Genomic DNA, 55,395 nt, shown 5'->3' on the forward strand with positions numbered 1-55,395 from the left:
CGGGTGTTGGCTGGCAGGGAGACGGGGACGTTGAGCAGTGGCACATATCCAAGAGCCCACGCCATCCGCTTGCCCAGCAACTTGTACGAATGGTCTTGATCATTTGATGACACGGTGAATCCCTCGCAGGTCGTCCAGTAAGGCACGGCCCAAACGGGCGGCGGTGCGCGTGTTCGGGTCCAGCGTGCGCGCGGCGATGAGGTCGCGTGCGTGCTTGCGGTTTGCTTCTGGCAGGAGCAAACCGCCAGGCTCGCTTCTAGTGAAATAGCCTTTGACCTCTTCGGGCAATAGCAGGGACGAAGCAGCGTCTTCGCTTTGTCCGGAGCACATGGCAATCGCCAGATCCACCGCCGCGAGGTTGTCCTCGGTGTCGTAAAGGCGGAAGCGGAAACGCCCGCCGTCCGGTTCGATCCAGCCCACGCCCATGTTCGCCGCAGCCGCATATTGGGAATGGATATTGGAATGCGGTGTGCGCCCAATCATCTTGCGGTCCCTGAGCCCTTTCAGAATGGCACTGGGATCGGCAATTTTGGTAATCGAAGAGTAGCCCTCGCCATAACGTACACATGCCAAAATTATGCGAGCCTTCTCGACGATGGCACGGGGCTGGGTTGTCTTAAAGGGAGCAAATGCAAATGACTGAGTCCCGCCGGAAGAGATGATGGCGGGCGCACGCAGTATGTTTTCATTGACCAACTCGACGACCAGTGGCGTGCTCTGCTCCAGCATACTGATCGGGGCGCCAGGATGTGACTTGGCCGCGCGAAACACTGCTTCGATCTCTGTATGGGTGCCGGGGTTGCTGGCAATGAAGTTCAGCAGAGTCTCGGGATTCTCGTCAGAGAACAACGGCGCGTAGAGAATCGGGACGCGGTCCTTTGGCGAGTCGTACTGACGCAGGTAGCCCCCCAGATCACCGATGTCCACCACCGTTTGAATGTCTGCAGTCTTCAATCCGAGTTCGGAGACTAGCGTTTCAAGCGGCACGGGGGCCACAGTAAGCCGGTCGATGATGGCCATGGTCGCCTGCTCAAGTTCGCCTGGCCTGCGCGCGGACCATTGCTCGCCAAGCGCTCCGTAGACTTCTTGGAAGTAGGGGATGGTCTCTTCAATACGCTTGGGGGCGTAAGCATTAGGCACTACGCGGATCCAACCAATTTGCTCGAGTGTACCCAGCACCGTGGGCAGCGAATCTGAGGAGATACCCAAGTTTCTACAAAATCCGTGGAATCCTACGATATTCTCAATAGTTTCAAGTCCCCGAATATGGACAGCCAGTTGTGCTGCCATGCCGATCTGGCGCGTGATCGGTATCGTCGCGGATACGCGGAAATCCGAAACGTCACGCAGACCGGACTGCACGTCCTGGGCTCGCCTTCCTATAGCTTCACGATCCATAACAACGCCCTCTCGCTTCTTTATCAGTAATGTGCCTACGGCTTCTTTTCTGCCCCTGAAATTGGGTGCACGTAAATGAGTCCCTTGGTCTGCGCTGCCTTCACCTTGCGATCAATTATGTCGCCCAACGTCAGGTGGCCCTCTGGCGACAGTATTAGGTCTTCGCCGTCAATGAATAGCGTTTGGATCTCTTTGCCGATGACTAGACTCCTGATAACGTCTGGACTGAATCCATTGAGCGAGATGAATAAGCCCCGACCATATAATTTCCCGGATACCTTGCCCGCAAATTGATACACGGGCTCGTTGCTGGCACTTCGCTCCTGTCACTTGGCTTCGATGAGGTAGTGCTCACCATCGAACTTAACGACACCATCAATCTGCTCCCCGTTCACCCGAAAGGCTTCTGTTGCGTTCAACCCGGACAGGCGCGACAGCTCCGACAGAATCCCTTCCAAGGCGTATCCGCGTTGCCGCCGTGACGTGGTATTGGCAAGCAGGCCAAGGTACTTCGTACGCAGCTGATGTAGCGAGGCGGTGGGACGCTGACGCTGTGCCTCTTGTGCTGCCCGGAGTTCGCGCTGCTGCCTGATCCTAGCGTCGCGAATTTCCTGTAGTTGGCGCAAGTGCTCCAAATTTCGGTAGGCGGTGCTCCGATCAAGCTTGCGGAGTCTGTCGAAGTAGTAGGTGTCGAAATGAGACCAGTTTAATAGCGATTGAAGCATTGCTCGAAAGGGCCCTATGCCGCTGTCTGCGCGCTGGTTCAACGCCGCGAACATCGTGTCGATGATCTCATGCCGCTTGATCGCGTCTTCGCCATCGATCGACACGCTAGCCAGTTCTGCTTTCGTACAACCATGCTTTTCAAAGAAACCGAGGATGTCCTTGCGAGGCCAGAACAAGGACTGGATGCAATCCTTCATACACCCTTGGATACCGGCCGGGAAACTCATGCGCAACTCCCCTCCGTCGATTGGATATGCCGCTGCTGTACCGTTTTATCGACGTGTCCTTGGCTGAGCGCGAATGTTGCTCCTTGATCGATGTTTTGGCGCTCGACCAGTGCGAAGGCAACAATCGACTTAGCGCCATCCTTGCTCAAGCGCTTCTTCATCTTGCCAAGGGTGAATAGGCTTCGCCGGCTGAATAGGAAGACCTGGATAGCTACCCACCGCTTGCCGGTCCGCGCCAGCATGAACGGCGCGGTTACGCAAGTTATGCCCGTATGACTGCGTTCGCCGCAATGGATTGGATCGTGCCTGCGCCTGCTGGCGACTGGCCGATCGCAGGCGAAATTAATCAGAAAGCTACAGTCTAGGAAATTTGTAGGATTGGCCATTAGAAGCCCCTGCTGCCGTTCAGGTAGGTCCCATGGGCGAAGAGATACGGGCTGACGCCATTGCTGTCGAAGCCGATTCGCGCGCATTGGAGTATTTCCCTTGCACCGGGAGAGCGGGAAATTCAGCAGCCACAAGCTCCAGCGGTTCGCAGGCTTGGCTGGTCGGGCCGGCGTGAGTTACAGACTGGAAATGTAAGATTGCTTGCAGAGCGCATCGCGCATAGCTTGGCTCGGTGGGGAGTATGAGCGCGAACGATTCGCTGGCACCGTGCCCTCCCCCCGTGACTGTCTTCCTTAGGTGGACCAACAGCGCACACGGTTCCAGCACTGCCTCGTCGTCCGGCAGTTTCCCTCGGGCGTCGACAAAGGATGCGATCAGCTGCTGTTCGATAAGGTGCGTGGGTGCAGGCATAGGGCAGGGTGGCTTGATTACCGTTTAGCACATGACCGAACTATAGCCAAAATTGGGCGGCAAGCTCACTATTTCTGTGCAGTCAAAGCGTTGTCGTGAATCGGATCCGATTGCCATGAGCACTTTCCCGGCGGGGCCTGACCCAAATCCAAGGGAAAGCGGATGGAGTCTCCATGCATGCTCAGCGACATCCCGCGCGCCGATGCTTGATCAGGCAGGTCTCCCTGCGCTCCGCGATTTAGTACTTGCCATCTAGATGCCGCAGAGCAACATCGATCTCTAAGTCGCCGAGCGCGAGAGTAGTCCGATGTGAGCGCCAGTTGCATACAGTCTGTTGATGAATCAGTAGATCGAGCGCAAGGAGGGCTCTGCATCCTATGTAGGGCGGGACGCAGTGCAGGGTGAGGGGATGATGTTGCAGCAAGCTGAAGAGTAAGTCGGAGAAGGCGACGAGCTCAATTCCGGTATGTAGATGGCTACGGATGACTACTGGTGATCACTCCGGTCTAACCTCCCGACAAGCCCACTCAACCAAGCCCCGGCAGGCCAGAAACAGCCCATCCACAACCCCCTCATCCAAATGCCGCTCCGGGTCCGCTGCGACCCGGCAGCGGTCTGCCGCGTGCAACAGCTCCAGCACCGTCAGCGCTCCCACCATCGCGCGCTCGGTCCTCGCCAGGCTCACGCGTCGGCCGGGCGACACATCGGTTTCCGGCCAAGGATGCCCATCAGCCCCCTCGCAGCCGCGCATGCGCTTGAGGATGCCGAGCAGGGAGTTCAGGTCGGGCAGGGGAGTGTCGTCGTTGATGGGCTCAACAACGGTGTACGAGGAAAAGGTATCGGATTCGTTCATGGCGTCGGCTTCCGTGGCTGTGCTTAACAGCGCCACCGTGAAGAGGTGGCGGACGATGCGTGGCTGCAAACCGGGACGAAGCAACGAATGACCGGTGGGTCCGAAGACCCCCACGCACCGCCCGCCAGATAGGCCGACGGATTGCCCGCCGGCACCGGTTAAGGACGGTGCCGACGGGCAAGCGTAAACAACAGTCGTTGCTCATCGCGGGTTTGCAGACCCGGAGCCACCCGTTGTCGGTGGCACGTCATGGTGTTTACGCCGCCGCTTCGAATGCCAATAGAAATTCGCGAAGGAATCGCGGAATCCGAGAGCGAAGAACTATTGTTGCACGCACCACTCGTGCAGCAAGCGACGCCAGCAGACGCATTCGCGCAGCTGCTCTGCTGATGGCGAATCAAACTGGCGCAATCGCCCACGCCGCAAGCGAATAGCGCGACGGCCTTCTTTGCAACAGTTCTTAGTTTGCTTCGGCAGGCAGCGGCTCCCGACAGGCCGCACACCCACAAAATCGGTTCAATCCCGACATCGCCAGCGCGCCTCGCGGCCTCAACAAGTGCGATCCTCAGCCGCATTCCCCACCAGCAACTCAATCATCGCCCGCGCAGCAGCCGACTGCCGTCGATGCGGCGCATAGATCACCGAGAACGGCCTTGACCGCCCTCGCAGCTGCGGCAGCACTTCCACCAGCTGCCCACGCTGCAACCGCTCGCGCACAATGAACGCATAGCTCTGGCAGATGCCGATGCCCTGTTCGGCCAGCGACACCACGCCCAGTACATCTTCGGAGGTCTCGATGGACGAACGCGGCAGCCAGTCCACGTCGCGCCCGTCGTCGCGGAACGCCCACGGCGCCAGCCGTCCGGTGCGTGGCATCACGAAGGGCAGGCACAGGTGCTGCTGCAGGTCGTCCAGCGTCTGCGGCGTGCCGCGGCGTTGCAGGTAGTCGGGTGCGGCCACCAGCATCAGCGGTGCGTCTTCCAGCTTTCGCGCGACCAGCCCACTGTCCGGCAGCTGGCCCAGGCGGATGGCCAGGTCGAAGCCTTCGGCCACCAGGTCCACGTTGCGGTTGGTGATGTTCAGTTCCACCTGCACCTGCGGGTACTGCTGCGCGAAGCGCGCCAGCACGGGCGGCAGCCGGTAGTGGCCATAGGTGGTGGGCACGCTCAGGCGCACGCGGCCGGCCAGCGCACCGTCCTGGGCCAGTACGTCACGCTCGGCGTCGTCCAGCAGGCCGAAGGCGGTGCGCACCTGTTCCAGATAGAGCCGCCCGGCGTCGGTCAGGCCTACGCGGCGGGTGGTCCGCTGCAGCAGCTGCCGGCCCAGCCGCGCTTCCAGGCGGGTGACCGCGCGGCTCAGCACCGAGGGCGTGGTGGACAGCGCCACCGCGCCGGCCGTGAACGAGCCGTGCTCGACCACCGCCAGGAACACCTCCACATCGCCCAGGTAGTCGAACTTGCGGCTCATTTGGCTCTCCGGGGAACAGATGTTTTGCGATGGGGCCAATTTATCGCCGCTGGGGCGATGAATAAAGTGGCCGCCATTCCCCGATAGGAGCTCCCCATGAACCTGATGACCCGGCTGGCGGCAGCGCTGGCCCTGACCCTGGCCGCCAGCGGCGCGCAGGCCGCCAACGTGCTGGTGGTGCTGTCCGACGAGAACCACCTGGACCTGAAGGACGGCAAGGTGCTGTCCACCGGCTTCTATCTCAACGAGTTGATGCAGCCGGTCAAGCTGCTGCTGGACGCGGGCCATGAGGTGACCTTCGCCACGCCGCAGGGGCGGGCGCCGACAGTGGATGCATCCTCGGTGACGCCGGCGTACTTCGGCAACGATGCCGCGCAGCTGACGCTGCACAAGGAGCTGCTGGAGAAACTGGCGCTGACCTCGCCGACGGCCTCGCCGGTGGTCAGCCTGGCGCGCATCGAGCAGCAGGGCTACGCGCATTTCGATGCGGTCTACATTCCCGGTGGCCACGCGCCGATGCAGGACCTGCTGAAGAGCCCGGCGCTGGGCCGGCTGCTGGCCGACTTCCACCAGCGCAACAAGACCACCGCGCTGGTCTGCCACGGGCCGATCGCGCTGCTGTCCACGCTGCCGGATGCGGGTGGTTTCGTGGCGAAGCTGGACGCGGGGGTGACGCCGGCCACGCCGAAGTGGATCTACAGCGGCTACCAGATGACGGTGATCAGCAACCAGGAAGAAGCGCAGGCCAAGCCGCTGCTGGGTGGCGGTGAGATGAAGTTCTACCCGCAGACTGCGTTGGAGCGGGCGGGTGCGAAGTTCAGCAGCAACGCCACGCCTTGGGCGGGGCATGTGGTGGTGGATCGTGAGCTGATTACCGGGCAGAACCCGGCTTCGGCGTTGGAAGTGGGGCAGCGGTTGGTGGAGCGGTTGAAGTAGGGCGGGGCCTGCATCGCGTGCGGTGCCGTGGCACCATGGTGGGCTGGCCTTGTCCTTCCGGGCGGGGCCGTTTTCCCAGGGAAGCCCTCGAACACGACATGCGAACGCCTTTTTTCATTCTCTCCGCCCTGTGCCTTGGCCTGCTGTCTGGCTGTGCCAGTGGCCCGGAGGAGCACGCCTCGAGCCGCGAGATCACGGGTGCGTTCGTGGCCGATGACGGCCAGCTGTACCTGCTGCCACGCTTTGAAGAGCCGATGCGTTTCAATGCCGCGCCGTTCCGCGAGTACCGCGCGCTGATGGACAGCCCGCTGCGCGAGGCGGTGGCCTGCGCGCAGATGTACTTCCATGAGGATTGGCGCGACCCGGCCAACAAGGCCAAGGTGCACGGCAGCTATGCGCTGCTGCTGCGGCCGGAACAGGTGACGCCGGAACAGGCCGCGCAGTTCAAGCTGGAGCGGATTGAGGTCCCCCCGCGTGAGGCCAAGGCCGTGGAGGAGCGTGCGCGCTACTACCTGCCGATGGACCGGACCCGCTACGCGCTGGCGTTTGACCGCGCCTGCAACCTTTCAAGGAAGGGCGGCAGCTACTACAGCGCGCTGTTCGAGGGCGACGGCGAGCGGGTGAAGTTGCCGGACGCTGCTGCGTTGGAGGAGAAGGGGAAGCTGGCGCAGCCGATCAGTGCGCGGGCGCAGCGGATCCTGCCGGAGCGGGAGGACAAGCCGGGTGTCGGTTCGGCGGCGGGCAAGGTGCTCGGCGCGGCGTTGATCCCTGTGGCGGTTCCGGTGTTTGTGTTGAGCCTGCCGTTCCTGGGGCCGGATCATTGGAAGTGATAAGGCGTTGAGGGAGAGTCATCCACGCATGGCGTGGATCTACTTGGGCATCGCCTGAAAGTTAATCCTGGAGATCTGTGTGCCCAGCACGCTGGAAACTGTTTTGAAGACCGTAGGCTTCATTGTCCTCGCGGCACTTCCGTTGGTGATCCTCTGGTTCACCCTTCGGCGAATGTCAGCGACCGCGCGTTCTGCATTGGGATCAGGGCTGCGTTTGGATCCCCCTCGCCGGATTTCTGGCAAGTCCATGACCTTGGTGATGGTGGATGGCAAAGAGGATCGCGAGCACTATTTCTTTGATACAGAATCCTTCTACCTGCGACGTGGGCCGGTGCCCACGGCGGTTCCGCTTTCGCAGATCACCTCAGTCACACGAACGTCCGACAGGATCTACGGGCGCTATGTCTGGAAGGTGTGCTTCAGCAGAGCATCGGGCAGAAAGGGTGTGACGTTCACCAACAACCTGACGCTGTTCAATCGGGATTTCCTGCTGTTCCTGGAGGCGGTGCGGAAGGCTAATCCACTGGCGACCGTCGATCAGGCGGGTCTGTTCTTCTGATTGTGCGGCGATATCAATAGGCCGATTGGCAAACAGAGGGACCAGGAGGGCGGGTTGTTGTGAATGATTTCGCGCGTGTCTCGCCCACTCAGCCCATGCTGGCGGCGCGTATCTGGATATCGTGCTGCGCGCGCTGATCTTCCAGCTGCTGTTCGAGTTGGTTGGCGATGGCGCGCTGCTGTGCTTCGCGGCTGACTGCGTCGAACTGCTGCATTGATTCTTCAACTGAGGTCTGTGCAGCCAATTCGGTCGGCATTGCGGCGCGCTGGTGTGCGGGGTCGCTGGGCTCGCCCTGGACCACGAACAGACTATGACCGGCGGGTTTGTCCGCGGTGGCGTTGCTCAGCAGCACGTGGTCGACGCGGTCGAGGTCATTGTCCTTTGCCAGCACCAGCAAACTGGCAGTCATGCGCTCGCTGGCTTCGTCGAACGTACGGCCGTGCTTTGCATCCAGCGTCGCCACGCCTTCGCGTACCTGTTGGTAGAGGGCGTGATCGGGATGCTCAGGCTGGGTGGGTAGCAGGGGCGCGGGCGGTGCTTCGGGTTCTCGCTGGGCCGTTGCGCTCGGGGGCGGTGCTACCGGTGCTTCCACGGGTGGCGACGTGTAAGGTGGCTCGTGCTCCGAGACCTTGGGCGCGGCGTCTGTTGCCAGCTCGGGTGCAGCGGGCTCGGCTGCTGCGGGGTTGGCTGGAACGTCTGACTCCGAATGGATCGGCGCGGGCGTTGCTTCCAATTCGTGGAGGCGAGCAGTAACCGGCGCGGCGTCAGCTACTTCGGTCTGGATCGACGAGACCGAGGAGTGGGTGTGAGTCGCAACGGCCTCCTGCTTGGGATCGGGGTGCTCGACATCCGGCGGAGGTAATGTACTCACTTCCGGCTGGGCGGGAGATCGCTCAGCGGAGGGAGTGCCGGGTGATGGCACAGGTACAGCCGGCATCGGGGGCGCGGGAGGATTTGCCTCGGTATGCGCTTGCCGCTCGCTTGACTCTTTCGATGCCGGCGGCGTTGCGACTGCGGTCGGCTCCGGTCGTGGTGCTTCACGGCGAGCAGGTTCCTGTACGGCTTCCGTACGATCCGATGGCATTGGAGCTGCAGGCGTAGAGGTGCGGTGTTCCTGCGCCAGAGGCGGCGCGCTGGGTGGCGGTGCAGTATGCCCATCAGTGTGCGCATTGATCACCGCTTGCGGGGTCAGGCGCTCTTCGGCGTGCTCGCCGCGAACCTCAGCCACGGAAGCGGCGGCCATCTGCTGCGCCTGCGGTGCAGCGACACCCAGTCGATTGGCTTCCTGCATGGCCTGGTCGTGGGCATCGCGCTCGTTGGCGGTCAATGCCTCGATACTACGTTCGTGGGCGCCGGGTACGGGCGCCTCCATCTGTTGGATGGCGTGAATCTGCGGATAGGTTCGGTTCAACTCGTCGCGGATGTTGCCCTCGGCCAGCGAGTCGTAGATCCAGCCGTCATGCAGCCACTCACCATCGCCTTGGCGCTGATAGGTGCGCCCGTCGGAGGCGAGTACGTGATCGGGATGCTCGCGGGCCCACATCACTTCATCCGGAATCGGTCCGTACTGGGACCACCCTTGTGCGGAGTAGGCCTCCTCAAACTGCTTGGCAAAGGCCGCCGAGCTGCGGGCGGCGTTGAAGGCCATGATGCCCTGTGCGGCTTCATCAAGCTGGGCGGCCTTGGTGGCATCGGCCACTTCTACTGTGGTGTTCTTGATGCCGTGCTCGAGGACCTGATGGACGACCTCGCGCCGCCATTCGCCGTTCTCCGGGTTGCGCTCCCAGGAACGCGGAAGGGAGCTGGGTGTATCGCTGGCGTCGCCTGCAATGCTGAAGGGATTGATCGGTTGATCCGGCTCGGACAGCCGCAGCCCGACAGCTCGGCTTGACGCCTGGTAGTTCAGTTGCTGGGTCAGTTCGGCATCGGCCGTGAGCAACGTGGTTGCGCCGTATATCGGGCGATCCGCAAGGGTGCCGACGGTGCCTATGATTTCCCGCTCGCTGTGCGTCCAGCCCTTTTCAGGATGCGCCGGGTCAAACGTCCAGATTCTGCCGGTGCTGTCGGCTTGGTTATTGATCTGGTATTTCTCGATCCAGTCGACGATCTCACTGCTACCCCACGCGCCCAACCCGCCACCGATGATGCCGGTGACAATAGCGCCGGGGCCGGACTCGATGCCCAGCAGCGTACCAACCTTGGCGCCCACCACCGCGCCGGTCCAACCGCCGACGCTGCGTGCCCCGAAGTCCAACAGCGCGGCTTCCGCGCCCGTCCGGTTGTCGCGCGCGTACAGGTCGGCAATCCTTGTTCCTTCCGTGGCGGCTTCAAGGACCGTCGCTGCGGCGCCACCGATGACGGCACCCCGCACCATGTTTGGACGCACGCGGATGGTGTGGTCGATGCCGCGTGCTTCCTGGATGTTGGGCGTTATGCCTTCAACAACCTTGAGCATTGCGCGCTCATCGAGAACGGCTGCCGCTGTTGGTGGGCTGACCTTTGTGTTGTGGGGCAGGGTATCCCCAAGCTCGGCGTGCCAGCGGCCTTGTGCGCGCCAGCCATCGCGCAATGATTGGGTGATTCGAGGGTCTTTCAGTCGAGCTTCGCGTTCGGCTTCCAGCGCTGCGCCCGGTAGGCGGGTATCGCTATGGCTGTCATAAACCTGAGCGCCTTCGCGACTGTAGAGTCGAATCTGGATGCCGGTCTCGGCCTGGACTTTGTCCAGATTTCCGGGCAAGGCTTCGTAAACGTGTTTGCGCACGTCTTCGGGGACGTAGCGGCCGAAGCCTTCGTCGTCCAGCTTGTCAGTAAACCTTCGGTCGACACCAAGCTCGCTTTCCAACCGATGTGCGACAACTCCCCGAATCTCCACTTCGTAGCCCTTGGCCTGGAGATTCTTGATCAGATTAACTGCGGCGTCGCCATTTCCTAGTGTCGTATCGAGGATGAGATTCCTGTGGCCCTCGACTGCCAGGGATCGCAGCTCTTTGGCCCATTGGCTGGCATCGCTGTGAGTATGCCCTGACCAGGTGTATGGGTGCTGCTGGACAAGCTGCGGAGCGTCACGGTGCATCTCCCGCAGCGCGTCGGGATCGATGGGAATGGCATCACCAGCAAGCTCTCGAATCGCAGCACCGGCAACCCCGCTCTTACCTGCGCCTGGCTGTCCAGCGAGTACAATTGCCTTGGGGTGCTCCTGAGGAGTGGTACTGTCCAGACCACTATGGGGAAGCACCTTGTCCGCAAACACCTGCGCATGCGCCTGGAGCGCGAGGCTCCAATCGGCTGAACTCAACGCTCTAGCTCCTGAAAATAGGAATACATCGACTCATCTCCTATCCATTGGCTTTGTAGGCGCGCCCTAAGCATTAACCGTTCTTTTTCAAGTGCATTGGCAATATCCTGGGGATTCCCAGCCGCTTCGGCAGCGGCAAGCTCACTCCGTGCCTCCATGATGAACGTTCCGAGCCTGCCTTCCAATGCAGAGATCGCGTCGTCGAACGGCATTAAAGGAATCTGTCGTGATCGTTCGGCTGATCGATTCAGTACTTCCTGCAGTCGTTCGATATGTTCCGGATAGTCCTTGAGCATTTCCCGGAGTTTGGCTGGAACGGGCGGAGAGGAAAGGGTCAAGATTGTCACCTTTTGGGCAGATCCACGTAGATTCGAGAATATCCCCACATGCCTTGGTGGGTCCAATGCTATTTGCGACAACGTATAGGCAAATGGGTTGTGTCGATTTGGCCCACGAGTCAGATCATTGGGTCGCCATTCCTCGTGGGCTGGAGGAATGCACGGCATCGCGCATGCATAATCCCAATAGGGCGAATGGATGCCCGCAAACAGGAAGGAAGCCTGCGCCATGACGAACATGCCCACCCAGCTCACGACTGACTTCGATGCGGTGCTCGACCGTGGTGACATTGCGGCGGCGCGGCGGCTGCTCGCTCCGCCTCTTGCGCGTGGCTGTGCCGAAGCGTTGTTCCTTTCTTCTTCGATACCTGCTGGCAAGGACGACGCACACGCCGAGGCGGACAGCTTGGCGACCCTCAAGCGAGCCGCAGAGAAGGGTTACATCCCGGCCATCTACTCGATGGGGCTGTGCCTGCTGATGGGTGACGGCGTTGAGCAGGACGTCACGCGGGCGGCCGCGCATTTTGAGCGGGCATCGGAGGCCGGCTATCCGTCGGCCATGTACGAGTTTGGCCTGGCGCTGTTCCATGGCAAGGGTGTGGCCAGGGACGTACCACGTGCGGTGTACCTGATCCGCGCTTCGGCGCAGGGTGGGAATGAGTACGCCAGGGAGTTCCTGTTGGCGTATTCATTGGGCGTGGACGCGTAGAACGTGGGTGCGGGGGCCGGTGACGTTACACTGGCTGCCTACGCCCGATGGAAGCTTGCCCATGTTCAGTGGAAAGGTTGCGGTGGTCACCGGCTCCACCAGCGGTATCGGTCTTGGCATCGCCACGGCGCTGGCGCGGCAGGGCGCCGACATTGTGCTGAATGGCTTCGGCGATGCGGCGGAGATCGAACGTATCCGTACCAAACTGGAAACCGAGTTCGGCGTACGGGTGGCGCATGATGGCGCAGACCTGTCCCGTGGTGAGGCGGTGCGGAACATGATCGCCCACGCTGTTACGACGATGGGGCGCATCGACATCCTGGTGAACAACGCGGGTATCCAGCACACCGCATCGATCGACGAGTTTCCCGTAGAGAAGTGGGATGCGATCCTGGCGCTGAATCTCTCGGCGGTGTTCCATGCAACGGCGGCGACCTTGCCCCATATGAAGCAGCAGGGCGCCGGTCGCATCATCAACATCGCATCCGTGCACGGGCTGGTCGGCTCGGTGAACAAGTCGGCCTATGTGGCGGCCAAGCACGGCGTGGTGGGGTTCACCAAGGTGACCGCGCTGGAGAACGCGGGCACCGGCATCACCGCCAATGCGATCTGCCCGGGTTGGGTGCGTACCGCGCTGGTCGAGCAGCAGATCACTGCGTTGGCCGAGCGCGAGGGTACGGATCAAGAGACCGCCGCGCGCGCGTTGCTGGCCGAGAAACAGCCCTCGCTGCAGTTCGTGACGCCCGAGCAACTGGGCGAGATGGTGGTGTTCCTGGCCTCGGATGCTGCGGCCCAGATCACCGGCGCGGCGCTGCCGGTGGATGGGGGCTGGACGGCCCGCTAATTGGCGGGTTGCGCGCGCCGCTGCAGCATCGGCAGCGCGACCAGCGTGGCGAGAATGGTGAACAGCACCAGCGACGAGCCCACCGTGCCGAAGCCGAGGCCGCCCTTTTCCAGCGGCTTGGTGAGCAGGTCGCCGAAGGTGGCACCGAACGGGCGGGTGAGCACGAAGGCGATCCAGAACAGGATGACCCGGTTGATGCCTTTGATGCGGGTGGCCAGCGCGGTGAGCGCGATGAGGCTGCCGATCAGTAGCGCGCCGCCGGTGAAGCCCAGCCCGGAATCGTCAGCGAGGAAATCGCCCAAGGCGGTGCCGAGCGTGTTGGAGAACAGCACGGCGGTCCAGTAGAAGCCTTCGGCGCGGCGCGATGCGATGTTGCTGACCGAGATCGACTTTTCAGACAGGCGCCAGGCCAGCAGCACCAGCGCCAGGCAGCCGGCGAGCAGGCTGGCGCCAGTGGCGTAGCCCAGCCCCAGCGTGCGGTCGATCAGGTCGGACATCGTCGTGCCGGCGGTGCTGGTGGCCAGCACTACCGACCAGAACAGCACCGGATGGAAGCGCCGCGCGGACAATTGCACGGCCAGCAGGACGGCGAACATCGCCAGCAGGATGGCCGAGCTGGCCACGTAGCCCAGGTTGAGCGTCATCGACAGCAGGTCGCCCGCGGTCTCGCCGAGGGTGGTGGCGGCGATCTTCATCACCCAGAAGCCGAGGGTAACCGCCGCCACTTTGCTGTGCAGGGAATCTGCGTCTGAAGCACTCATCGAACGTCGCCTAGGGAGCCTGCGGGTGATGCTGTGGCGGGCGGCGTCGGAGTGCGGTCGGAAACGGGTTCGGCGAGGGTGAGTGTGGGGCTGACATTCAGCCCGCGCTGGCGGGGGCCGAAAGGCGAGCCAGCAGGGCATCCCAGTGGGCAACGAAGCAGCCGTTGTGGCCGCGGTTGCACTCGGTGATCCATGCGTCCAGCGACTCGCTCTGCGCGCGGTAGGCACTGACATCGCCCAGCACGGCGAAGCACAGGCGGTAGTTCACCAGCATCTGCAGCCACTGACCGGCCATGCCGGAGCGCAGTTCGAAGAAGTCCGGCGATAGGCGCTGCACCGGCACGGCAATCCACTCGGCCTGGTGCCCGAGGGCGTCGCCGACCAGATCACGCAGGCCGTTGCCGTCCAGTGCGGGGCCCTGCGTCTCGGTGCGCAGGATACGGGTGGTGCCGATGTACTCAATGGAATCATTCATGCTGGAGGCTCTGCAGTCGACGCAGCCGGGCGAGGATGTCTTCGCGCAGGCCGGGGATGTAGTGGTAGGCGTCTGCCAGCAGGGTGACGTCCGCCGTCGGGACGAGCCGTTTCATGCGTTCGGCGGCGGCAGGGGTGTCGATGAGGGCATCACGCGCGCCCATGACAAGGGCTGCCGGTGGATGCAACGTAGCCAAGCGCTCGTCGCTGATGCGGGGAATGCGCAGCGGACGTGGCCAGACCTCGGCACGGATCAATGCCAGCAGGTCGAGCAGCGGCTGCGCACGTGCAGGTGCATGCAGTGGCGCGGGGCCCATGACCGCACGGCGCAGGCGCTCGCGCCCCCATCGGCCAAGCAGCAACAATGGGAGCGCCTTGAGCAGGAATGCACGCTGGCGCCCGATACCCGAGGGGCTGACCAGGACCAGTGCGTTGACCCGGGCAGGCCTTCGCAACGCGTAATCCATTGCCAGGAAACCGCCGAACGACAGGCCCACGAATGCAGCGCTTTGCACGCCGAGTGCGTCGAGGACATCATCCAGCCATTGCGCATGCGCATCGCTGTCCAGCGCTGGTTGCGTGCCTTCGCTGAGACCTGGTTCGCCAATGATGTCGACGGCATGCACGCGGTAGTACTCGCTCCAACGTGCGGCATCGAACATCCAGCTGGCGGCATTGCTGAGGGTGCCATGCAGCAGCACCAGGGCAGGGCCGTGTTCGGAGCCGCAGCTGACCACAAATGTCGAACCGGCGCGGGTGGCGAGATGGTGCGATTCGTGTGGTACCGGCCAGTCCGAAAGCACCTGGCGGTAGGCGGCAAGTACGCGCTGCGTGGGAATGCCGGGGCGCTGCCGCTTCATGTGCTGTGGTCCTGCAGCAGACGCTGCAGGCTGACCAGCAGCGCCGTGGAACCTGCCAGGCCACCGATCACGATCAGCTTGAGCACATCGTGCTCAGGCGAATAGATCGTCTCCATGCGCAGCGGCTCATCGTCGGCCTCGCGGCCGGTGACGCGCGCATGCAGGGCACGGACCAAGTCGGCGGCACGTGCCGCACCGCATCCGGGAATATCCACTACCGTGGTCAGCTGTGGGCGCGCAGCGGAGGGCTCACGCACGGTGCCGGTGAACACGTCGAGGTCTTCAGCGGTGATGCGATAGGACTTACCGATGCGGGTCGCGCGCAGTTGGCCGCTACGGATATGCCGCAGGACGGTTTTGGGGTGCAGGCTGAGCTGCTGGGCAGCCTGTTCGACAGTTAGCAACGCGGGGGACATATCGGAACTCGAGAACCATGTGCTCCCTATTGTTCCATGAAATGCAATTTGTGGGAGCGATTTGGTATTGTGCGGCGGCGGCGACCGGGGGGCCATCTGCCCGGTGCCGCTCGCGCGGGCCAACCATCCCGACGACTACGCTGGCTTCGCAAACACATCCAAGCCCTTGCCCGTCTCCAGCAGCGACTTCAGGCTGGAAAGCACGATCGGCCAGCCCTGGCGGATGCCGGTATCCATGCCGCTGCCCGGTTCCAGTTCGTCGTGGGTGACGGTCAGGCGCACCATGTCCTGGTAGGGCACGATATCGAAGGTGACGCGGCTGTAGGCGTCCGGGTTCTCGGCCTGCGAGGCGGCGGCCCAGGTGATGACCAGCCGCGAGGGTGGAGTGCTTTCCACCACTTCTCCCACCAGTTCGACCGAGCGTGTTTCGTTGGCACGTACATGCTGCCAGCGCGAGCCGGGTTTCCAGTCCGAGACGTTTTCGTGGCCCCAGTAACGGCTGGCGATCTCGGGGCGGGTGATGGCCTCGAACACCTTCTGCGGGGTGGACGCGATGTAGATCACGTGGATGAAGCGGGTGGTCTCTGCGGACATCGTCATTCTCCTTCCAGTTCTCGTTTCAGGTCATGCAGCAGGCTCAGGCGCTGCTGCTCGAACTTGCGTACCCAGCGCTCGTAGACTTCATGCAGGGGCACCGGGTTGATGAAGTGCAGCTTCTCGCGGCCACGGCGCACGGTGCTGATCAGGTTGGCGTCTTCCAGCAGGCCGAGGTGCTGGGTGACCGATTGCCGGGCCATATCCAGGTGGTCGCACAGCTGGCCGAGCGACTGCCCGTTGTCTTCGCAGAGCAGGTCCAGCAGCGTCCGGCGCGTGGGATCGGCCAGTGCCTTGAAGACCTTGTCTGCGTCGCGCATGTTGTCTACCGCCATGGGGATGTCTTCAGTTCCAGTTGTCGATCCTGACGTCGTGTGGGTTGGGCTGGCCCTTGCCGGTTTCCAGCAGCGCCTTCAGGCTCATCAGGAACACCGCCCATTTGGTGCTGCAGTGGGAGGTGAACTCGACGCGCTCTTTCCAGCCCTCGTGGGTGAACAGGACGATGCAGTAGTCGCCTTCCTGCTTCAGCACGAAGCGCGCGTGGGTGCCGATCCATTCGGCGGGACCGGCGAGGAACCGCCAGAGCACGAGCTCGCCTGGAATGAGCTGTTCCAGCTTCATTTCCATCGCGCCGATCTCCTGGCCGTTGTTCGTGAAGCGTGCCTTGACCGTGCCGCCGACCTCGCGGTCGCCCTGGGTGTCTTCGGCCCACCAGGCGGCGACGCCTTCGGGCGTGGCCAGGGCCTGGTACACCTGGCTTGCGGGGGCCTTGATGCCGACCCTGTGTGCGATATCCACCATTGCGGGTTCCTCGCGATGGGCCGGCAGGCGCCGCCCTTGATTGGACTATATGCAGGTAAATGCCTGCATGTCAAATCCGGTGAACGGTGGACTGGATCAATACACTGGGCACCTGCCAGGCATGGCCTGGCACTACTGGATCTACGGAACGTCAGGGAGTGCATGCATGACTGAAGCTGGAAAGGACATCTTGAACATCCACCGTGCCAGCGAGGCCGATGCCCCCGCGGTGCTGGCGCTGTTCGATGAGGTGATCGAATGGTTCGTATCGATCGGCAATCTGCAGCAATGGGGCAGCGAGCCCTGGTCCACGATGCCGCGCCGGATCACCCAGGTGACCGATGCGTGCGCGCTGCCGGGTGCATGGGTTGCGCAGAACGAGCAGGGTGATGTGCGCGCGTTCCTGGCGCTGGGCGAGTCGATGCCCTATGTGCCTGCGCCCACCGGCCCGGAACTGTATGTGCGGGTACTGGTGGCATCGCGTGACGTGCGCGTGCGTGGCATCGGCCGGCGCCTGATGGCCTTTGCCGATGAGCAGGCGCGCGCTGCCGGGCTCGACCATCTGCGCGTGGACTGCTACGGCGGTGGCAACGGTGATCTGGTGCGCTTCTATGAGTCCTGCGGCTATACGCGCATCGCGCCTTTCAACGTGGATGGCTGGCCGGGCATGCTGCTGGGGCGACAGCTCTGAAGTGGCTGCGTCATTCGGTCGCAGCGTGCGTGCAGGAAACGGTACATCGGTTCGGCGCTAGAGTAGGGCCATGACCTGCATGGAATGGCTGTGTCATTCCACTGCGGGTTCCTGATGACCCCCTCCAGGAAGGAGCAACGCATGTACTACAGCAGTGGCAACTACGAAGCCTTCGCGCGTCCGCGCAAGCCCGCCGGTGTCGACGGCAAGCGCGCATGGTTCGTCGGTTCGGGCCTGGCCTCGCTGGCCGGCGCCGCGTTCCTGGTGCGCGATGGCCGCATGGCCGGTGAGCACATCACTGTCCTTGAGCAGCAGCAGATAGCCGGCGGCGCGCTGGATGGCCTGAAGGTGCCGGAAAAGGGCTTCGTGATCCGCGGCGGCCGCGAGATGGAAGACCACTTCGAGTGCCTGTGGGATCTGTTCCGCTCGATTCCGTCGCTGGAGATTGAAGATGCCAGCGTGCTGGACGAGTTCTACTGGTTGAACAAGGACGACCCGAACTATTCGCTGCAGCGTGCCACGATCAATCGCGGCGAAGATGCGCACACCGACGGCCTGTTCACCCTGACCGAGCAGGCGCAGAAGGACATCATCGCGCTGTTCCTGGCCACCCGGCAGGAGATGGAGAACAAGCGCATCGACGAGGTGCTGGGCCGTGATTTCCTGGACAGCAACTTCTGGCTGTACTGGCGCACCATGTTCGCGTTCGAGGAGTGGCATTCGGCGCTGGAGATGAAGCTGTACCTGCATCGCTTCATCCACCACATCGGTGGCCTGCCGGATTTTTCGGCACTGAAGTTCACCAAGTACAACCAGTATGAATCGCTGGTGCTGCCGCTGGTGAGGTGGTTGCAGGACCAGGGCGTGGTGTTCCAGTACGGCACCGAGGTGACCGACGTCGACTTCGATCTGGCGGCCGGCCGCAAGCAGGCCACGCGCATCCACTGGACGCGTGACGGTGTAGCCGGTGGCGTGGATCTGAGCGCGGATGACCTTGTGTTCATGACGATCGGTTCGTTGACCGAGAACTCGGACAATGGCGATCACCACACGGCTGCGCGATTGAACGAGGGGCCGGCGCCGGCCTGGGATCTGTGGCGACGCATTGCTGCCAGGGATCCTGCGTTCGGCCGCCCGGATGTGTTCGGTGCGCACATTCCGCAGACCAAGTGGGAGTCGGCGACGGTGACCACGCTGGATGCGCGCATCCCGGCCTACATCCAGACGATCGCCAAGCGCGACCCGTTCAGCGGCAAGGTGGTGACCGGCGGCATCGTCAGCGTGCGCGATTCGCGCTGGTTGATGAGCTGGACCGTGAACCGGCAACCGCATTTCAAGAATCAACCCAAGGACCAGATCGTGGTCTGGGTGTACTCGCTGTTTGTGGATAGGCCCGGCGATTACGTGAAGAAGCCGATGCAGGAGTGCACCGGCGAGGAGATCACCCGTGAGTGGCTGTACCACCTGGGCGTGCCGGTGGAAGAGATCGATGAGCTGGCCGCGACCGGTGCGAAGACGGTGCCGGTGATGATGCCGTACATCACCGCGTTCTTCATGCCGCGCCAGGCCGGTGACCGCCCGGACGTGGTGCCGGAGGGGGCGGTGAACTTCGCCTTCATCGGGCAGTTTGCCGAATCGAAGCAGCGCGACTGCATCTTCACCACCGAGTATTCGGTGCGCACACCGATGGAAGCGGTGTACACCCTGCTGGGGATCGAACGCGGTGTGCCGGAGGTGTTCAATTCCACCTACGACGTGCGCTCGCTGCTGGCCGCGACCGGTCGCCTGCGCGATGGCAAGGAACTGGATATTCCTGGGCCGGCGTTCCTGCGCAACCTGCTGATGAACAAGCTGGACAAGACCCAGATCGGTGGCCTGCTGCGCGAGTTCAAGCTGGTGCAGGAAGACTGAGCGGGTGGAATGGTGGCAGCCGATGAAACCATCGGCTGCCTACGGGCCTCAAGCGACGCCGTCGGTCGTGCGGGTCAGGTGTTCCCAGGCGTCGATGCTGTCGCCCAGCGATGCGAGCTTCGCCCGCACCAGCTGCAGTGCGTCGCTGCCCAGCAGCAGGTGGCTGGGCGGCGCGTCGCTGTCGATGACCTGCAGCATGGCCTGCGCAGCCTTCAGCGGATCACCGAGCTGGTGGCCACTCTTTGCCTCACGCGCGCTGCGGATGGGGTCGAACATCGCGTCGTAGTCTTCAATGCTGCGCGGTGCCCGCGCCATCGAACGGCCTGCCCAGTCGGTGCGGAAGGAGCCCGGCGCGACGGCGGTGACGTGGATGCCGAACGGCGCAACCTCCTTGCCAAGCACTTCGCTGATACCTTCGAGTGCGAACTTGCTGCCGCAGTACCAGGCGATGCCGGGCATCGTGATGAAGCCGCCCATGGAGGTGATGTTGAGGATATGGCCGCGGCGGCGCGCGCGCATGTGCGGCAGCACGGCCTTGATCAGCGCGGCCGGGCCGAACACGTTCACCTCGAACTGCTGCCGCAGCTCGGCGAGCGTGGATTCCTCGAGGATGCCTTCGTGTCCGTAGCCGGCGTTGTTGACCAGCACGTCGATGCTGCCGACGTTGGTTTCGACTTCGGTGACGAGCGCATTGATGGCATCGGCATCGGTGACGTCCAGCAGGCGGCCGAATGCGCGGCCGGGCGCCAGCGTTTCGAACGCCTGGCGGGCGGATTCGTTGCGCACGGTGCCGACTACGCGATGGCCGGCTAGCAGTGCCTGCTGGGCGAGGGCACGGCCGAAGCCGCTGCTGGCGCCGGTGATGAGGAGAAGGCGGAACGGGGGCATCGGCAGGCGCTCATGGTGGACAGGGCTTGCACGTTAGTGCTTGAAGGGCGATCACCCCAGGCCTAGGATTCGACCATTCTTGCCTATTCCTCTGGAGTGCCAGTGGTCGATTCCCTGCAACGACAGGTGCAGGCACGCATGGTCGGCCTGCTGAAGACGCTGGCGGTGGAGGAGGGCTATACGCTCACGCCGTTGCCCGGAGTGCGCTTGCTGCGATCCGACCGACCTCTGGCACGTACGCCGGTGCTGTATGACCCTGGCATCGTGATCGTCTGCCAGGGCGTGAAGCGTGGCTACCTGGGCGGTGAGGTCTACCAGTACGACGCGCAGCACTACCTGGCAGTTTCGGTGCCGGTGCCGTTCACGATGGAAACCGATGCTTCTGCAGAGGCGCCGCTGCTGGCGATCTACCTGCATCTGGATCTGCAGTTGGCCGCGGATCTATTGATTGAACTGGGCGAACAGGCGGGCACATCGGAGGCACCGGCACAGAGCATGATGTCCAGCCCGATGCAGGCGCCGATGCAGGCCACGGTGCTGCGCCTGCTGGAGGCACTGGCTGACCCGTTGGAGGCTACCGTGCTCGGGCCGGCGCTGGTGCGTGAGGTGTACTTCCGCGTGCTGACCGGCGCACAGGGCGGCGCGATGCGCGAGGCGCTGGCCATGCGCGGCCGCTTCGGCAGCATCGGCAGGGTGCTGCGTACGATCCACGCCTCGTTTGCCACTGCGTTGGACGTGGGCCGGCTGGCGGCCGAGGCGGGCATGAGCGTGGCGACCTTCCACGACCACTTCCGCGCGATTACCGGTACGTCGCCGATGCAGTACGTGAAGTCCACTCGCCTGCACCAGGCACGGCTGCTGATGCTGCGGGAGGCGATGACCGCAGAGGCTGCATCGCTGGCGGTGGGGTATGCCAGCCCGTCCCAGTTCAACCGCGAGTTCAAGCGCCTGTTCGCCCTGCCGCCGGCAGCCGAGGTGGCGCGGATGCGGCGGAGTTTTGCGCTGCCACCGCCACCAGCGGATGCGCTGTACGTGTCTTCGCATTGAGTGGCCGCCGGGGTTTCCCCGGCGTTCTCGACATGCCGGCCAGCGGCCGGCACTACCAGGGAATCTGAGTGGTTGACAGGAGGCCTACCTACTAGTAGGTTAAGACTCATGAAAGAGTCGCTCTCGCCAAAGGCCCAGGAGATCCTGGCGCATGCCCGATCGCTGCTGGAAGCCGGTGGTTACAACGGTTTCAGCTATGCCGACGTGTCGGCACGGGTGAACATCAGCAAGGCCAGCATCCATCACCATTTCCCCAGCAAGGCGGACCTGGTGCGCACGGTGGTTGAGCTTTACCGAGCCGAGGCGCGCGAAGGCCTGGCGCTGCTGGACCGGCAGCTGGATGACCCGCTGCAGGAGCTCAACGCCTATGTGGATTACTGGTCCAGCTGCATCGCAGGTGGCACGTCGTCGTTCTGCATCTGCGCGATGTTGGCCGCCGAAGCGCCGATGATTCCGGCAGAGATCGCCGAGGAAGTGCGCGGCCATTTCGAGGACCTGAGCGGCTGGCTGGCGGTGACCCTGGAGAAGGGCGCTGCCATGGGTCAACTGCAGTTGCAGGGTTCGGCTGTAGACGAGGCCAAGGCGTTCATGTCGTCGGTGCACGGTGCGATGCTGGCGGCCCGTGGTTTGGGTGATGCGGCGACGTTCTCGGCGCTGGCGCGGTTGGCGATCGCGCGCGTGAGTGCGACCGCCTGAGGTGATGTGTACTGGCCTGCGGCAGCGCGGGCCTTCTTTTTGCCCTCAATGCCTGCCTACTAGTAGGTTTATTTCATCAATGGAGATTTCCATGGCACATCCCCTTTCCCTTCTCGGAGCGATCCATACCGCCATCAGCCTGGCGCCGATCCTGGCCGGTCTGTACGGCTTCATCCGCCACCGGGCAATCGATCCCGGCACGCGCTCGGGCAAGGTTTATCTGATTGGCCTGGTGCTGTCGGTGGCGACCTCGTTCACCGTCTCCAGCACAGGCGGGCTCAATCCAGGCCATGCCTTCGGCGTGATCGTGCTGCTGGTGGCGTTCGGCGGTGTTCTGGCGGCACGCCTACGCTGGCTGGGACGCTCGGCGCGCTATCTGTCGACGTTCGCGCTGTCCTTCAGTTTCCTGCTGTCGCTGGTGCCGGGTGTGAACGAAACGCTGACCCGCTTGCCGGTGGGCCACCCTGTTGCCGCCGCACCGCTGGCGCCCGTGATACAGCAGACGCTGCTGGGGTGTGCGGTGGTGTTTGCGATCGGCTTTCTGGCGCAGTGCTGGATGATTCATGAGCGCAGCGTACGCGCGCGTGGTTGACAGCGCCGCCGCCGGGCGTCAATCAGCCAGCACGGTGTCGGCGCCTTCGCCGTAGGTGGCGCGGGCGCTGCCACATCGCGCGTGGGCCGCAGCATTGGCCGGCAGGCCGGTGGCTTTGATGCCGCGCCGCGAATCGCCGTCAAACACCTCGGCGTAGCGCTCTGCGGCCATCGCATCATCGGGCAGCACGTACAGCAGAACGCGCTGCAAGGTTGATTGACCCTGCAGTGGCTGCGGTTGCCGGAAGGTGGGCACCTGCACGCGCGCGCTGTGCCATTGCGTGGGCGCAGCGACGGTCTGCCAGCGCACCTGCAGCGGCAGGTCGAGCGACATCAGCGCGACACCGGCAGGAAAGCCGTAGGCGGTGCAATCGACGGGCGCGACCGGGATGCTCGCAATGGCCCTGTCGCCGATATCCAGTGCGGTGCCATTGACTTCCATCCGCACGATCGGCGCGCTGCCGTAGTTGTGGATCTTGAACAGCACCAGGCCTTCGAAGCGGCTGCGCTCCAGCTCGTCGGCGGTGAGACCGCTGAGACGTGCCAGCGTGGGTGCGACCTCCACATGATCGCTGTAGTGGTAATAGAGGTGCACGAGCTCTGGTGTGCCCGTGCGGCGCCATCCGGTGTTGAACGGCGTGGTGTCCGGATACGCCTGGCGGACCAGTGGCACATCGGTGACGGCGCGATCTCCGGACGGCGTGGCGTAGCGGTAGTGGTCAACGGAGCGCTTCAGGCGTGCGTCTTCGTACGGGAACGCGCGGTCTGCGTCGGACTGCGTGTTGGGGTAGCGGTGGAAGGCCATGAAGCGCTCGGGCGTGTCGCCCTGCATGGGCAGATCCGGGCCAGCGCCGGAGCCGGTGGACGCGTACGGTGAGGTGTCCAGCCACAGGGGGTGCCCGCTGAGGTTGATATGCATCTCCGCGATGGGCGCACGCGAGCCACCTGCAACGCTGTCCCAACTGCGTTGCAGGGAGAGCCACACGGGGACGATGAGCAGGGCCGCGGTGGTCGGCGCGAACATCAACGCGTGTACACGGCCGGGCATGCGCCCGCGCTGCCGCACCATGTAGCGCAGCCACACCAGCAGCAGGACCAGCAGCAGCGGGAGGCCGACCCAGATCGCGACGGTGGCCAGCGCCACGACGCCCCAGCCCAGGTTGGGGGTAGCCACCGCGATCAGCGAGAGCGTGGCGATCAGCGCGGCCAGCAGCAGCGACACGCCGATGCCAACGCGGTAATTCCGGTACGAGCTGTTGGTCATCACCGTTCCATCGGCAGTGTGGGGCATGCCCCTATAGTGCAGCGGTGGTGATGGCGTGGAAAGTCGGGAACGAGGGCGCTCAGCAGCCAACCAGGCGGTCGACACCGATGCCATTGCGATGCTGGCTGCGGTATTCGGTCGGGCTGGCGTCGGCCTGGCTGCGGAAATGCCGACGGAATGATTCCTGAGAACCAAAACCGGCCTGCTCGGCAATCCACTGCAAGGGCCGGTCGGTGGTTTCCAGCAGCTCACGGGCGAAGGCCACGCGCTCGCGGATCAGCCAGTCGATGGGTGACAGGCCGGTCGCTTCCAGGAACTGCCGTTGCAGGGTGCGCTGGCTGAGTGCGGCCTGCTCGGCGAGGCTGCCAAGCGAGTGTGGTTCGCGCAGGTTGCGGCGCATCCATTCCATCAGTTTTGCCAGGCGCGAGGGCTCGCCATGGGGAATGGCGCGGCTGACACGCTGGCTGCGTCCGGCATCACGCCAGGGTGCCAACACCAGTCGTTCGGCCACCAGGTTGGCCACGCGTGCGCCGTAATCCTTGCGCACCATGTGCAGCATCATGTCCATGCCGGTGGCCGAGCCGGCCGAAGTGATGATGCTGCCGGTGTCCACGTACAGCACGTCCTCGCGCACGTCGATGCGCGGGAACTCGCGCGCGAGCGCTTCGGTGAGGCGCCAGTGGGTGGTGGCCTGGCGGCCATCGAGCAGGCCGGCCCAGGCCAGCACGAAGGCACCGGAGCAGATCGAGGCGATGCGCGCGCCACGAGCGTGGGCGCGGATGAGTGCATCGAGCAGGGCCTGCGGTGGACGTTCGCTGGGTTCGCGCCAACCGGGGATGACGATGATGTCGGCGTCATCGACGCTACCGAGATCGTAGGGCAGCTGCACCTGGGTGCTGCCGAGCATGCGCAGTGCGCCGGGCTCGCCTGCGCACAGCTGGGTGCGGTACCAGGCGACGCCCAGCTCGGGCCTTATCGGCGCGAACAGGCCCACCGCACAGCCGAACTCGAACAGCCCCTGGCCGTGGCAGGCAACGATGGCGACGAGCGGCGCGGTGGGATCGGCGGGTGGGCTGGGCATGGCTTGATGCTACGGCGGCGGTGCGGGGCGCTGAGTGGTGCGCGGGCATGAGGTGATGCTGGGCGGGCATATGGAGGCTGGGGTCGGATCCCTTCCGCAGGAAGGGCTCTGACCCCGTGAAGGGATGCGTGCCTGGGGTCGGAGCCCTTTCCTTTGGAAAGGGATCCAACCCCGTGTGTGCAGGCCGCCTAACGTCATTACCAGCGGTCATGTGGGTGGCCGGATGTTACGGCTGGGTGACGCGATCCCGCCTGTCGCGGTGGGTGAACAGGCCCTTGAATGGAAGCGTGTTTCCGGCCCACCCCCACGAGCCCCCATGCCTGCCGCCTACGCCCCAGTCCTGAGCACTCTTGCCGTCCTGATCGCAGCCGCCCTCGCTGCGACGCCCAGCCATGCCGCGGAAGCCGATGCGGATCCTGCCACCACCGCGGCGACGGCCAATGTTGCTGCATCCACGCTGGATGCGGTGGTGGTGACCGGCTCACGCACCAGCACGCGCACGGTAAAGAACAGTTCCACACCGATCGACGTGATCTCCGCCGAGGACCTCGCTGCTACCGGGCAGGGCAACCTGCTGGAAGCGCTGCAGCGCAGCCTGCCGTCGCTGAGCCAGATCGGTGGCTACCAGAGTGATCAGGAAAGCCTCATCCGCGGCTATCAGCTGCGCAACCTGTCGCCGGGCTACACACTGGTACTGGTCAACGGCAAGCGCCGCAATGCCAGTGCCTATGTGAGCGGTGCCAATGGGGGCGGCTTCCCCGGCCATGCCTGGGCGGACCTGGCGTTGATTCCGGTCTCGGCCATCGACCATGTGGAAGTACTGCGCGATGGCGCTTCGGCCATCTACGGTTCGGATGCGATCACCGGCGTGGTCAACGTGATCCTGAAATCGCAGGCACACGGTGGTGATGTGTCGGTGGAGAGCGGGCAGAGCATCGATGGTGATGGTTCGCGTACCAGCGTGCGCGCCAACGTCGGCCTGCCGTGGGGCGAGGATGGCTTCATCAACCTGTCCGGTGAGACCACCCGCCAGCACCATGCAATCCGCACCCGGCGCTACATCGACGGCTACCTGAGCTATCCGGCCGTGGATGGCAACGGCAATCTGGTGGCGCTGCGGCCGAACAATCGATTGCCAGCAGGTGCCGCGCCGAACCCGGCCGAGGCCAGCCGCAATGCCGAAGCCAATACCATCCTCAGCTCGCCGTCGTATGCGTTGAAGGCCTTCGCGGTGAACGTGGGCCATGGTCTGGGTGAGAGCGCGCAGTTCTACGCCAACGCCACGGCCAGCGACCGCACCGCGCAGGCGATCCAGAACTTCCGCCTGCCGGCGACGATCTTCACCACCTACAAGGCCCCCGGCGTGCTGAGCGTGTTTCCCGATGGCTTCCTGCCGGTGCTGGAAACCAAGGAAAAGCAGTACACCGGTACGGCCGGTGTGAAAGGCCAGATCGCGGGTTGGGACTACGACGCCAGCCTGACCGGCAACCGCAGCACAGTGCGCACCTATACCCGTAATTCGGTGAACTACTCGCTGCCGTACCCCGGTTCGCCCACCGATTTCTACGACGGCAAGCTGGACTACCAGCAGGGCATTGCCAACCTCGACCTGCGCCGTGGTTTCGAGGTGGCGGCATTTGCTTCGCCGCTGGAGGTGAGCGCGGGCGCCGAGTATCAGCACGAACAGTACGAGCGCGGGGCGGGGCAGTGGGAGTCGTATACCGGCTTCGGCGCTGCAGCCTTCGTCGGCTATTCCACCGCCGACGCGGTGAAGGCGACCCGTAGCAGCAAGGCGGTGTACGTGGGTGCGGCCACCAACATCACCTCGCGCTGGTACCTGGATGCTGCCGCGCGCTGGGAAGACCATTCCGATTTCGGCAGCGTTTCCACCGGCCGCCTGACCACGCGCTTCGATTTCACCGACGCGCTGGGTGTGCGGGCAACGGTCAGCAATGGCTTCCACGCGCCCAGCCTGGGTGCGCAGTACTACCAGGCAACCGGCAGCTGCCCGTGCGGGACCACGCTGGTGGCGCAGGTGTCTTCGCCGGCGGCTCTCGCGCTGGGCGCAACGCCGCTGAAGCCAGAGAAGGCCACCAACTACAGCCTGGGCGTGACCTGGGATCCGAGCCCGGCCTTCCACCTGGCAGTGGATGCCTATCAGATCGACATCCGCGGCCAGCTCGGCCAGTCCAGCCAGATCGGCTACAACGCGCAGGATCCGGCGCGCATCACCGACAACAGCGGGACGGTGCTGAGTGCGGCGCAGAAGAGCACCATCGATGCGCTGCTGGGTTCGGCCGGCATCAGCATCCTGCCGGGTGATGCGTTCTACGCCAGCTATTTCACCAACGTGGGCAATACCCGTACACGCGGTGTGGAGCTGACCCTGGAAGCGAACCAGGAAACCGCCTGGGGCAAGCTGCGCTGGAGCTACGCGGCCAATGTCGGCCGTACCACGATCCAGAAGGTGAGCGACATTCCGGCGGCGCTGCAGGGCCTGCCTAACATCAACCTGCTGACCAAATCCAGCGAGTACGCGCTGCGCTTCCGCACGCCCAGCTATACGCAGGTGGCGGGATTGGGCTGGCAGCACGGGCGCTGGCGCTCGAACCTGGACTTCACCTACTACGGCCCGATCAAGCGGCTGAACAACGGCGTGGAGTACCGGCAGCCGCCGGTGCTGGTGACCAACCTGTCCGGCGGCGTGGAGCTGGGTGGGGGCTGGAGCGCGGCGCTGGGCATCAACAACGTGTTCGACAAGCGCACGCGCAAGGTGCCGGAGTACGCGCGCAGTGCGACCGATGCGGCGAGTATCGAGACCACCTGGGACAGCGGCGATGTGCTGAGCAATGTGGGTGCGTACTGGTATGGGCGGGTCAGTTACCGGTTCTGATCTGGAGCAGTCGAGCATGGCTCGACTCTACAGAAGCGAAAGGCGGCCGGACGTAGTTCGGCATCATCGAGGAGCAGTTCATGTCTTCTGCATTGAAGGTGGTTGCATTGGTGGGGTCGCCGACCAGCTCGGCGACGTCGCGCACGTTGTTGCTGGTGCGGCATCTGCTGGACTCGCTGCAGCAGCGGGTGCACGCCAGCGTGGAGCTGGTGGAGCTGGCGCCGATCGCGCGTTCACTGGGCCAGTCGTTGTCGCGCGATGAGGCGGGGCCGGCAGTGGAGCAGGCACTGCAGGCTATCGAGGCGGCAGAGCTGCTGGTGGTGGCCGCGCCGGTGTATCGCGGCTCGTATCCTGGGTTGTTCAAGCACCTGGTCGACTTCATCGGGCTGGAGGCGCTGGTGGATACGCCGGTGCTGCTGGCAGCGACCGGTGGCAGCGAGCGCCATGCGCTGGTGATCGACCACCAGCTGCGGCCGTTGTTCAGTTTCCTGCAGGCGCACACGCTGCCGATCGGCGTGTATGCCACGCCCGCCGACTTCGAGGGCGAGCGCATCAACAGTGCAGCCTTGCAGGCACGCATCGCGCTGGCGACCGAGCGCGCAGCCGGCCATCTGGCTACGCAGGCGCTGGCCGTGGCGGCGCCGCTGCGACGCATCGCCTGACGCCATAACCGGCAGCGCTTTGCTTATGGCCACGCCGCATTTGCATGGCCGGATCTGACCGCCGATTGTCGCCAGGCATCGCTGCCGCGGCCGCCGACATCTCTAGCATCGATATCGAAGCGGCATCGCATTGCCGGCCCCGATGAGGACGACCCCAGTGACTTTCGACGCAGCAAGCAAACCCATCCTGTTCCTGCTCGACCGTGAGTTCGAGGACGGCCAGATTCCCGGCCAGCGCTTCTTCTGCCGGCACAGCCTGTTGCTGGAGGGCGCGCTGTCGAGCATCGATGGCCTGGACGCGCAGCTGGACGTACGCCGCATCGGCTTTGCCCGGCCGCGCCGGGAGGTGATCGCCGAGATCGGCGAGCAGGACCAGTCGCTGCCGAAGCTGGTGCTGCCTCAAGGCGTGCGCAGCGAACTGGCCAGTGGCGCGCACCAGGACCGCCAGTACATCTCCGGTGCCGAGCCGATCCTGGCCGCGCTGAACGGCTTGCTTGGCATTCCCGTGGCCCACCCCTGAGCGAGGACGCGACCATGAGTTATCAGATCAGCGTGCTGGACAAGAGCCCGGTCGCCGAAGGTGCCTCGCCGGAGCAGGCGCTGCGCAACAGCCTGCAGCTGGCGCAGCGCGCCGAGCAGCTGGGCTACCACCGCTACTGGTTTGCCGAGCACCATGCTGCGCCGACGCTGGCCAGCCCGGCACCGGAAGTGCTGGCTGCGTGGGTACTGGCACAGACCCGGCGCATCCGCATCGGTAGTGGTGGGGTCATGCTGCGCCACTACGCACCCTACAAAGTGGCGGAGAACTTCAACCTGCTGGCAGCGTTGGCGCCAGGGCGCGTCGATCTGGGTGTGGGCAAGGCCCCCGGTGGCCTGCCGGCCTCGACCGCCGCGCTGGCGGCCGGGCGCCCGGCGTTCGCCGACTTCGACCAGCAACTGCGCGACCTGGAAGGCTATCTGTCCGGCGCCGAAACCGAGGCACAGGCACGGCCGGTTCCACAGCAGGTGCCGGAACGTTTCCTGCTCGGCGCCAGCCCGCAGAGCGCAAACCAGGCGGCCGAGCTCGGCTGGCGCTTCGTCTACGCCGCGCACTTCGATGGTGACCCAAAGCATATCGAGGCCGCGTTCGATGCCTACCGCAGCGCTTCCACGCAGCCACCGCTGCTGGCCACGGTGGCCTTCGCCGCGCCGACCGCCGAAGCCGCGGCGCGTCATATCGGTGCGCTGCGCGTCTACAAGCTGCACCTCGGTCCCGGGCAGACGGTGAATCTGCCCAGCTCCGAAGCAGCTGCCGAGTACGCGCGCCAGGTGGGCGTGGCCGACTTCCGCATCGAAGAAACGCGCCCCAGCGTGCTGTCCGGTGATGCGCAGCACGTGCGTGACGAACTGGACGCACTGCACCGGCGTTTCGGCGTGGGCGAATTCATCCTCGATGCACCGGTGGCCGACCTGGACGCACGCCTGACATCCCTTGAACTGCTGTCGCCCGCGCCACGCGCGGCGGTGGCCTGACCTGCAGGAGCGATTCCCATGAGCACGACCCCGCGCCACATTCCGTTCGGCATCATGCTGCAGGGCCCCGGCAGCCACATGCACGCGTGGAAGCACCCATCCAATCCGGCCGACGCCAGCGTCAACCTGCAGTTCTACATCGACATCGCGCGTACCGCCGAGGACAACGGCATCGCCTTTGGTTTCGTGGCCGACGGCCTGTACATCAACGAGAAGTCGATCCCGCACTTCCTCAACCGCTTCGAGCCGATCTCGCTGCTGTCGGCGCTGGCCACGGCGACGAAGAAGATTGGCCTGGCCGGCACGCTGTCGACCTCCTACAGCGACCCGTTCACCGTGGCCCGCCAGTTCGCTTCGCTGGACCTGCTCAGCGGAGGTCGCGCCGGCTGGAACGTGGTGACGTCGCCGTTGGAGGGGTCGGGGCGCAATTACGGCCGCCCCCACCCCGAGCATGCGCTGCGCTACCAGATCGCCGACGAGTACCTGGAGGTGGTGCAGGGGCTGTGGGATTCCTGGGATGATGATGCCTTTGTGCGTGAGCGCGACACTGGCACGTTCTTCGCGCCGGAAAAATTCCGCCGCCTCGACCACAAGGGACGCTTTTTCCAGGTGGAAGGGCCGCTCAACATCCAGCGTTCGCCGCAGGGCCAGCCGGTGATCTTCCAGGCCGGTTCGTCCGACGATGGCATCGCGCTGGCCGGCAAGTATGCCGATGCGGTGTTCACCCATTCGCCGTCGCTGGAAGAAACCCGCGCGTTCACCCAGAAGGTGAAGAACTCGGCGATCGCGCACGGCCGCAGCGGCAACGACGTGAAGATCTTCCCGGGCATCGGCCCCATCGTCGGCCGCACCGCGGAGGAGGCTGAAGCCAAGTACCAGGCGATCGCCGCGCTGGCCACGCTGGAGGATGCGCTGGCGTACCTGGGGCGCTTCTTCGACCACCACGATTTCAGCCAGTACGATCCGGACGCACCGTTCCCGGAGCTGGGTGACATCGGCAGCAACTCGTTCCGTTCCACCACCGACCGCATCAAGCAGGACGCGCACGAGAAGGGCCTGAGCCTGCGCCAGGTGGCACTGGAAGCGGTGAGCCCGCGACCGAATTTCATCGGCACGCCGGAACATGTGGCCGACGAGTTGATCCGGTGGTTCGATGCCGGTGCCAGCGACGGCTTCATCCTCGGTTTCGCGGCACAGCGCGAAGGCCTGGACGATTTCGTGACCCAGGTGCTGCCGATCCTGCAGGTGCGCGGCTACCACCAGCGTGAGCTGGAAGGGCAGACTCTGCGCGCGCATCTGGGCCTGCCGTACAAGGCCAGCCGCCACTCGACCGACGCCGAGCCGGCGCGGAAGGCAGGGTAAGGCGATGAGCGGAGAAAGCGCGGTAGCACCGGGCCATGCCCAGCGGAATTCCCGAACGACGGGTATATTGCCCGACATCGCGGCGCGCGCCGAGGCGGCCATCGTGATCCGCCATGACCTGCACCGGCACCCGGAGCTGGCCTTCGAGGAACACCGCACCAGCGCACGCGTGGCCGAGCTGTTGCAGCAGTGGGGCTATGAGGTCACCACCGGCCTCGGCGGCACCGGCGTGGTCGGTACGTTGCAGCGCGGGCAGGGCAGCCGTCGCCTGGGCCTGCGCGCCGACATCGATGCACTGCCGATCCACGAGGATTCCGGATTGGCGTACGCCAGCCAGACCGAGGGGCTGATGCATGCCTGCGGCCACGATGGGCACACCGCGATTCTGCTGTCCGCGGCGCACTACCTGGCCCATCACGGCCGCATCGACGGCACCCTGCAGCTGGTGTTCCAGCCGGCCGAGGAAACCGGTTCGGGCGCTTCGAAGATGATCGCCGATGGCCTGTTCGAGCGCTTCCCGGTGGATGCGATCTATGGCATGCACAACTGGCCGGGCGTGCCAGTGGGACACTTCGGTTTCGTCGATGGTCCGGCGATGGCGTCGGTGGACTGGGCGCGGCTGAAAGTGATCGGCAAGGGCGGCCACGGTGCCGAGCCGCAGGGCAGCGTCGATCCGATCCTGGCGGCAGCGCACATCGTCACCGCGCTGCAGAGCGTGGTGTCGCGCAATGTCGATCCGCGGCAGATGGGCGTGGTCACCGTCGGTTCGATCCACGGCGGGCAGGCCGCCAATGTGATCCCGGACGTCGTCGAGTTGAAGCTGACCGTGCGCGCCTACCTGCCGGAAGTGCGCGACACGCTGCGGCGCCGGGTCACCGAGATTGCCGAGCAGACTGCTGCCGCGTTCGGTGCGCGCGCCGAGATCGCGTTTCCGCGTGGCTTCCCCAGCGTGATCAACCATCCACGGCAGACCGCCTACATCCGCGACGTGGCCGTACAGGGCTTCGGCAGCGAACAGGTGGTGCCGGAGTTCGCGCCGCGCACGGCCAGCGAAGACTTCGCCTTCTTGCTGCAGGCGCGGCCCGGGAGTTTCGTGTTCGTCGGCAACGGCGACAGCGCACCGTTGCACAGCCCGCGCTATGTGTTCAACGACGCCGCCATCGCACCCGCCGCCAGCCTGTGGGCGCGGCTGGCCGAAGACTATCTGGTGAAGGATGTGGCATGAGCAGCAACGAACGCTTCCTCTATACCTCGGTGGACGATCCACTGGCGCGGCCTCTGTTCGATGGGCTGGAACAGGAGTACGACAGCCGCTACGCCGACGTGCGCCGGCGCATCGGCGGCAGTGCCCGCGAGGAGCTGCAGCGCTACCCGGCGCAGGCGTTCGCGGCGCCGGTAGGGGCGTTCGTGCTGCTGCTGCGCGAGGGTGTGGCGATCTCCGGCGGTGCCTTCATGCCGCACCGCGATCCGGATACCGCCGAATTCAAGCGCATCTGGACGCTGCCGGGGCTGCGCCGCCAGGGCATCGCGCGTCGCGTGCTGCAGGAGCTGGAAGACCAGGCGGCGCGGCAAGGGTACCGGCGGGTGTTCCTGACGACCGGCTTCCGTCAGCCTGAAGCGGTCGGCCTGTACCTCAGCCATGGCTACACCGCGCTGTTCGACCTGCAGGCCGACCCGGAAACCATCGCGCATCTGCCGTTCGAGAAGCACTTGAGCGTATCGGCGCCGGTCGTTGTGCCATCACAGGCCGTGTTGCATGGAGCCCACGCATGAGCACGCCTTCGACCGCGCTGGATGGCATTGCCGCACGCCCGGCGCCAGCACCGGCGTTGAAGATCGTGCCGGCCCGGCATCCGTTGCAGGTGGTCGGCACGGTGCTGGCACTGGCCCTGATCCTGATCGGGCTGCAATCGGTGCTGGGCAACCCGCGCTGGGGCTGGGGCACGTTCGCCGAGTGGTTCTTCGCACGCCCGGTGCTGGAGGGCCTGGGCCGTACGCTGCTGCTGACCGCGCTCGGTACCGGCCTCGGTTTCGCGCTGGGCACCTTGCTGGCGTTGGCCCGCGTCTCCGGCTCGCCCCTGCTGTCGGCGGTGTCGTGGGGCTATGTGTGGCTGTTCCGTTCGATTCCGCTGCTGGTGCTGTTGCTGCTGCTGAACAACCTGGGCTACCTGTACAGCACCATCGAGCTGGGGGTTCCGTTCACCGGCATCAGTCTATTCTCGTACCCGACCACGCAGCTGATCGGCGTGTTCACCGCCGCAGTGCTGGGTCTCACCTTGAACCAGGCCGCGTTCTCGGCCGAGGTGATCCGTGGCGGCATTCTGTCGGTCGACCATGGCCAGTACGAGGCCGCAGCGGCGCTTGGCCTGCCACGTGGCCGCCAGGTGCGTCGCATCATCCTGCCGCAGGCGATGCGCTCGATCCTGCCGGCGGCGTTCAACGATGTGATCGGCCTGGCCAAGAGCACCTCGGTGGTCTACGTGCTGGCGCTGCCGGAGCTGTTCTACACGGTACAGGTGATCTACCGGCGCAACCTGGAAGTGGTGCCGCTGCTGATGGTGGCCACGGTCTGGTACCTGGTGATCCTCACCGTGCTGTCGCTGCTGCAGCGACGCGTGGAGCAGCGCTTTGCGCGCGGCCAACTGCAGCGCGAGCGCTCGGTATCGCGTGTCTCGTCACCGACGTTCGCCACAGGTGAGGCTGCACCGCGCGTGGTCAATCGCCCGCGCATCGCCGCGCAGGTTGAAGCGGGTGAGGGGGCATCGGTGTCGCTGCATGGTGTAGGCAAGGTGTTCGGCGACCAGCCGGTGCTGGAAGACGTGAACCTTGACCTGCGCGCGGGCAGCGTGACCGTGCTGATCGGCCCGTCCGGTGCCGGCAAGTCCACGCTGCTCCGGCTGATCAACCACCTGGAACGTGCCGACAGCGGTTACGTGACCGTGGGCGGCCAGCTGATCGGCTACCGCCGCGACGGCGACACCCTGTACGAGCTGCCGGAGCGCGAGATCCGCCGCCGTCGTGCGGAAGTGGGCATGGTGTTCCAGGGCTTCAACCTGTTCCCGCACCTGACCGCGCTGGAGAACATCATCGAGGCGCCGATCGCGGTGCGCGGCGTGCACCGCGCGCAGGCCGAGCAGCAGGCGCGCACGCTGCTGGAACGGGTTGGCCTGGCCGACAAGGCCGATGCCTTCCCGCGCCAGCTGTCCGGCGGCCAGCAGCAGCGCATCGCGATTGCCCGCGCGCTGGCGCTGCAACCCAAGGTACTGCTGTTCGACGAACCCACGTCGGCGCTGGACCCGGAACTGGTGGCCGAGGTGCTGAGCGTGATCGAGGAGCTGGCCAGCTCCGGTACCACGCTGGTGATCGTCACCCATGAGCTGAGCTTCGCCCGCCGCGTGGCCGACCACGTGGTGATGATGGACCAGGGGCGGGTGATCGAGCAGGGCACGCCCGAGGCGCTGTTCGAACGTCCGCGCCAGCAACGCACCGCCGATTTCCTGGCCAAGACCCTGTAACTGCGAAAGGAACACCATGAGCCCTGCAACACCGCGTCGCCCCTCGCGCAGCACCCTGTTGATCGTGGGCGTGCTGGTCATTGGCATCGTCGGCATCGTCTACTCGCGCGTGCGGCAGGCACCGGACGCGAGCACCGTGGCCGCGACCAGCCTGGCCGGTGCGAACACGGCCGTGCTGAAAGGCACGCTCGATCCGAAGGCGCAGGCGTTGATTCCCGCCGGCTACCGCTTCGTCACGCCCGGCACGTTCACTGTGGCCACCCATCCTGGGCAGCTGCCGCTGGCCGATTATGGTGCCGACAGCAAGGACGTGGTCGGTATCGAGCCGGACATCGCACGGCTGATCGCCGATGGGCTGGGCCTGAAGCTGGTGATCGTGCCGGTGGCGTGGGCCGACTGGCCGCTGGGGCTGGAATCAGGCAAGTACGATGCGGTGCTGTCGAACGTAACGGTTACCGAAGAGCGCAAGAAGAAGTTCGATTTCTCCAGCTACCGTTATGATCTGCTGGGCATCTACACGCGCACTGATGGGCCGATCCAGAAGATCGAAAAGCCGGCCGACGTTGCCGGGCTGAAGGTGGTGGTCGGTGCCAGCACCAACCAGGACCAGATCCTGCGGCAGTGGGACCAGCAGAATATTGCGGCGGGATTGAAGCCGGTGGAGTACCAGTACTTCGATGACGCCGTGGTCGGCCGGCTGGCGGTGATCACCGGCCGCGCCGATGTCTCGTTCGAGCCCAACGCCACTGGTGCCTATTCGGCGCGGGACGGCAAGGTGCGGCGTGTGGGCCTGTTCCCAGGTGGTTGGCCGAACGCTGCGGCGATCTCGGTGACCACGCGCAAGGGCAGCGGCCTGGCCGACGCGGTGACGCAGGCATTGAACACCCAGATCGGCAGCGGCACCTATGCGCAGGCATTGGCGCGCTGGAACGTGGCCGAGGAGGCCGTGGCGCAGTCGCAGACCAACCCGCCAGGGTTACCGACGCTCTGACGCCGGGCATGGCCCGGCGCTACCGCTGCTTTTGTAGAGCCGAGCCATGCTCCGCTGCTCTACCAACGCGCCTCCAGCGTTTTGAATGGCTTCGCCACGCGCACGCCCTCGGCATCGAAGTCGGAAACGCTGCGTCCATCCACACGCACCGACTTCGGCATCGTGCGCGCCGGCCACCAGACCTTCACCGCCTTTCCACTGCGCAGCCCTTCGCCAAGCGCCACCGTCAGCACCCCTTCGCGCTGCCGCGCCTGCATCTGCAACGTGCCATACGCGGTCGGCAAGCGCTCCACCGCCAACCCTTCCCCCGCCACCCAAGAGGGCGGTGTGCCCGGCAGCAGCGACAGTGCGTCATCGTCCTCGCGCATCAGCATGCCGAACAGCGTGCGGCCGTATTCGGCACCGATCCAGGTATGCGGCATGTCGCCGAGGTAGCGCGGGAAGCGCAGCCGTGAATGCACTACTTCGGCCAGCACCTGCCATTCACGCGGGCGCCGGTCGTGAAGCAGACCCTGCAACAGCTCGTCAGCCACGTCCGGCTGGCCAAGATGCACATAGCTCAGCACGTTGCGGATCTCGTACGGCGTGTAGGCGTACAGCGCACCGGGCTGGCTGCGCTTGCGCACGTCTTCCAGATAGCGGGCGAAGGTGGTCCGCAACGCATCTGCCGGCAACACGCTCTGCGCGCCGGTCGGGTCCAGTGCGATCGACACGCCCGTGGGATCGCCATCGCCCAGATCCGCCGAGGACGGGATGAAGTCGATGCCCTTCCACGCCATCGTGGCGCGGATCGAGGCGTGCAATGCGTCGTACAGCGCTTTGTACTGCTGACGTGCCCAGGCGGCGGTCTCGTGGTCACCCAGCGACTCGGCCAGCCACGCTCCGTCGTGCCACCCCTTCAGGCCCCAGTAGTCATCCCAGTAGCTGTGGGTGGGTGACGGATAGCCCTCATGGCTGATCGACGGCGCAAGGATGCCCGCGAATCGCTCCGGCGCCGGCTGGTCGGCCTTGTAGCCGGGCACCAGCGTGCGCTCGCGCAGTTCCTGCAGGAAGCGCAGTGCGGCCTTCACTTTCGGCAGGTATGCGCGCACCGACTCGGGCCCGCCATCGAGGCGGGCGACATCGGCCACCAGCGCCACGTACTGGCCCTGGCTGTCGTACTCGATGTCCGAACCGAAGCCGGTGTTGACGCTGCCATCGTCGTTGAGGATCGGCGAAACCAGGCCATTGGCATGCACGCCGTGCGCGCTGTACCAGGCCAGGTAGTCACGCGCGACGCGGGCTTCACCCATGCGCAGCAGCACCGCCGACGTGGCCATGCCATCGCGGATGAAGGAGCGGTTGTAGTTGCGTGGGCCGGGCTGCATCGCGGGGCCGGTCTGGTTGATCAGCATGTAGGCAGCCTGTGCGCGCAGCATGTCGACCAGCGAGGGATCGGGCAGGCGCAGGCCGACCTGGCCCAGCCGCGCCTGCCAATCTGCGGACGCCTGCGTGGCCAGCGTCTCGAACGCCGCATTGGCATCACGGGGCAGCGTGGCCAGATCCAGTACAGGCGCTTCGGGCAGCAGGCCATTGGCATCGGCGGCGGCGGTGCCCAGCGGGAACGCGACCACGATGGCATCGCGGGCTCCCGGCGCCAGCGACACGCGGTAGTTGAGCGCGGCGGCGGCAAGACCCTGGTCATCACGTGCCTGCTGCGAGGAAGGCAGTTCGCCGGCAGCGATGTCCGCGGTGATCTCCGTTGCGCCGTCCTTCCCGAACGGCGCCACGCCGGACGCAGCCACCGGCGTGAGCGAGTGCAGCAGCGTGCGGCCATTGATGCGCACGGCCTGTCCGTCGATGCGCACCTCGCGGATCGGCGACAGCCCGCCGTTCTGCCACGGCGGATTCATCTGCATCGGGCGCACGACCAGACTGAGCGTGCCGTCGATCCGGGTACTGCCGGTGTTGTGCAGTCGATGGCGGAGGAAGGTCACCGGCTGGCCATCGCGCTCTATGGCGAACACCTCACTGCGCAGCTCCAGCCCGGGCTGCGGCGACCAAGTGGCCGAAGGCATAGGCTTCCAGCCATCGCGCAGGGCGTGCTGTACGGGCTGCCCGGCGGCACCTGCAGCGCGCCCGTCGGCGCTTCGCCAGAGTGGCTGTACCAGCGGCGCACCCTTGAATGCTTCCAGGTTGCCGTATTCGTCGAAGATGGATTTCTGCCGCCCTGCGTGCACGCCAACGGCGGTCCAGTAGGTCTGCTGCATCTGCAGCGACGCCGGGAACAGCGCACGCTGCGCGCCGCTGGCGGCGATCTGGTAGCGCTTCATCGGTGTCATCACGGCTTTCGGGCCAAGCAGGCGCAGGCGCGCGATCTGCGGGGCTGCACCGTCCACGCTCAGGCGGAATGCACGTAGAGGTTGTGCCGTATCAGCGGCCAGCCAACTCTGCCGATGGCTGGCCGCCTGTGCATCGTGTGCGAGATCCTGCCAGCGGCCCTGTGCGTCCTGCGCCTGCAAGCGGGCGGCGCCGCGCCCGCCGTCGGCCCAGTCGACCGCGAGACCGGCTGTGGACTGGACGCGAGGCAGCATGATCTCGAGCGTATGGGATCCACCTTTTCCGGCTGGAACCGCGACGGTGCCGCCGCCTTGCCAGAGCGCCGCTGCCTGCGTTGCATCGACACCGCTGATGCGTGCGCTGAGCGTGCTGTCCAGCGGCTCCATCTCGAAGATCGACACGCCCCAATCGGAAGTGCGCTGCGGACTGGCCAGCCGCAGGTAGCGCGCCTGTCGCGGCGCGAAGTACAGCGTTTCCACGTCGCCCAGCGAATCGGCCATCGTGTACGCGGTCTGCCACTGCGTGCCGTCCAGCGAGGTCTGCAGTGAATAGCCCTCTGGATTGGAGACATCCCAGGTAAGCCGTGCGCCCGCCAGCAGCGTCGGTGCGCCCAGATCGATCTGGAACCAGTGGCCCGGACTGAAGGCACCGCCGGTGACGGTCCTGGGGTCGCCGTCGATCAGGTGGCTGATCGCCATCGCCGGTACCTGCTGAGAGGAGCTGCTGGCCTGCCATTGGCTGCGCGGGGGGAGGGTCTGTGCCTGTGCGCTGAAGGCCAGCGCGGCCAACAGCAGGGCAGCGGCACGGTGCAACGGAAAAGGCGGCGTGGAGACCTTGGAGCGTTCGGCGCGCAACGTCATTACGGACAGCCTCGCAGGTTCGACCGGAATCGGGCGAGCGCTACGCTAGCAAGGGATGTAATCGGTTACATGACGCACTGCAGCGCCGCTGGACGCTGGCGCTGCCATCACGGGAGGGCTGACGGATGTGGCTCTGGACGGCTGTCGGCCAGGCCATACGCTACACTTTTGAGAAGCAGCCGAGCATGGCTCGGCTCTACATGGTTTCCGGCAGGTCACGCGCACCCGCTGTTACAGCTCCACCATCTCCCACCAGCGCGTACCCGCCTGCGGCGCCTGCATGTCCAGCGCTTCGCCCATCATCGGCGTGGCCACCGGAACATTCTTCGCGGCTGCCAGGGCGGTGATGCGCTCGAATGGCTGCTGCCATTCGTGCAGGGCCAGGTCGAAGGTGCCGTTGTGGATCGGCAGCAGCCACCTGCCGCGCAGATCCAGGTGCGCCTGCAGGGTCTGTTCGGGCTGCATGTGCACGAACGCCCAGCGTGGATCGTAGGCACCGGTTTCGATCATGGTCAGGTCGAACGGGCCGTACTTCTCGCCGATGGCCTTGAAGCCATCGAAGTAGCCGGTGTCGCCGCTGAAGAAGATGCGGAAGTCGCCGTCCTGGATCACCCATGACGCCCACAGGCTGCGGTCACTGTCGCCCAAACCGCGGCCGGAGAAATGCTGGCCCGGGGTGGCGGTCAGGCGCAGGCCACTGGCTTCGGTCGACTGCCACCAGTCCAGCTGTTCCACCTTGCGGGCGTCCACTCCCCACGCAATCAACTGATCGCCCACACCCAGCGGTGCGATGAAGCGCGCGGTCTTGCCGGCCAGCTGCATCACCGCGGCATGGTCGAGATGATCGTAGTGGTTGTGCGAGAGGATCACGCCGGCGATCGGCGGCAGGTCGTCGATGCTGATCGGCGGTGCATGGAAGCGCGCCGGGCCCATCCACTGCACCGGCGAGGCGCGTTCGGAGAACACTGGGTCGGTCAGCCAGTACTGGCCGCGCAGCTTCAGCAGGATCGTGGAGTGCCCAAGCCGGAACAGGCTGCGATCCGGCGCGGCGTCCAGGGTGGCGCGGTCCAGCGGCTTCACCGGAATCGGCTGAGCGGGCACGGTGCCCTTGGGCTTGTTGAACAGGAACGTCCACCAGATCTCCGCGCCGTCGCGCAGGCCCATCGCCGGACGGGGCAGGGCATTGCGGAACTTGCCGTCGCGGTACTGCGGCGAATCGGGGAAGTCGGGGAGGGACCAGGACTTGCAGAAGGTGTAGGCGGTCACGGCGAGGATTCCGAGCAGGAGGACAAGGAGCAGGCGCTTCATGGGTGACGTCCGCTGGGTACACTGCACAGTGTAGTTTCGTGTTTTTCAAAAGTACACTGTCGGGTGTAAAATGGTGGCGTCCGTTCAGCTACCCAGTTCCCGCCATGTCCCGTGCCCCGCAACGCCTGACCGACCGCAAACGCGAAGCCATCGTGCGCGCAGCGGTGGAGGAGTTCCGTGCATCGGGCTACGAGGCGACCAGCATGGACCGCATCGCCGAGGTGGCCGGGGTCTCCAAGCGCACCGTCTACAACCACTTCCCGAGCAAGGAAGCGCTGTTCTCGATGATCCTGGAGGAGCTGTGGGAGCGCAGCGTGGCCAGCGACGCACTGCCGTACCGCGCGGACCAGCCGTTGCAGGCGCAGCTGCTGCAGTTGCTGGGCCAGAAGCTGGACCTGCTCAGCGACGGGAATTTCATCGACCTGGCGCGGGTCGCGATGGCCGAGATCATCCACTCACCGGAACGGGCGCAGGCCATCGTCTGCCGCATGGGCGAGAAGGAAAGTGGCGAGAGCGCCTGGATTCGCGCAGCGATTGCCGACGGCCGACTGCGCAAGGTCGATCCGGAATTCGCCGGCCACCAGTTGCATGGGCTGGTGAAGAGCTTCGCGTTCTGGCCGCAGGTGACGATGGGGCAGCCGCCGTTGAACGCACAGGAACGCGCACGCGTCGCCGAATCGGCGGTGGCCATGTTCCTGGGTTTCTACGCCGTCTAGTTGGCGGCGAAGCGACGGAACTCGTCGGCCGGTAGCGCTGCCGAGTACAGATAGCCTTGGCCGACATCCACCCCAAGTGCGCGCAGTTGCTGTTCCTGCGCCAGGGTTTCAGTGCCTTCGGCCACCACGATCGCACCGCAGCGGTGCGCGACTTCGACGATGAAGCGCACGATCGACTGCGACTTGGCGTCGGACAGCGTGGCGATCAACGCCTGCTCGATCTTGACCTCGGCGATGGCCAGCTGCGAAAGCAGGATCAGGGTCGAATAGCCCGCGCCGAAATCATCCAGCGACAGGGTGATCCCGGCTGCCAGCAGCTGTGCGATGTTGGCATCGACCACGTCGCGCTCGACGATCTCGGTCCACTCGACGATTTCCAGCCGCAGCATCGCACCGGGGATGTCGTGCAGCTGCAGCAGCTCCTGCAGGCGCAGGCCGAAGTCGGGCAGGCGCAGGGATTCGGCTGACACATTGACTGCGACGGTCAGCGCCGCGCCGTCCTGCCGGCAGTGCTGCAGGAAGTGCACCGCCGACTGCAGCGTTGCCCATTCCAGGTCTGCCAGCCGGCCCTGCCGGCGCAGCAGCGAGATCACCCGCATGGGGGCAATCGGCCGGCCTTCGCCATCGCGCATGCGCAGCAGTGCTTCGGCGCCAACCAGCTGGCGATCGTGCAGGCGATGCTTGGGCTGGTAGCACAGCGGGGCGTCACCCTGCTGCAGCCAGCGCTCGAGTGCGACCTCGATCAGCGCATCGATCTCGCTGTCGCGCTGGATCGGGTCATCGAAGAACACCACGCCCGACTCGATTGCGCTCAGTGCGAGGGTGATCGCCCGGAACGGCAGGTGACCTTCATCGGTGGCGGTCGGTGGTTTCAGCTCGACCACCGCGCAGCGGAACAGTGGTCGGAAGCCCGGCCAGTCGCGGCCGACGCGGTCGGCAAGATTGCAGGCCAGCTCGGTGATATGGGCCTGGATGCGCAGCTCGGTCAAGGACATGCCGCGTACCAGGATCGCCAGCGCGGCGTCGCCGAACTGGTAGACCTCCACATCGTCCACTGGAAGCGATGGCAGCAAACGGTGGACCTCCGCCGGCGTATCGCGATGCCATAGCCCGTTGTCCTGCAGCGGGCCGTAGCGCAGGCGCAGGTCGCGCTGGTTTCCCATTTCGACCACCACCAGGCAGGCCTTGCCGAGGCCGTCGTTGTCGCGCCAGAAATGCTGCAGCCGTTCGCCCAGCGCCCGCATGTTGGGCAGGCCGCTGATCGGGTCGACGCGCAGCCAGGCCTGTTCGCGCTGGCGCTGTGCATCGATCTGGGCATCGTTGTAGACCAGCGCGAACACCGCGCCGAGCATCAGCAGCGAGACCGGCAGTGCCAACAGGCGCTGGATCGCCAGTTCGGCCACCGGCAGCTGGTCGGCGCCAATGATCGCCACACCCAGCGCCAGGCCCAGAGCGGTCATTCCGATGCGCACGGACCACGCCTGCAGGATCATGCGGGGCGAGAGCTCGTTGAGCATGCGTGGGTGCAGGCGCCTGCGCAGCCAGACACCGGCCATCATCTGCAACGCGGCCTCAAGGCTGGCAGGCAGGAAGAACTGGGTGCCGACGAACTGGTAGCGGGCCAGCAGGGCGGCGGCCAGGCAGGCCAGGCCGCCACGCCATCCGCCGAGCAGGCCACTGACCAGCAGGATGTCGAAGCCGAGGTGCAGCTTGACCACGCCCTGGGTGTAACGGGCCACGAACCAGGAATTGAACAGGTAGATCAGGCCCAGCGCCACGCCGACATACAGGCGACGGCCTTCAATGGCGTGCCCGGCGCGACGGGTGGCGATCAGCAGCACGCCGATCATGCCGATCACCGCCGTGGCCTGCAGCAGGTACAGCGGCAGGCTGGGCAGGGCGCTGTCCAGGACCTGGGCCGAAACCCGTGAAAGCGCATCCATAGCAGGTTCCCGCCTGTGACCGACGGCCAGTGACGAGCAGGGTAAACCACGGCCGCGCGCGCGGCCACTGATGCTGCCCTGCGCCGGTCGGCCGGGTCAGTAGCGTGGGTCGGCGATGGCCGGAAGCACCAGTTCGCGCACGAAGCCGGAGGGTGACAGCTGCAGCAGAGCGCGCACCATCGCCACGACATCATGGACCGGCACCTGCTCACCGTCGCCGCGCGCTGCGGCCTCGGCCACCGGCACCGACAAGCCGTCTTCGGTGTTGAGGTAGCCCAACTGCAGGCTGGTCACCGCCAGGTGGCGATCGCGGAAGCCCTCGCGCAGCGCATCGGCGATGCCGTTGAGGGCGAACTTCGATGCGCCGAACGCCACTTCCGGGCGGCCACTGCGCGGCAGGGCCGAGGTCGAACCGGTCAGCACCAGCTGCGGGCGCGCTGCGCCCAGTACGCGGGGCAGCAGGCGTTGCAGCAGGACCAGGGTCGCGGTGATGTTGACGTCGACCAGTTGCGTGAGTGCTGCATCGCTTTCATCGAGGAAGGCGTACTCGTCGCTGAAGGCCTTGTCTTCCCAGATACCCAGGTTGTGGATCAGTACATCGATATCGGCCGGTGCCTGTGCTGCGATGTGGTCGGCCGCTGCGGTGGGCTGGGACAGGTCTGCTTCGATCCATTGCAGGGTGACGCCGTCAGGGCAGGCGATGCCGTGCGGGCGGGTGCGCGAGACACCAATCACAGTGTCACCCGGGGCACAGAGGCCTTCCACGAACGCGCGTCCCAGGCCCCTGCTGGCGCCGATGATCATCAATTTCATGTTGCTTCCCTGGTTGTGCAGTGGCGGTATCAGTAGGCCGCCAGGATGAGGTCCCAGTCGCCGAACGCGCGCAGGCCGCTGCGTTCGGCAGTGGTGATGGAGGCCGTGTTGTCGAGCTGGCAGCGGTACTGCGGCTGCAACCCGGAGGCCTGGGCGGATACGGCCATCGTCTGCACGAGCCGGCGTGCATGACCACGGCCACGGGCTTCGGGCAGTGTCAGCACGCCCATGTCGGCGAGTGCCGGATCCAGGCTCCACGGGTACAGGCTGCCGGCCGCGACCAGCTGCTCGCCGTCGAAGGCACCGAACACCTGCCAGTGGTCGAGTTCGACCCAGGCGGCATCGAGATCCTCCTTGCTGGCGCTGGCCTGGAACGCGTTGAACACAGCAGCATCGGCTGGAGCGAGGCGGCGGATGCGGGGCGGTGCAGGGTGCTCGGTCAGTGCCGCAAGTTCTGCAGCAGGGAAATAGAAGAGGCGGTCGGCGCCATGCGTGCGCTGGCCGACGTCGATCAGCCGCTGCCGTAGTTGTGCGAGTGTCCAATGTGCGCGTGCGTGCAGTTGCAGGCGTTCGACCAGGACTGGGCGCAGCACCGCGCGCGCAGGGCCAGCAAGCGGTTGCAGCAGCATGCCGTCCTCACCCTCGTCGAAATCATCGCTGCAGGCCAGGTACAACAGGGGATCGTCCTGCAGCATGCGCTCACCCGCGCAGATGCGCCGCCAGCTGGCATCGATCATCGGGGCAAACGCATCATCCATGACAGTGGTCTCGCTCAGTGCCGGGGCAGATCCACCTGCAGGCCGGACGCCTTCCATTCGGGGTAGCCGGCAGCGAGATGCTGCGCCGCCCGTCCGGCCTCGTCCAGCATCGCCACCGCATCGTTGGACAGCACGCAGCACGGCCCGTGGCAGTCGGCGACAATGTGGACGGTGCGTGGCCGTTCGTCCATCCATGCATGCCGTTCCGTAACGGGAATGTTCAGCGCGCCAGGCACAGCTCCATCATGGGTGCTGTTGACGGGGGGCATGCCGGATGAGCGAGAATCCGTGCAGTCATCGGCAACAGGCGTCCCCCGGCATGGAAGCAACCCACGCACGCATGGATGGCATGCCCCTGCCTCACGCCTGGCAGGAAGCGCTGGCCGACGCGCGCATTGAACGGCAGTCGATCGGTGTTTCGCGTGCGGACGTTGCCCGCGTGCATCGTCCAGGGCAGGCCGATGCCTTCCTGAAGTCGGAAGTGATCGACGCCTTCAGTGAGCTGGGCGACGAGATAGCGCGCCTGCGCTGGCTGCAGGTGCAGGGCCAGCCGGCGCCGACGGTGATCGCCACCGCCGAGGAGGGGGGGCGGCGCTGGCTGCTGATGAGTGCGTTGCCTGGCCACGATCTGGCCTCGTCGCCGGCGCTCGCGCCCCAGCACCTGGTGGAACTGCTGGCCGACGCGCTGCGGGGCCTGCATGCCCTGCCGGTGGCGAGCTGTCCGTTCGACCAGCGGCTGGCCTCGCGCCTGCAGGCCGCACAGACACGTGTCGAGGCGGGCCTGGTCGACGCCGATGACTTCGATGACGAACGCCTGGGGCAGAGCGCGCAGCAGGTGTTCGCCGAACTGCGCGCCACCCGGCCCGATCACGAGGATCTGGTGGTCAGCCATGGCGACGCCTGCCTGCCGAACCTGCTGGCAGCCGAGGGCCGCTTCAGCGGTTTCATTGACTGTGGCCGGCTGGGCGTGGCCGATCGCTACCAGGATCTGGCGTTGGCCGCGCGCAGCCTGGTCCACAACTTCGGCGACACCCGGTGGGTCGCACCGCTGTTCCGCCGCTATGGCGTTGTGGGCGACGAACGACGGCTGGCGTTCTACCGTCTGCTCGACGAGTTCTTCTGAAGCCGCGCAGGCCGGCTTGGGGCGGGGCTGAACGCTGCCCTGCCGGCGGACCTCTTCATTCTTTAAAATGGACGAACGTTCGTTCACTATCTGCGCCATGAGCCGAATCGACCGCAATGAGCAGCGCGTGACCCTGATCCTGCAGGCGGCCCTGCAGTGCTTCCTCGCCAAGGGGTTCCACCAGACCAGCATGCGCGACATCGCGCAGGCGGCCGGTGTCAGTCTGGGCAATCTCTACAACCACTTCCCGGGCAAGGAGGCGATCATCCTTGCGGTGGCCGTGGCCGAAAGCGAGGAACTGGCCCCGATGCTGCAGCGGCTGGCGGCGGCCGACGGCGAGCGCGCGCAGGTGCTGGCATTCCTGCAGGACTTCCACGCGTTGTGCCGGCAACCGGAGTGGGCAACGCTCGCGGTCGAGGTGCTGGCCGAGAGTGCACGCAACCGCGCCGTGGCCGAGGCCTTCGCGGCCAACCGGAGGCAGCTTCAACAGGTGCTGGGCGATGCGCTGCAGGGCATTGCGCGGCGCGAGCGGCGGCGCCCTGCGCTGGCCCCGGCACTGCAGGCGCAGGTGTTGCTGGATGCCATCGAAAGCGATGCGCTGCGCCAGGGCCTGGGTGAAGCCGGCAGCGTGGAGGACGCCGTGCTGGACCTCGAACTGCTGGCACGGCTGCTGGGATCACGTGCATGAGCGCCGATGACCGGCGGCTGCACGGCTTGGATCTGGCGCGGTATCTGGCGCTGGCCGGCATGGTGCTGGTCAATTTCCGCCTGGCGATGGCCGTGCCTGCCGAGCGCACGGGTGGCTTGGCAGGCTTCTTCCGTCTTCTGGAAGGCAAGGCCTCGGCGACCTTCGTCACCCTGGCCGGACTTGGCCTGGTACTGGCCACGCAGCGCTCTGGCTGGATGCAGGCCAGCGTGCAGACCTGGCGGCGCGCGCTGTTCCTGCTTGTGCTGGGCCTGCTCAATCTGACCCTGTTCCCGGCCGACATCCTGCATTACTACGCGGTGTATTTCGCGCTGGCGGTGCTGTGGTTGCGCGCGTCGCCGCAGGTGTTGCTGGCCAGCATCGCCGGCCTCGCGGCCGGTTCGTTCTGGGCACTGCTGCAGTGGGACTACAGCCAGGGCTGGAACTGGCAGACGCTGGAATACGCCGGTCTCTGGCACTGGCCGGGTGCCGTGCGCAACCTGCTGTTCAACGGCTTCCATCCCCTGCTGCCCTGGATGTGCTTCTTCCTGCTGGGCATGCTGCTGGCACGCCTGCAGTTGTCGCAGCCGCGGGTGCAGCATGCGTTGTTGCTGCTGGGCGTGCTGCTGCTCGGCGCGGGCCAGGGGGTGCAGCACCTGGCGCACGGCACGCCCTGGCAGGCGTGGCTGGGGACGCAACCGATGCCGCCGGGACCGGCCTACGTGCTGACCGGCGCAGGCGCGGCCTGCAGCGCGATTGCCATGTGCCTGTGGGTCAGCCGCCGGTATCCGGGGGACTGGCTGGGGCCGCTCACTGCGGCAGGGCGCATGACCCTGACCCTGTACGTCGGCCACATCCTGCTGGGAATGGGGACGCTGGAATGGCTGGGCCTGCTCGATGGCAGTGCTTCGCTGCCGGCCGTGCTGTTGTGGGCGTTGTTGTTCCTGATGCTGGCCACGGGCGCAGCGTGGCTGTGGTCCTGGCGGTTCGCGCGGGGGCCGCTGGAAGCGGTGATGCGGCGCATTGCCGGCTAGCACATTGGTCGCGCAGGCACGATGTTGTGACGGACATGTCTGTGTCGCGGCCCGCGCATCTGCGATAGTGGTGGCAGGTAATACTTTCCGCTTGCATCCATGTCATCCGCTTCGGCGCAGCATCTCGGCGAAGTCCTTCAGCAGTCCTATGGCATCACCGCCAACGCCGTGGTGCCACGCCCGGTTGGCGCCGATGCCAACGCCAGCGTGTATCGCATCGATGCACGGCGCGGGCAATGGTGGTTGAAATGCCGCAGTTACCAGGTTGCCCCCGCCGTCTGGGACACCCTGCATTGGCTGCGCGGCACGCTGGGTATCGAGGAAATCGTCGCGCCCTGGCCGGCCCTGACCGGTGGAGCGTCGGTGCAGCGCTGGGGCCTGCAGTTCACCCTGTTTCCGTACGTGGAAGGCCAGTCCGGCTTCGAGGCCGCGTTGAGTCGCACGCAGTGGCAACGATTGGGCGAGGTGCTGCGGCGCCTGCACGAGGCGCGCCCGCCACCGGCGCTGCAGGAGGCGCTGCCGAGCCTGCGGATGGAAACCGCGGCGCTTGATACGGTCGGACAATGGTTGGCCGGCGAGGGCCTGGCCGCCGCCAGGGATGGGTTGGGCCGTGCCTTCGTTTCCGTATGGGACCAGCAGCACGCGCGCATCGCGGCGCTGCACGCACAGGCAGTGCAGCTGCACGCGGCGTTGCAGGAGGTCCCGGTGGCGCTGCACCTGTGCCATACCGACCTGCATGCCGGCAATCTGCTGATGGGCAACGACGGCGGCCTGCACCTGATCGACTGGGATGGCCTGTCGCTGGCACCGCGCGAGCGCGACCTGATGTTCATCGGTGCCGCGGTGGGCGGGCGCTGGGGCCGCGAGAATCCGCTGGGTTTCGAGGAGGGTTATGGCAGCGACCACGGCGACCCGCGCTGGATTGCCTGGTACCGGCACTGGCGCATCCTGCAGGACCTGATCGAGTTCCAGCAGGTTCTGCTGGGCAGCGATGGCGAGGATCGTTCGCCGCAGCTGCGCCGTCAGTCGCTGCATTTCCTCAGCGAACAGTTCGCACCGGGTAACGTGTTCGACGCGGCAGAGCGGGTGTATCGCGCGCTGTAAGGCGCACAGGAATCATCCGCGCGTGGCGTGGCTCTACTCGGCGGGCTTGGCCGCTGCCGAGGCGGCTGCGCTCGCGGCGCGGCGCGACAGCACGGCTTCGCGGTGGGCGATGTAGGCGTTGGCGGCGAGGATGATGCCGGCACCGATGATCGTCCATCGGTCCACGCTTTCGTTGAACAGCAGCCAGCCGAACAGCGTCACCAGCGGCAGCTGCAGGAAGCTGATCGGAGTCAGGGCGGAGACTTCGCCCAGCCGTAGCGCGCGGGTCCACAACAGCTGGCCGACGGTGCCGAGCACGCCGGTGGCCAGCAGCCACAGCCAGGCCGACCCGGTCGGCCAGACCCAGACGAACAACGCCGGGACCAGCGACAGCGGCACCCAGAACACGTAGGTATAGAGCACCACGGTATCGGCACTGTCGACGCGGGTGAGCTGCTTGATCTGGATCGCCACCAACGAGCTGAGCACGGCCGCGCCCACGGCCACCAGACTGCCGGCGGTGAAGCCGGCGGTGCCGGGGCGCACGATCACCAGCACGCCGATGAAGCCGACCACGACCGCGGCCCAGCGGCGCACGCGCACGGTTTCGCCCAGCCACAGCACGGCGGCAATGGTGACGAACAGCGGCGTGGAGTACGAGAGTGAAACCGCCTGCGCCAACGGGAGATGGCCCAGCGCCCAGAACGCGCACAGCATCGAGCCCAGGCCGATCGCGCTGCGCACGAAATAGCGTGGCAGCTGCTGCGTCTTCAAGGGCGCACGGCCGGGCCGCAGCAGCATCGGCAGCAGTGCCAGCAGGCCGAAGGCATTGCGGAAGAACGCCACTTCCTGGGTTGGCACGTAGCGTGTGGCATAGCGGATCGCCACCGCCATCAGGCCGAACGCCATCGTGCTGCCGAGCATCAGCAGCGCCGCCCGCATCGGGGTGGCGCTGGGGGAAAGAGCGGGGCTGTTCACCACTGTGCGCCGAGCAGGCGGGGCTCCGGTTCGATCGGCACGCCGAACTTCTCCAGCACCGAGGCCGAGATGCGGCGCGCCAGTGCCAGCAGCTCAGCGCCGGTGGCGTTGCCGTGGTTGACCAGGACCAGTGCATGGCTGGGGGCCACGCCGGCATCGCCGTCGCGGAAGCCCTTCCAGCCGCAGGATTCGATCATCCAGGCCGCAGAGACCTTGCGCTTGTCGTCCTGCTCGGCGGGGAACACCGGCAGGTCGGGGAAGTGCTGCAGCAGCACGTCGACCTGTTCCAGCGGCAGCACCGGGTTCTTGAAGAAACTGCCGGCGTTGCCGAGTACATCCGGGTCGGGCAGCTTGCGGCGGCGGATCGCGATCACTGCATTGGCCACGTCCACCGCACCGGGCAGCTCCACGCCCTGCGCCTGCAGTTCGTCGCGGATGCCGGCGTAGTCCATGCGCAGATCGTGCAGCAGCGGCAGCTTCAGTTCGATGGCGGTGATCAGGTAGCGGTCCATCTGCTGCTTGAACACGCTGTCGCGGTAGGCGAAGCCACACTGTTCGTTGTCCAGCCGCACCCAGGCCTGCTCCTGGCAGTCCCAGGCTTCGACCGCCTGGATGAACTCACCGACCTGCGCGCCATAGGCGCCGATGTTCTGGATCGGCGCGGCACCGGCCGTACCGGGAATAAGGGCCAGGTTTTCCAGGCCGGACAGGCCTTCCTGCAGCGACCACATCACCAGGCCGTGCCACGGCACACCGGCACCGGCGCGGACCACCGCGTGGTCGGCGCGGTGTTCAAGGAAACTGATGTCACGGTTGCCGAACACCAGCACAGTGCCCGGCAGGTCCTCGGCGATCAGCACGTTGCTGCCGGCACCCAGCACCAGCAGCGAGCCGTTGGCCACCTCGGGCAGTGCCAGCACCTCCGGCAGCAGCGCGGCATCGTGCAGTTCCAGCAGCTGCGCGGCGCTGGCCTGCACGTGGAAGGTATTCAGTGCCTGCAGCGGCGCGTTACGGGTGAGCGTCCAGCGCAGGGGGGCGTTGCCGTCGACGGTGTCCATGGGCGCGCTCACAGCGGCGCCACCGCGCCGCGGCTGGGCGCTTCGCGGCGGCGACGGATCGCCTCCACGCATTCGGAAACCAGTGCCGGGCCACGGAAGATCAGGCCGCTGTAGCACTGCACCAGTGCCGCGCCTGCGGCCATCTTGGCCACGGCATCGGCGCCGGACAGGATGCCGCCGACGCCGATCAGCGGCACCGATTCGGGCAGGCGCGAACGCAGGCGGCGCAGCACCAGCGTGGACTGCTCCAGCACCGGCGCACCGGACAGGCCACCGGCCTCGTTGGCCAACGGGTCGCCGGCCACCTTGCTGTGGTCGATGGTGGTGTTGGTGGCGATCACGCCGTCCACCTGCAGTTCGCCCAGCACGCGGGCGGCGGCATCGATGTCGCGTTCGCTGAGGTCCGGCGCCACCTTCACCAGCATCGGCACGCGGCGGCCATGCTGGGCCGCGAGGTCTTCCTGGCGGTCGCGCAGCTGGCTGACCAGCTGGCGCAGCGCGGTTTCTTCCTGCAGTTCACGCAGGCCTGCGGTGTTGGGCGAGGAAATGTTGACAGTGATGTAGTCGGCCAGCGGGTACACCTTGTCCAGGCAGGCGATGTAATCGTCCACGGCCTGTTCGTTCGGGGTGTCCTTGTTCTTGCCGATGTTGATGCCGAGCAGGCCGCGGCGGTTGCGCGCGCGCTCGACGTTGCGCACCAGTGCGTCCACGCCCGCATTGTTGAAGCCCATGCGGTTGATGATCGCGTTGTGTTCCGGCAGGCGGAACAGGCGCGGCTGCGGATTACCTGCCTGCGGGCGCGGGGTGATGGTGCCGATTTCAACGAAGCCGAAGCCCAGCGCGAACAATGCATCGATGTGCTCGCCGTTCTTGTCCAGGCCGGCGGCCAGGCCGACCGGGTTGGGGAACGTCAGCCCGAACACCGTGCTGGGCATCGGCGCGATGCGTGCGGCCAGCAGCGGCGTGGTACCGGTGCGATAGGCCAGGTCCAGTGCGGACAGGCCGAGGCCGTGGGCGCGCTCGGCGTCGAGCGAGAACAGGAAGGGGCGGGCAAGCGAATACATGCGTCGGTTCAGTCCAGCGTGCCGAGGAAGGCTCGGGTTCGATATTCAAAAGCAACCTGGCCGTCGACCGCGTGGGCGGCGAACAGGTGCTGCAGAGCGTCGATCATCGGCGCGTGGCGCGGATGACCGGATTGAGGGGCATAGGAGGAGGACAGCAGGCGCCCGCGCAGGGCATCGAAGTCCAGGTGCTGCACGTTGGGCAACTCCACCATGCCGCGCAGGCCGGGGCCGAACCAGGCCTGCATGGTGGCGTCGTCCTGGTAGCGCTCGGCCACGGCGGTGTAGTCGGTGCCGTAGTCCAGCAGCAGCTGTTCGTAGCCGATCAGGAACGGACTGGCATCGAGCAGGCGCGAATTCCAGTAGATCAATGCCTGGCCGCCGGGACGCAGGATGCGCTGCCACTCGGCGCGGACCGCCACGGTGTCGAACCAGTGGAAGGCCTGCGCGACGCTGACCAGATCGACGCTGGCATCGTCCAGTGTGGTGGCCTCGGCGCGGCCGTCCACCGCACGGAACTGCGGGTACTGCGGTGCCAGCCATTGCTCGGCCGCGCCCCGCATGGCGGCGTTGGGCTCAACCGCGACAACGGGATGGCCGCTGGCCAGAAACAGGCGGCTGGAAATGCCGGTACCGGCGCCGATGTCGGCGACCAGTGCCTTGCGGCTGACGCCCATCGGGCCGTGCAGCCACTCCAGCAGCGCGGGTGGGTAATCGGGCCGGTAGCGGACGTAGTCGGCGACGCGGCTGCTGAAGCGTTCAGTGCTGTCGGAGGCGGTCATGGCAGTCAGTTCGACATCGCAGCGAGCCAGGCCAGGCCGCCGAAGAACAGGATGAAGACCAGGATGGCGGCGATTACGGCGCCGACCATCACCCAGCCCAGCACCAGACCGGTGACGGCCAGGCCATCGCCTTCCAGTTCGTGCGGGCGGCGGCGGATTTCGGCGCGGGCCATGTGGCCGGTGATGATGGCGACGATGCTGGCCACGAAGGGCAGGACGGTCCAGCTGGCGATGCCCATGACCAGGCTGACCACGGCCAGGGCGCTTGTCTGTCGGGGTGCCACGCTCATCGGGGTCCTCCTTGGCAGTGTGCACATGATAGTGCGTCTGCCCCGGCAATCCCATGCCCGGCGGACATGATGGCAGGCGTCGACCTGGGTCGACGAAAGGCATGCCAACCAAGGTTGGCAGCTACCGGGTGCCGGTGTCAGCCCATCAACACCTGGCCGCCATCCACGTTGAGCACGCTGCCGGTGACCCAGCGCGCCAGCGGCGAGCACAGGAACAGGGCGGCGTCGGCGATCTCGCGCGGGTGGCCGAAGCGGCCGAACGGAATCTTCACCAGGGTGCCGTGGTACAGCGCGGGGTCATCGGTGCGGCGGCGGTCCCAGAGGCCGTCATCGAACTCGATCGAGCCCGGCGCGATCGCATTCACCCGGATCCGGTCCTTGGCCAGCGCCAGCGCCTGCGAGGTGGTGTAGTGCGAAAGCGCGGCCTTGGCGGCGGCATAGGGCGCGCCACCGGGACGCGGCTGCTGCGCGGCAATCGAAGACAGGTTGAGGATGCAGGCGTCGCTGGAGGCACGCAGCCACGGCAGTGCCAGGCGCGAGGCGCGCACGGCGGCCATCAGGTCGATCTGCAGGCTGGCGGCCCAGCCGTCCTCGTCGTCGGCCATGCCATAGCCGGTGGCGTTGTTGACCAGCACGTCGATGCCACCGAGCGCGTCGGCAGCGGCATGCAGCCAGGCCTGGATCTGGCCGGGGTCGGCCAGATCGGCGGAAAACGCGTGCAGTTCGACGCCCTGCGCTCGTGCATCGGCGCGCAGGGCATCCAGACCGGCCTGGCCGCGCGCGCAGACCGAGACCTGCGCACCGGCGCCGGCAAACGCCAGCGCCATTTCACGGCCAATGCCCTTGCTGCCGCCGGCGATCAGCACGCGGCGGCCGGTGAAATCGAAGGTCGGAGCCCCTGCGGGGATCCGAGCCTTCGCTGGGGTCAGATCCCCGGAGGGGCTCTGACCCACGGACGTGTCCGCGTCGTTTGCCATCACAGGTCGAACTTGATGCCCTGGGCCAGCGGCAGCGAATCCGAATAGTTGATGGTGTTGGTCTGGCGGCGCATGTAGACCTTCCATGCATCCGAGCCGGACTCGCGGCCACCGCCGGTGTCCTTCTCGCCACCGAAGGCACCACCGATCTCCGCACCGGACGTGCCGATGTTGATGTTGGCGATGCCGCAGTCGCTGCCGGCGGCCGACAGGAACTTCTCGGCAGTCTTGAGGTTCTGGGTGAAGATCGAGGACGACAGGCCCTGCGGCACGCCGTTCTGCATGTCGATGGCTTCGTCGATGCTGTCGTACGGCATCACGTACAGGATCGGCGCGAAGGTTTCGTGCTGGACCACGGCGTCGCTGTTCTTCAGGCCGGAGACGATCGCCGGCAGCACGAAGTTGCCGGCGCGGTCGATGCGGGTGCCGCCGGTTTCGATGGTGCCGCCGGCGGCCTTGGCCTGGGCGATCGCATCGAGGAACTGCTGCACGGCGCCGTCGCTGTTGAGCGGGCCCATCAGGTTGGCGGCATCGGTCGGGTCGCCGATCTTGCCTTCCACCTGCTTGTAGGCCTTGACCAGGGTGGCCAGCACGTCGGCGTAGATCGAGCGGTGCACGATCAGGCGGCGGGTGGTGGTGCAGCGCTGGCCGGCGGTGCCGACGGCGCCGAACACGATGCCCGGCACGGCCAGCTTCAGGTCGGCGGTTTCGTCCAGGATGATGGCGTTGTTGCCGCCCAGTTCCAGCAGGCAGCGGCCGAGGCGGCGCGCGACCTTCTCGTTGACGGTGCGGCCGACCTGGGTCGAGCCGGTGAAGCTGATCAGCGGCACGCGACGGTCATCGACCATCTTTTCCGACAGCGCGGTGCCGGCATCGTTGATCAGGAAGAAGATGTCCGGGAAGCCGGCTTCGCGCAGGGCGTCGTTGCAGATCTTCAGCGAGGCGATGGCGGTCAGCGGCGTCTTGTTGGAGGGCTTCCAGATGCACACGTCGCCGCAGATGGCGGCCAGGAACGAGTTCCAGCTCCACACCGCAACCGGGAAGTTGAAGGCCGAGATGATGCCGACCAGGCCCAGCGGGTGGTACTGCTCGTACATGCGGTGGCCGGGGCGCTCGGAATGCATGGTGTAGCCGTACAGCATGCGGCTCTGGCCGACGGCGAAATCGGCGATGTCGATCATCTCCTGCACTTCGCCATCGCCTTCCGGCTTGCTCTTGCCCATTTCCAGGGCAACCAGCGAACCCAGGGCGTCCTTGTGCCTGCGCAGCGCTTCGCCGCACAGGCGGACGGCTTCACCGCGGCGCGGGGCCGGCGTGGTGCGCCAGACCTTGAAGGCTTCCTGGGCGCGGGCGACGACGGTCTCGTACTCGGCCTCGGTGGTCGCGCGGACCTGCGCGATCGGCTCGCCGGTGGTCGGGTTGACCGGGGTGATCAGCTCACCGCTGGTCGCGCTCGACCACTCCCCGTTGCCCAGGTACGTGCCAGCGTTGATCGCGTCCAGGCCAAGGGACTTGAGCAGCTCGGAAGACATGCAGACTCCTGTGTTTCGTTACGTTGTTTGGCGCCATCGCGGGCAGGTGGGGGACGCGATGAACTGAATCGCCGATGGTAGCAGA

55 protein-coding genes (1 of these 55 running past the window's edge) are annotated in these 55,395 nt (G+C 65.7%); 25 read left to right on the forward strand and 30 right to left on the reverse strand.

Annotation, left to right across the window (positions count from 1 at the left end; all coding sequences use genetic code 11):
- From DFO63_RS21530 to DFO63_RS21540, 3 genes are all read right to left on the reverse strand, one after another.
- Positions 1-113, reverse strand: the beginning of a protein-coding gene (locus DFO63_RS21530) for a hypothetical protein (RefSeq protein WP_147416515.1). The gene continues 1,063 nt to the left of window position 1, outside the view; 113 of the gene's 1,176 nt are visible here — the first part of the coding sequence; it begins with the start codon at positions 111-113; the stop codon falls past the left edge of the window.
- A complete protein-coding gene (locus DFO63_RS21535) occupies positions 100-1,398 on the reverse strand; it encodes a hypothetical protein (protein WP_147416517.1) in 1,299 nt (432 codons plus the stop codon). The genes DFO63_RS21530 and DFO63_RS21535 overlap by 14 nt, the downstream gene beginning before the upstream one ends.
- A gap of 326 nt (positions 1,399-1,724) precedes the next feature.
- Positions 1,725-2,351, reverse strand: a complete 627-nt coding sequence (locus DFO63_RS21540; RefSeq protein ID WP_220452931.1) for a hypothetical protein — start codon at positions 2,349-2,351, stop codon at positions 1,725-1,727.
- Positions 2,352-2,377: 26 nt separating this feature from the next.
- Between DFO63_RS21540 and DFO63_RS22190 the strand changes: the two genes are divergently transcribed.
- The gene (locus DFO63_RS22190) at positions 2,378-2,530 is read left to right on the forward strand and encodes a hypothetical protein (RefSeq protein WP_182474450.1); all 153 of its coding nucleotides are present in this window, start codon (positions 2,378-2,380) and stop codon (positions 2,528-2,530) included.
- A 1,115-nt stretch (positions 2,531-3,645) separates the two neighbouring features.
- Here DFO63_RS22190 and DFO63_RS21550 read toward each other — a convergent pair.
- Both DFO63_RS21550 and DFO63_RS21555 read right to left on the reverse strand, forming a co-directional pair.
- Positions 3,646-4,002 carry a hypothetical protein gene (locus tag DFO63_RS21550; RefSeq protein ID WP_119007842.1) on the reverse strand — a complete coding sequence of 119 codons (357 nt, stop codon included), beginning with the start codon at positions 4,000-4,002 and terminating at the stop codon, positions 3,646-3,648.
- Positions 4,003-4,551: 549 nt separating this feature from the next.
- Positions 4,552-5,469, reverse strand: coding sequence for a LysR family transcriptional regulator (locus DFO63_RS21555; RefSeq protein ID WP_119007843.1), 918 nt, complete (start codon positions 5,467-5,469; stop codon positions 4,552-4,554).
- Positions 5,470-5,565: 96 nt separating this feature from the next.
- Here DFO63_RS21555 and DFO63_RS21560 point away from each other — a divergent pair, with 96 nt between their 5' ends.
- The 3 genes from DFO63_RS21560 (at position 5,566) to DFO63_RS21570 (ending at position 7,794) form a co-directional block, all read left to right on the forward strand.
- Positions 5,566-6,405 carry a type 1 glutamine amidotransferase domain-containing protein gene (locus tag DFO63_RS21560; protein WP_119007844.1) on the forward strand — a complete coding sequence of 280 codons (840 nt, stop codon included), beginning with the start codon at positions 5,566-5,568 and terminating at the stop codon, positions 6,403-6,405.
- A 98-nt stretch (positions 6,406-6,503) separates the two neighbouring features.
- Positions 6,504-7,235 (forward strand): hypothetical protein, encoded by a 732-nt coding sequence (locus DFO63_RS21565; protein WP_119007845.1) that lies wholly within the window; start codon positions 6,504-6,506, stop codon positions 7,233-7,235.
- Positions 7,236-7,314: 79 nt separating this feature from the next.
- Positions 7,315-7,794, forward strand: a complete 480-nt coding sequence (locus DFO63_RS21570) for a hypothetical protein (protein WP_259337465.1) — start codon at positions 7,315-7,317, stop codon at positions 7,792-7,794.
- An 88-nt stretch (positions 7,795-7,882) separates the two neighbouring features.
- Here the strand turns inward: DFO63_RS21570 and DFO63_RS21575 are convergent, their stop codons facing one another.
- On the reverse strand, positions 7,883-11,089 hold the full coding sequence (locus tag DFO63_RS21575; protein WP_259337466.1) for a zeta toxin family protein: 3,207 nt from the start codon (positions 11,087-11,089) through the stop codon (positions 7,883-7,885).
- A complete protein-coding gene (locus DFO63_RS22065) occupies positions 11,086-11,427 on the reverse strand; it encodes a hypothetical protein (RefSeq protein WP_143572903.1) in 342 nt (113 codons plus the stop codon). Before DFO63_RS22065 ends, DFO63_RS21575 begins: the two co-directional genes overlap by 4 nt.
- 229 nt (positions 11,428-11,656) lie before the next feature.
- Here DFO63_RS22065 and DFO63_RS21585 point away from each other — a divergent pair, with 229 nt between their 5' ends.
- Positions 11,657-12,136 (forward strand): tetratricopeptide repeat protein, encoded by a 480-nt coding sequence (locus DFO63_RS21585; RefSeq protein WP_158297993.1) that lies wholly within the window; start codon positions 11,657-11,659, stop codon positions 12,134-12,136.
- A gap of 61 nt (positions 12,137-12,197) precedes the next feature.
- The gene (locus DFO63_RS21590; protein WP_101765331.1) at positions 12,198-12,980 is read left to right on the forward strand and encodes a 3-hydroxybutyrate dehydrogenase; all 783 of its coding nucleotides are present in this window, start codon (positions 12,198-12,200) and stop codon (positions 12,978-12,980) included.
- Here DFO63_RS21590 and DFO63_RS21595 read toward each other — a convergent pair.
- The 7 genes from DFO63_RS21595 to DFO63_RS21625 form a co-directional block, all read right to left on the reverse strand.
- Positions 12,977-13,741, reverse strand: a complete 765-nt coding sequence (locus tag DFO63_RS21595) for a hypothetical protein (protein ID WP_101765332.1) — start codon at positions 13,739-13,741, stop codon at positions 12,977-12,979. The two genes, DFO63_RS21590 and DFO63_RS21595, sit on opposite strands and share 4 nt — an antisense overlap.
- A 97-nt stretch (positions 13,742-13,838) precedes the next feature.
- Positions 13,839-14,216, reverse strand: coding sequence for a DUF4180 domain-containing protein (locus tag DFO63_RS21600; protein ID WP_119007846.1), 378 nt, complete (start codon positions 14,214-14,216; stop codon positions 13,839-13,841).
- Positions 14,209-15,075 carry an alpha/beta hydrolase gene (locus DFO63_RS21605; protein ID WP_119007847.1) on the reverse strand — a complete coding sequence of 289 codons (867 nt, stop codon included), beginning with the start codon at positions 15,073-15,075 and terminating at the stop codon, positions 14,209-14,211. Before DFO63_RS21605 ends, DFO63_RS21600 begins: the two co-directional genes overlap by 8 nt.
- Entirely contained in the window at positions 15,072-15,491 is a 420-nt protein-coding gene (locus DFO63_RS21610; RefSeq protein WP_119007848.1) for a helix-turn-helix domain-containing protein, read from the reverse strand. The genes DFO63_RS21605 and DFO63_RS21610 overlap by 4 nt, the downstream gene beginning before the upstream one ends.
- Before the next feature lie 135 nt (positions 15,492-15,626).
- Positions 15,627-16,085, reverse strand: coding sequence for an SRPBCC family protein (locus tag DFO63_RS21615; protein WP_014036928.1), 459 nt, complete (start codon positions 16,083-16,085; stop codon positions 15,627-15,629).
- Between the two features lie 2 nt (positions 16,086-16,087).
- Positions 16,088-16,420, reverse strand: coding sequence for a metalloregulator ArsR/SmtB family transcription factor (locus tag DFO63_RS21620; RefSeq protein WP_119007849.1), 333 nt, complete (start codon positions 16,418-16,420; stop codon positions 16,088-16,090).
- Between the two features lie 10 nt (positions 16,421-16,430).
- Complete coding sequence (locus tag DFO63_RS21625) at positions 16,431-16,886, reverse strand: SRPBCC domain-containing protein (RefSeq protein ID WP_049445797.1); 456 nt, start codon at positions 16,884-16,886, stop codon at positions 16,431-16,433.
- A 166-nt stretch (positions 16,887-17,052) separates the two neighbouring features.
- Between DFO63_RS21625 and DFO63_RS21630 the strand changes: the two genes are divergently transcribed.
- Both DFO63_RS21630 and DFO63_RS21635 read left to right on the forward strand, forming a co-directional pair.
- Positions 17,053-17,577 carry a GNAT family N-acetyltransferase gene (locus DFO63_RS21630; RefSeq protein ID WP_049445799.1) on the forward strand — a complete coding sequence of 175 codons (525 nt, stop codon included), beginning with the start codon at positions 17,053-17,055 and terminating at the stop codon, positions 17,575-17,577.
- A gap of 141 nt (positions 17,578-17,718) precedes the next feature.
- Positions 17,719-19,488 (forward strand): oleate hydratase, encoded by a 1,770-nt coding sequence (locus tag DFO63_RS21635; protein WP_119007850.1) that lies wholly within the window; start codon positions 17,719-17,721, stop codon positions 19,486-19,488.
- Positions 19,489-19,536: 48 nt separating this feature from the next.
- Here DFO63_RS21635 and DFO63_RS21640 read toward each other — a convergent pair whose 3' ends face one another.
- Complete coding sequence (locus DFO63_RS21640) at positions 19,537-20,376, reverse strand: oxidoreductase (RefSeq protein ID WP_119007851.1); 840 nt, start codon at positions 20,374-20,376, stop codon at positions 19,537-19,539.
- 102 nt (positions 20,377-20,478) lie between these two features.
- Here DFO63_RS21640 and DFO63_RS21645 point away from each other — a divergent pair, with 102 nt between their 5' ends.
- From DFO63_RS21645 to DFO63_RS21655, 3 genes are all read left to right on the forward strand, one after another.
- Positions 20,479-21,423: an AraC family transcriptional regulator gene (locus tag DFO63_RS21645; protein ID WP_119007852.1), complete on the forward strand. Its 945-nt coding sequence runs from the start codon at positions 20,479-20,481 to the stop codon at positions 21,421-21,423.
- A gap of 108 nt (positions 21,424-21,531) precedes the next feature.
- Positions 21,532-22,119 carry a TetR/AcrR family transcriptional regulator gene (locus DFO63_RS21650; protein WP_119007853.1) on the forward strand — a complete coding sequence of 196 codons (588 nt, stop codon included), beginning with the start codon at positions 21,532-21,534 and terminating at the stop codon, positions 22,117-22,119.
- A 91-nt stretch (positions 22,120-22,210) separates the two neighbouring features.
- Entirely contained in the window at positions 22,211-22,711 is a 501-nt protein-coding gene (locus DFO63_RS21655) for a hypothetical protein (protein WP_119007854.1), read from the forward strand.
- An 18-nt stretch (positions 22,712-22,729) separates the two neighbouring features.
- Here the strand turns inward: DFO63_RS21655 and DFO63_RS21660 are convergent, their stop codons facing one another.
- Positions 22,730-23,974, reverse strand: a complete 1,245-nt coding sequence (locus tag DFO63_RS21660; protein WP_119007855.1) for a hypothetical protein — start codon at positions 23,972-23,974, stop codon at positions 22,730-22,732.
- 79 nt (positions 23,975-24,053) lie between these two features.
- Positions 24,054-25,055 (reverse strand): transcriptional regulator FtrA, encoded by a 1,002-nt coding sequence (gene ftrA, locus DFO63_RS21665; RefSeq protein ID WP_119007856.1) that lies wholly within the window; start codon positions 25,053-25,055, stop codon positions 24,054-24,056.
- 316 nt (positions 25,056-25,371) lie between these two features.
- Here ftrA and DFO63_RS21670 point away from each other — a divergent pair, with 316 nt between their 5' ends.
- The 9 genes from DFO63_RS21670 to DFO63_RS21710 all read left to right on the forward strand — a co-directional run bounded on the left by DFO63_RS21670 (position 25,372) and on the right by DFO63_RS21710 (position 35,990).
- Entirely contained in the window at positions 25,372-27,948 is a 2,577-nt protein-coding gene (locus DFO63_RS21670; protein WP_119007857.1) for a TonB-dependent receptor, read from the forward strand.
- A gap of 80 nt (positions 27,949-28,028) precedes the next feature.
- Positions 28,029-28,610, forward strand: a complete 582-nt coding sequence (gene msuE / locus DFO63_RS21675; protein WP_119007858.1) for an FMN reductase — start codon at positions 28,029-28,031, stop codon at positions 28,608-28,610.
- Between the two features lie 157 nt (positions 28,611-28,767).
- Positions 28,768-29,130, forward strand: a complete 363-nt coding sequence (locus DFO63_RS21680; protein WP_012510830.1) for a DUF3088 family protein — start codon at positions 28,768-28,770, stop codon at positions 29,128-29,130.
- Between the two features lie 14 nt (positions 29,131-29,144).
- Positions 29,145-30,122: an MsnO8 family LLM class oxidoreductase gene (locus DFO63_RS21685; protein WP_119007859.1), complete on the forward strand. Its 978-nt coding sequence runs from the start codon at positions 29,145-29,147 to the stop codon at positions 30,120-30,122.
- A gap of 18 nt (positions 30,123-30,140) precedes the next feature.
- Positions 30,141-31,484 carry an LLM class flavin-dependent oxidoreductase gene (locus DFO63_RS21690; protein WP_119007860.1) on the forward strand — a complete coding sequence of 448 codons (1,344 nt, stop codon included), beginning with the start codon at positions 30,141-30,143 and terminating at the stop codon, positions 31,482-31,484.
- 4 nt (positions 31,485-31,488) lie between these two features.
- On the forward strand, positions 31,489-32,709 hold the full coding sequence (locus tag DFO63_RS21695; protein WP_119007861.1) for a M20 aminoacylase family protein: 1,221 nt from the start codon (positions 31,489-31,491) through the stop codon (positions 32,707-32,709).
- The gene (locus DFO63_RS21700; protein WP_049445818.1) at positions 32,706-33,257 is read left to right on the forward strand and encodes a GNAT family N-acetyltransferase; all 552 of its coding nucleotides are present in this window, start codon (positions 32,706-32,708) and stop codon (positions 33,255-33,257) included. Before DFO63_RS21695 ends, DFO63_RS21700 begins: the two co-directional genes overlap by 4 nt.
- Positions 33,254-34,999: an amino acid ABC transporter permease/ATP-binding protein gene (locus DFO63_RS22450; protein ID WP_119007862.1), complete on the forward strand. Its 1,746-nt coding sequence runs from the start codon at positions 33,254-33,256 to the stop codon at positions 34,997-34,999. The genes DFO63_RS21700 and DFO63_RS22450 overlap by 4 nt, the downstream gene beginning before the upstream one ends.
- A 16-nt stretch (positions 35,000-35,015) precedes the next feature.
- Positions 35,016-35,990, forward strand: coding sequence for an ABC transporter substrate-binding protein (locus tag DFO63_RS21710; protein WP_119007863.1), 975 nt, complete (start codon positions 35,016-35,018; stop codon positions 35,988-35,990).
- 59 nt (positions 35,991-36,049) lie between these two features.
- On the opposite strand, the gene DFO63_RS21715 is transcribed toward DFO63_RS21710, so the two are convergent.
- Together DFO63_RS21715 and DFO63_RS21720 are read right to left on the reverse strand one after the other, a co-directional pair.
- A complete protein-coding gene (locus DFO63_RS21715; protein ID WP_119007864.1) occupies positions 36,050-39,169 on the reverse strand; it encodes a discoidin domain-containing protein in 3,120 nt (1,039 codons plus the stop codon).
- 231 nt (positions 39,170-39,400) lie between these two features.
- A complete protein-coding gene (locus tag DFO63_RS21720) occupies positions 39,401-40,477 on the reverse strand; it encodes an MBL fold metallo-hydrolase (RefSeq protein WP_119007865.1) in 1,077 nt (358 codons plus the stop codon).
- Between the two features lie 104 nt (positions 40,478-40,581).
- On the opposite strand from DFO63_RS21720, the gene DFO63_RS21725 reads away from it, so the two are divergent.
- Positions 40,582-41,193, forward strand: coding sequence for a TetR/AcrR family transcriptional regulator (locus DFO63_RS21725; protein ID WP_049445826.1), 612 nt, complete (start codon positions 40,582-40,584; stop codon positions 41,191-41,193).
- Here the strand turns inward: DFO63_RS21725 and DFO63_RS21730 are convergent.
- The 4 genes from DFO63_RS21730 to DFO63_RS21745 all read right to left on the reverse strand — a co-directional run bounded on the left by DFO63_RS21730 (position 41,190) and on the right by DFO63_RS21745 (position 44,898).
- Positions 41,190-43,136, reverse strand: coding sequence for an EAL domain-containing protein (locus DFO63_RS21730; protein WP_119007866.1), 1,947 nt, complete (start codon positions 43,134-43,136; stop codon positions 41,190-41,192). The genes DFO63_RS21725 and DFO63_RS21730 overlap by 4 nt on opposite strands.
- A gap of 96 nt (positions 43,137-43,232) precedes the next feature.
- Positions 43,233-43,949: an SDR family oxidoreductase gene (locus DFO63_RS21735; protein ID WP_119007867.1), complete on the reverse strand. Its 717-nt coding sequence runs from the start codon at positions 43,947-43,949 to the stop codon at positions 43,233-43,235.
- Positions 43,950-43,978: 29 nt separating this feature from the next.
- Positions 43,979-44,707, reverse strand: a complete 729-nt coding sequence (locus DFO63_RS21740; protein ID WP_119007868.1) for a GNAT family N-acetyltransferase — start codon at positions 44,705-44,707, stop codon at positions 43,979-43,981.
- 14 nt (positions 44,708-44,721) lie between these two features.
- Entirely contained in the window at positions 44,722-44,898 is a 177-nt protein-coding gene (locus tag DFO63_RS21745; RefSeq protein WP_259337468.1) for a hypothetical protein, read from the reverse strand.
- Between the two features lie 128 nt (positions 44,899-45,026).
- On the opposite strand from DFO63_RS21745, the gene DFO63_RS21750 reads away from it, so the two are divergent.
- The 4 genes from DFO63_RS21750 (at position 45,027) to DFO63_RS21765 (ending at position 48,653) form a co-directional block, all read left to right on the forward strand.
- The gene (locus tag DFO63_RS21750; RefSeq protein WP_119007869.1) at positions 45,027-45,830 is read left to right on the forward strand and encodes an APH(3')-II family aminoglycoside O-phosphotransferase; all 804 of its coding nucleotides are present in this window, start codon (positions 45,027-45,029) and stop codon (positions 45,828-45,830) included.
- Positions 45,831-45,927: 97 nt separating this feature from the next.
- Positions 45,928-46,518, forward strand: a complete 591-nt coding sequence (locus tag DFO63_RS21755; RefSeq protein ID WP_101765353.1) for a TetR/AcrR family transcriptional regulator — start codon at positions 45,928-45,930, stop codon at positions 46,516-46,518.
- The gene (locus DFO63_RS21760) at positions 46,515-47,549 is read left to right on the forward strand and encodes a heparan-alpha-glucosaminide N-acetyltransferase domain-containing protein (RefSeq protein ID WP_049445838.1); all 1,035 of its coding nucleotides are present in this window, start codon (positions 46,515-46,517) and stop codon (positions 47,547-47,549) included. Before DFO63_RS21755 ends, DFO63_RS21760 begins: the two co-directional genes overlap by 4 nt.
- A 99-nt stretch (positions 47,550-47,648) precedes the next feature.
- The gene (locus tag DFO63_RS21765) at positions 47,649-48,653 is read left to right on the forward strand and encodes an aminoglycoside phosphotransferase family protein (protein ID WP_049445840.1); all 1,005 of its coding nucleotides are present in this window, start codon (positions 47,649-47,651) and stop codon (positions 48,651-48,653) included.
- 33 nt (positions 48,654-48,686) lie between these two features.
- Here the strand turns inward: DFO63_RS21765 and DFO63_RS21770 are convergent, their stop codons facing one another.
- From DFO63_RS21770 to DFO63_RS21800, 7 genes are all read right to left on the reverse strand, one after another.
- Positions 48,687-49,574, reverse strand: coding sequence for a DMT family transporter (locus DFO63_RS21770; protein WP_049445842.1), 888 nt, complete (start codon positions 49,572-49,574; stop codon positions 48,687-48,689).
- Between the two features lie 32 nt (positions 49,575-49,606).
- Complete coding sequence (gene murB, locus DFO63_RS21775; protein WP_119007885.1) at positions 49,607-50,668, reverse strand: UDP-N-acetylmuramate dehydrogenase; 1,062 nt, start codon at positions 50,666-50,668, stop codon at positions 49,607-49,609.
- A gap of 8 nt (positions 50,669-50,676) precedes the next feature.
- Entirely contained in the window at positions 50,677-51,732 is a 1,056-nt protein-coding gene (locus DFO63_RS21780) for a quinone-dependent dihydroorotate dehydrogenase (protein ID WP_014036956.1), read from the reverse strand.
- Positions 51,733-51,740: 8 nt separating this feature from the next.
- Positions 51,741-52,511, reverse strand: a complete 771-nt coding sequence (locus DFO63_RS21785) for a class I SAM-dependent methyltransferase (protein ID WP_119007870.1) — start codon at positions 52,509-52,511, stop codon at positions 51,741-51,743.
- 5 nt (positions 52,512-52,516) lie between these two features.
- On the reverse strand, positions 52,517-52,801 hold the full coding sequence (locus DFO63_RS21790) for a DUF4190 domain-containing protein (RefSeq protein ID WP_010484694.1): 285 nt from the start codon (positions 52,799-52,801) through the stop codon (positions 52,517-52,519).
- A 137-nt stretch (positions 52,802-52,938) separates the two neighbouring features.
- Positions 52,939-53,778, reverse strand: coding sequence for an SDR family NAD(P)-dependent oxidoreductase (locus DFO63_RS21795; RefSeq protein WP_119007871.1), 840 nt, complete (start codon positions 53,776-53,778; stop codon positions 52,939-52,941).
- Positions 53,778-55,310, reverse strand: a complete 1,533-nt coding sequence (locus tag DFO63_RS21800; protein WP_049445849.1) for an aldehyde dehydrogenase family protein — start codon at positions 55,308-55,310, stop codon at positions 53,778-53,780. Before DFO63_RS21800 ends, DFO63_RS21795 begins: the two co-directional genes overlap by 1 nt.
- Positions 55,311-55,395: the final 85 nt, after the last annotated feature.

The organism is Stenotrophomonas sp. AG209 (assembly GCF_003550055.1).
GTDB lineage: Bacteria > Pseudomonadota > Gammaproteobacteria > Xanthomonadales > Xanthomonadaceae > Stenotrophomonas.

Bases quoted from the DNA above. Each gene is read 5' to 3' on its own strand.
- DFO63_RS21535 (WP_147416517.1), bottom strand. From the start codon at position 1,398: ATGGATCGTGAAGCTATAGGAAGGCGAGCCCAGGACGTGCAGTCCGGT.
- DFO63_RS21540 (WP_220452931.1), bottom strand. From the start codon at position 2,351: ATGAGTTTCCCGGCCGGTATCCAAGGGTGTATGAAGGATTGCATCCAG.
- DFO63_RS22190 (WP_182474450.1), top strand. From the start codon at position 2,378: ATGCCGCTGCTGTACCGTTTTATCGACGTGTCCTTGGCTGAGCGCGAA.
- DFO63_RS21550 (WP_119007842.1), bottom strand. From the start codon at position 4,002: ATGAACGAATCCGATACCTTTTCCTCGTACACCGTTGTTGAGCCCATC.
- DFO63_RS21555 (WP_119007843.1), bottom strand. From the start codon at position 5,469: ATGAGCCGCAAGTTCGACTACCTGGGCGATGTGGAGGTGTTCCTGGCG.
- DFO63_RS21560 (WP_119007844.1), top strand. From the start codon at position 5,566: ATGAACCTGATGACCCGGCTGGCGGCAGCGCTGGCCCTGACCCTGGCC.
- DFO63_RS21565 (WP_119007845.1), top strand. From the start codon at position 6,504: ATGCGAACGCCTTTTTTCATTCTCTCCGCCCTGTGCCTTGGCCTGCTG.
- DFO63_RS21585 (WP_158297993.1), top strand. From the start codon at position 11,657: ATGACGAACATGCCCACCCAGCTCACGACTGACTTCGATGCGGTGCTC.
- DFO63_RS21590 (WP_101765331.1), top strand. From the start codon at position 12,198: ATGTTCAGTGGAAAGGTTGCGGTGGTCACCGGCTCCACCAGCGGTATC.
- DFO63_RS21595 (WP_101765332.1), bottom strand. From the start codon at position 13,741: ATGAGTGCTTCAGACGCAGATTCCCTGCACAGCAAAGTGGCGGCGGTT.
- DFO63_RS21600 (WP_119007846.1), bottom strand. From the start codon at position 14,216: ATGAATGATTCCATTGAGTACATCGGCACCACCCGTATCCTGCGCACC.
- DFO63_RS21605 (WP_119007847.1), bottom strand. From the start codon at position 15,075: ATGAAGCGGCAGCGCCCCGGCATTCCCACGCAGCGCGTACTTGCCGCC.
- DFO63_RS21610 (WP_119007848.1), bottom strand. From the start codon at position 15,491: ATGTCCCCCGCGTTGCTAACTGTCGAACAGGCTGCCCAGCAGCTCAGC.
- DFO63_RS21615 (WP_014036928.1), bottom strand. From the start codon at position 16,085: ATGTCCGCAGAGACCACCCGCTTCATCCACGTGATCTACATCGCGTCC.
- DFO63_RS21620 (WP_119007849.1), bottom strand. From the start codon at position 16,420: ATGGCGGTAGACAACATGCGCGACGCAGACAAGGTCTTCAAGGCACTG.
- DFO63_RS21625 (WP_049445797.1), bottom strand. From the start codon at position 16,886: ATGGTGGATATCGCACACAGGGTCGGCATCAAGGCCCCCGCAAGCCAG.
- DFO63_RS21630 (WP_049445799.1), top strand. From the start codon at position 17,053: ATGACTGAAGCTGGAAAGGACATCTTGAACATCCACCGTGCCAGCGAG.
- DFO63_RS21635 (WP_119007850.1), top strand. From the start codon at position 17,719: ATGTACTACAGCAGTGGCAACTACGAAGCCTTCGCGCGTCCGCGCAAG.
- DFO63_RS21640 (WP_119007851.1), bottom strand. From the start codon at position 20,376: ATGCCCCCGTTCCGCCTTCTCCTCATCACCGGCGCCAGCAGCGGCTTC.
- DFO63_RS21650 (WP_119007853.1), top strand. From the start codon at position 21,532: ATGAAAGAGTCGCTCTCGCCAAAGGCCCAGGAGATCCTGGCGCATGCC.
- DFO63_RS21655 (WP_119007854.1), top strand. From the start codon at position 22,211: ATGGCACATCCCCTTTCCCTTCTCGGAGCGATCCATACCGCCATCAGC.
- DFO63_RS21660 (WP_119007855.1), bottom strand. From the start codon at position 23,974: ATGACCAACAGCTCGTACCGGAATTACCGCGTTGGCATCGGCGTGTCG.
- ftrA (WP_119007856.1), bottom strand. From the start codon at position 25,055: ATGCCCAGCCCACCCGCCGATCCCACCGCGCCGCTCGTCGCCATCGTT.
- DFO63_RS21670 (WP_119007857.1), top strand. From the start codon at position 25,372: ATGCCTGCCGCCTACGCCCCAGTCCTGAGCACTCTTGCCGTCCTGATC.
- msuE (WP_119007858.1), top strand. From the start codon at position 28,029: ATGTCTTCTGCATTGAAGGTGGTTGCATTGGTGGGGTCGCCGACCAGC.
- DFO63_RS21685 (WP_119007859.1), top strand. From the start codon at position 29,145: ATGAGTTATCAGATCAGCGTGCTGGACAAGAGCCCGGTCGCCGAAGGT.
- DFO63_RS21690 (WP_119007860.1), top strand. From the start codon at position 30,141: ATGAGCACGACCCCGCGCCACATTCCGTTCGGCATCATGCTGCAGGGC.
- DFO63_RS21695 (WP_119007861.1), top strand. From the start codon at position 31,489: ATGAGCGGAGAAAGCGCGGTAGCACCGGGCCATGCCCAGCGGAATTCC.
- DFO63_RS21700 (WP_049445818.1), top strand. From the start codon at position 32,706: ATGAGCAGCAACGAACGCTTCCTCTATACCTCGGTGGACGATCCACTG.
- DFO63_RS22450 (WP_119007862.1), top strand. From the start codon at position 33,254: ATGAGCACGCCTTCGACCGCGCTGGATGGCATTGCCGCACGCCCGGCG.
- DFO63_RS21710 (WP_119007863.1), top strand. From the start codon at position 35,016: ATGAGCCCTGCAACACCGCGTCGCCCCTCGCGCAGCACCCTGTTGATC.
- DFO63_RS21715 (WP_119007864.1), bottom strand. From the start codon at position 39,169: ATGACGTTGCGCGCCGAACGCTCCAAGGTCTCCACGCCGCCTTTTCCG.
- DFO63_RS21720 (WP_119007865.1), bottom strand. From the start codon at position 40,477: ATGAAGCGCCTGCTCCTTGTCCTCCTGCTCGGAATCCTCGCCGTGACC.
- DFO63_RS21725 (WP_049445826.1), top strand. From the start codon at position 40,582: ATGTCCCGTGCCCCGCAACGCCTGACCGACCGCAAACGCGAAGCCATC.
- DFO63_RS21730 (WP_119007866.1), bottom strand. From the start codon at position 43,136: ATGGATGCGCTTTCACGGGTTTCGGCCCAGGTCCTGGACAGCGCCCTG.
- DFO63_RS21735 (WP_119007867.1), bottom strand. From the start codon at position 43,949: ATGAAATTGATGATCATCGGCGCCAGCAGGGGCCTGGGACGCGCGTTC.
- DFO63_RS21740 (WP_119007868.1), bottom strand. From the start codon at position 44,707: ATGGATGATGCGTTTGCCCCGATGATCGATGCCAGCTGGCGGCGCATC.
- DFO63_RS21745 (WP_259337468.1), bottom strand. From the start codon at position 44,898: ATGGACGAACGGCCACGCACCGTCCACATTGTCGCCGACTGCCACGGG.
- DFO63_RS21750 (WP_119007869.1), top strand. From the start codon at position 45,027: ATGGAAGCAACCCACGCACGCATGGATGGCATGCCCCTGCCTCACGCC.
- DFO63_RS21755 (WP_101765353.1), top strand. From the start codon at position 45,928: ATGAGCCGAATCGACCGCAATGAGCAGCGCGTGACCCTGATCCTGCAG.
- DFO63_RS21760 (WP_049445838.1), top strand. From the start codon at position 46,515: ATGAGCGCCGATGACCGGCGGCTGCACGGCTTGGATCTGGCGCGGTAT.
- DFO63_RS21765 (WP_049445840.1), top strand. From the start codon at position 47,649: ATGTCATCCGCTTCGGCGCAGCATCTCGGCGAAGTCCTTCAGCAGTCC.
- DFO63_RS21770 (WP_049445842.1), bottom strand. From the start codon at position 49,574: ATGCGGGCGGCGCTGCTGATGCTCGGCAGCACGATGGCGTTCGGCCTG.
- murB (WP_119007885.1), bottom strand. From the start codon at position 50,668: ATGGACACCGTCGACGGCAACGCCCCCCTGCGCTGGACGCTCACCCGT.
- DFO63_RS21780 (WP_014036956.1), bottom strand. From the start codon at position 51,732: ATGTATTCGCTTGCCCGCCCCTTCCTGTTCTCGCTCGACGCCGAGCGC.
- DFO63_RS21785 (WP_119007870.1), bottom strand. From the start codon at position 52,511: ATGACCGCCTCCGACAGCACTGAACGCTTCAGCAGCCGCGTCGCCGAC.
- DFO63_RS21790 (WP_010484694.1), bottom strand. From the start codon at position 52,801: ATGAGCGTGGCACCCCGACAGACAAGCGCCCTGGCCGTGGTCAGCCTG.
- DFO63_RS21795 (WP_119007871.1), bottom strand. From the start codon at position 53,778: ATGGCAAACGACGCGGACACGTCCGTGGGTCAGAGCCCCTCCGGGGAT.
- DFO63_RS21800 (WP_049445849.1), bottom strand. From the start codon at position 55,310: ATGTCTTCCGAGCTGCTCAAGTCCCTTGGCCTGGACGCGATCAACGCT.